The 57,671-nt window shown below is 61.1% G+C and carries 42 protein-coding genes and 1 tRNA gene (1 of these 43 running past the window's edge); 24 read left to right on the forward strand and 19 right to left on the reverse strand.

Annotated elements, in window-relative coordinates:
* Positions 1-119: 119 nt before the first annotated feature.
* Positions 120-668, forward strand: a complete 549-nt coding sequence (gene phaR / locus NPS56_RS25970; RefSeq protein ID WP_337994697.1) for a polyhydroxyalkanoate synthesis repressor PhaR — start codon at positions 120-122, stop codon at positions 666-668.
* 35 nt (positions 669-703) lie between these two features.
* Here phaR and phaP read toward each other — a convergent pair whose 3' ends face one another.
* The gene (gene phaP / locus NPS56_RS25975) at positions 704-1,285 is read right to left on the reverse strand and encodes a TIGR01841 family phasin (protein WP_274077282.1); all 582 of its coding nucleotides are present in this window, start codon (positions 1,283-1,285) and stop codon (positions 704-706) included.
* Positions 1,286-1,540: 255 nt separating this feature from the next.
* On the opposite strand from phaP, the gene NPS56_RS25980 reads away from it, so the two are divergent.
* Positions 1,541-3,364 carry a DUF3141 domain-containing protein gene (locus NPS56_RS25980; RefSeq protein WP_274077283.1) on the forward strand — a complete coding sequence of 608 codons (1,824 nt, stop codon included), beginning with the start codon at positions 1,541-1,543 and terminating at the stop codon, positions 3,362-3,364.
* Here NPS56_RS25980 and NPS56_RS25985 read toward each other — a convergent pair.
* Positions 3,354-4,412 carry an AraC family transcriptional regulator gene (locus tag NPS56_RS25985; RefSeq protein WP_274077284.1) on the reverse strand — a complete coding sequence of 353 codons (1,059 nt, stop codon included), beginning with the start codon at positions 4,410-4,412 and terminating at the stop codon, positions 3,354-3,356. The two genes, NPS56_RS25980 and NPS56_RS25985, sit on opposite strands and share 11 nt — an antisense overlap.
* 273 nt (positions 4,413-4,685) lie before the next feature.
* Here NPS56_RS25985 and phaC point away from each other — a divergent pair, with 273 nt between their 5' ends.
* Positions 4,686-6,389: a class I poly(R)-hydroxyalkanoic acid synthase gene (phaC, locus tag NPS56_RS25990; protein ID WP_274077285.1), complete on the forward strand. Its 1,704-nt coding sequence runs from the start codon at positions 4,686-4,688 to the stop codon at positions 6,387-6,389.
* 18 nt (positions 6,390-6,407) lie between these two features.
* On the opposite strand, the gene NPS56_RS25995 is transcribed toward phaC, so the two are convergent.
* Genes NPS56_RS25995 through NPS56_RS26005 form a run of 3 tightly spaced genes read right to left on the reverse strand, consistent with a single transcriptional unit; the run spans position 6,408 to position 9,104 of the window.
* The gene (locus NPS56_RS25995; RefSeq protein WP_274077286.1) at positions 6,408-7,793 is read right to left on the reverse strand and encodes an ArnT family glycosyltransferase; all 1,386 of its coding nucleotides are present in this window, start codon (positions 7,791-7,793) and stop codon (positions 6,408-6,410) included.
* Positions 7,790-8,752, reverse strand: coding sequence for a glycosyltransferase family 2 protein (locus tag NPS56_RS26000; protein ID WP_274077287.1), 963 nt, complete (start codon positions 8,750-8,752; stop codon positions 7,790-7,792). The genes NPS56_RS25995 and NPS56_RS26000 overlap by 4 nt, the downstream gene beginning before the upstream one ends.
* The gene (locus NPS56_RS26005; protein WP_274077288.1) at positions 8,730-9,104 is read right to left on the reverse strand and encodes a GtrA family protein; all 375 of its coding nucleotides are present in this window, start codon (positions 9,102-9,104) and stop codon (positions 8,730-8,732) included. Before NPS56_RS26005 ends, NPS56_RS26000 begins: the two co-directional genes overlap by 23 nt.
* Positions 9,105-9,208: 104 nt before the next feature.
* Between NPS56_RS26005 and NPS56_RS26010 the strand changes: the two genes are divergently transcribed.
* On the forward strand, positions 9,209-9,889 hold the full coding sequence (locus NPS56_RS26010; RefSeq protein ID WP_274077289.1) for a response regulator transcription factor: 681 nt from the start codon (positions 9,209-9,211) through the stop codon (positions 9,887-9,889).
* The gene (locus tag NPS56_RS26015; protein ID WP_274077290.1) at positions 9,873-11,069 is read left to right on the forward strand and encodes a sensor histidine kinase; all 1,197 of its coding nucleotides are present in this window, start codon (positions 9,873-9,875) and stop codon (positions 11,067-11,069) included. Before NPS56_RS26010 ends, NPS56_RS26015 begins: the two co-directional genes overlap by 17 nt.
* A 43-nt stretch (positions 11,070-11,112) precedes the next feature.
* Here the strand turns inward: NPS56_RS26015 and NPS56_RS26020 are convergent.
* From NPS56_RS26020 to fdnG, 7 genes are all read right to left on the reverse strand, one after another.
* Positions 11,113-11,208 (reverse strand) — tRNA-Sec (locus tag NPS56_RS26020).
* Positions 11,209-11,214: 6 nt separating this feature from the next.
* Positions 11,215-13,122 (reverse strand): selenocysteine-specific translation elongation factor, encoded by a 1,908-nt coding sequence (selB, locus tag NPS56_RS26025; protein ID WP_274077291.1) that lies wholly within the window; start codon positions 13,120-13,122, stop codon positions 11,215-11,217.
* Between the two features lies 1 nt (position 13,123).
* Positions 13,124-14,542, reverse strand: coding sequence for an L-seryl-tRNA(Sec) selenium transferase (selA, locus tag NPS56_RS26030; protein WP_274077292.1), 1,419 nt, complete (start codon positions 14,540-14,542; stop codon positions 13,124-13,126).
* Positions 14,543-14,587: 45 nt separating this feature from the next.
* The gene (gene fdhE / locus NPS56_RS26035; protein WP_274077293.1) at positions 14,588-15,514 is read right to left on the reverse strand and encodes a formate dehydrogenase accessory protein FdhE; all 927 of its coding nucleotides are present in this window, start codon (positions 15,512-15,514) and stop codon (positions 14,588-14,590) included.
* A gap of 4 nt (positions 15,515-15,518) precedes the next feature.
* On the reverse strand, positions 15,519-16,181 hold the full coding sequence (locus NPS56_RS26040; RefSeq protein ID WP_274077294.1) for a formate dehydrogenase subunit gamma: 663 nt from the start codon (positions 16,179-16,181) through the stop codon (positions 15,519-15,521).
* The gene (fdxH, locus tag NPS56_RS26045) at positions 16,178-17,113 is read right to left on the reverse strand and encodes a formate dehydrogenase subunit beta (protein ID WP_274077295.1); all 936 of its coding nucleotides are present in this window, start codon (positions 17,111-17,113) and stop codon (positions 16,178-16,180) included. The genes NPS56_RS26040 and fdxH overlap by 4 nt, the downstream gene beginning before the upstream one ends.
* Complete coding sequence (fdnG, locus tag NPS56_RS26050; protein WP_274077296.1) at positions 17,114-20,179, reverse strand: formate dehydrogenase-N subunit alpha; 3,066 nt, start codon at positions 20,177-20,179, stop codon at positions 17,114-17,116. It lies immediately after the preceding gene.
* A gap of 307 nt (positions 20,180-20,486) precedes the next feature.
* Between fdnG and NPS56_RS26055 the strand changes: the two genes are divergently transcribed.
* Positions 20,487-21,641: a MalY/PatB family protein gene (locus NPS56_RS26055; protein ID WP_274077297.1), complete on the forward strand. Its 1,155-nt coding sequence runs from the start codon at positions 20,487-20,489 to the stop codon at positions 21,639-21,641.
* Positions 21,642-21,674: 33 nt separating this feature from the next.
* Here NPS56_RS26055 and NPS56_RS26060 read toward each other — a convergent pair whose 3' ends face one another.
* The gene (locus tag NPS56_RS26060) at positions 21,675-22,907 is read right to left on the reverse strand and encodes an MFS transporter (RefSeq protein WP_274077298.1); all 1,233 of its coding nucleotides are present in this window, start codon (positions 22,905-22,907) and stop codon (positions 21,675-21,677) included.
* A gap of 232 nt (positions 22,908-23,139) precedes the next feature.
* Here NPS56_RS26060 and efeU point away from each other — a divergent pair, with 232 nt between their 5' ends.
* The 4 genes from efeU to efeO (NPS56_RS26080) all read left to right on the forward strand — a co-directional run bounded on the left by efeU (position 23,140) and on the right by efeO (NPS56_RS26080) (position 27,463).
* The gene (gene efeU / locus NPS56_RS26065; protein ID WP_274077299.1) at positions 23,140-23,985 is read left to right on the forward strand and encodes an iron uptake transporter permease EfeU; all 846 of its coding nucleotides are present in this window, start codon (positions 23,140-23,142) and stop codon (positions 23,983-23,985) included.
* Between the two features lie 103 nt (positions 23,986-24,088).
* Complete coding sequence (efeO, locus tag NPS56_RS26070; protein WP_274077300.1) at positions 24,089-25,294, forward strand: iron uptake system protein EfeO; 1,206 nt, start codon at positions 24,089-24,091, stop codon at positions 25,292-25,294.
* Between the two features lie 18 nt (positions 25,295-25,312).
* Positions 25,313-26,611 (forward strand): iron uptake transporter deferrochelatase/peroxidase subunit, encoded by a 1,299-nt coding sequence (gene efeB, locus NPS56_RS26075; protein WP_274077301.1) that lies wholly within the window; start codon positions 25,313-25,315, stop codon positions 26,609-26,611.
* A 27-nt stretch (positions 26,612-26,638) separates the two neighbouring features.
* Positions 26,639-27,463, forward strand: coding sequence for an iron uptake system protein EfeO (efeO, locus tag NPS56_RS26080; RefSeq protein ID WP_274077302.1), 825 nt, complete (start codon positions 26,639-26,641; stop codon positions 27,461-27,463).
* Between the two features lie 130 nt (positions 27,464-27,593).
* Here the strand turns inward: efeO (NPS56_RS26080) and pssA are convergent, their stop codons facing one another.
* Positions 27,594-28,937: a CDP-diacylglycerol--serine O-phosphatidyltransferase gene (pssA, locus tag NPS56_RS26085; protein WP_274077303.1), complete on the reverse strand. Its 1,344-nt coding sequence runs from the start codon at positions 28,935-28,937 to the stop codon at positions 27,594-27,596.
* A 217-nt stretch (positions 28,938-29,154) separates the two neighbouring features.
* Between pssA and NPS56_RS26090 the strand changes: the two genes are divergently transcribed.
* The 4 genes from NPS56_RS26090 to NPS56_RS26105 all read left to right on the forward strand — a co-directional run bounded on the left by NPS56_RS26090 (position 29,155) and on the right by NPS56_RS26105 (position 31,304).
* Entirely contained in the window at positions 29,155-29,718 is a 564-nt protein-coding gene (locus tag NPS56_RS26090) for a TetR/AcrR family transcriptional regulator (RefSeq protein WP_274077304.1), read from the forward strand.
* A gap of 57 nt (positions 29,719-29,775) precedes the next feature.
* Positions 29,776-30,252 carry a nuclear transport factor 2 family protein gene (locus NPS56_RS26095; protein ID WP_274077305.1) on the forward strand — a complete coding sequence of 159 codons (477 nt, stop codon included), beginning with the start codon at positions 29,776-29,778 and terminating at the stop codon, positions 30,250-30,252.
* Between the two features lie 25 nt (positions 30,253-30,277).
* On the forward strand, positions 30,278-30,463 hold the full coding sequence (locus NPS56_RS26100; protein WP_274077306.1) for a hypothetical protein: 186 nt from the start codon (positions 30,278-30,280) through the stop codon (positions 30,461-30,463).
* Between the two features lie 61 nt (positions 30,464-30,524).
* Entirely contained in the window at positions 30,525-31,304 is a 780-nt protein-coding gene (locus NPS56_RS26105; protein ID WP_274077307.1) for a TSUP family transporter, read from the forward strand.
* On the opposite strand, the gene nudC is transcribed toward NPS56_RS26105, so the two are convergent.
* Complete coding sequence (gene nudC, locus NPS56_RS26110) at positions 31,272-32,102, reverse strand: NAD(+) diphosphatase (RefSeq protein WP_274077308.1); 831 nt, start codon at positions 32,100-32,102, stop codon at positions 31,272-31,274. The genes NPS56_RS26105 and nudC overlap by 33 nt on opposite strands.
* Before the next feature lie 7 nt (positions 32,103-32,109).
* Positions 32,110-32,922, reverse strand: a complete 813-nt coding sequence (locus NPS56_RS26115; protein WP_274077309.1) for a crotonase/enoyl-CoA hydratase family protein — start codon at positions 32,920-32,922, stop codon at positions 32,110-32,112.
* Between the two features lie 559 nt (positions 32,923-33,481).
* On the opposite strand from NPS56_RS26115, the gene glgA reads away from it, so the two are divergent.
* From glgA to NPS56_RS26165, 10 genes are all read left to right on the forward strand, one after another.
* Positions 33,482-35,068: a glycogen synthase GlgA gene (glgA, locus tag NPS56_RS26120; RefSeq protein ID WP_274077310.1), complete on the forward strand. Its 1,587-nt coding sequence runs from the start codon at positions 33,482-33,484 to the stop codon at positions 35,066-35,068.
* A 12-nt stretch (positions 35,069-35,080) separates the two neighbouring features.
* Positions 35,081-36,877 (forward strand): malto-oligosyltrehalose trehalohydrolase, encoded by a 1,797-nt coding sequence (treZ, locus tag NPS56_RS26125; protein ID WP_274077311.1) that lies wholly within the window; start codon positions 35,081-35,083, stop codon positions 36,875-36,877.
* Complete coding sequence (gene malQ / locus NPS56_RS26130; RefSeq protein ID WP_274077312.1) at positions 36,874-38,952, forward strand: 4-alpha-glucanotransferase; 2,079 nt, start codon at positions 36,874-36,876, stop codon at positions 38,950-38,952. Before treZ ends, malQ begins: the two co-directional genes overlap by 4 nt.
* Positions 38,949-41,723, forward strand: coding sequence for a malto-oligosyltrehalose synthase (locus NPS56_RS26135; protein WP_274077313.1), 2,775 nt, complete (start codon positions 38,949-38,951; stop codon positions 41,721-41,723). Before malQ ends, NPS56_RS26135 begins: the two co-directional genes overlap by 4 nt.
* 21 nt (positions 41,724-41,744) lie before the next feature.
* Positions 41,745-42,068, forward strand: a complete 324-nt coding sequence (locus tag NPS56_RS26140) for a DUF2934 domain-containing protein (protein WP_274077314.1) — start codon at positions 41,745-41,747, stop codon at positions 42,066-42,068.
* Positions 42,069-42,182: 114 nt separating this feature from the next.
* Positions 42,183-44,342: a glycogen debranching protein GlgX gene (gene glgX, locus NPS56_RS26145; RefSeq protein WP_274077315.1), complete on the forward strand. Its 2,160-nt coding sequence runs from the start codon at positions 42,183-42,185 to the stop codon at positions 44,340-44,342.
* Between the two features lie 193 nt (positions 44,343-44,535).
* Positions 44,536-45,291: a PIG-L deacetylase family protein gene (locus NPS56_RS26150; protein ID WP_274077316.1), complete on the forward strand. Its 756-nt coding sequence runs from the start codon at positions 44,536-44,538 to the stop codon at positions 45,289-45,291.
* A gap of 741 nt (positions 45,292-46,032) precedes the next feature.
* Positions 46,033-46,833, forward strand: coding sequence for an endonuclease/exonuclease/phosphatase family protein (locus tag NPS56_RS26155; protein WP_274077317.1), 801 nt, complete (start codon positions 46,033-46,035; stop codon positions 46,831-46,833).
* Between the two features lie 228 nt (positions 46,834-47,061).
* Entirely contained in the window at positions 47,062-49,776 is a 2,715-nt protein-coding gene (locus NPS56_RS26160; RefSeq protein WP_274077318.1) for an autotransporter outer membrane beta-barrel domain-containing protein, read from the forward strand.
* Between the two features lie 310 nt (positions 49,777-50,086).
* Complete coding sequence (locus tag NPS56_RS26165) at positions 50,087-51,154, forward strand: autotransporter domain-containing protein (protein WP_274077319.1); 1,068 nt, start codon at positions 50,087-50,089, stop codon at positions 51,152-51,154.
* A 79-nt stretch (positions 51,155-51,233) separates the two neighbouring features.
* Here NPS56_RS26165 and glgB read toward each other — a convergent pair whose 3' ends face one another.
* The 3 genes from glgB to NPS56_RS26180 all read right to left on the reverse strand — a co-directional run.
* A complete protein-coding gene (glgB, locus tag NPS56_RS26170; RefSeq protein WP_274077320.1) occupies positions 51,234-53,468 on the reverse strand; it encodes a 1,4-alpha-glucan branching protein GlgB in 2,235 nt (744 codons plus the stop codon).
* 2 nt (positions 53,469-53,470) lie between these two features.
* Positions 53,471-56,812 carry a maltose alpha-D-glucosyltransferase gene (treS, locus tag NPS56_RS26175; RefSeq protein ID WP_274077321.1) on the reverse strand — a complete coding sequence of 1,114 codons (3,342 nt, stop codon included), beginning with the start codon at positions 56,810-56,812 and terminating at the stop codon, positions 53,471-53,473.
* 142 nt (positions 56,813-56,954) lie between these two features.
* Positions 56,955-57,671: the final stretch of an alpha-1,4-glucan--maltose-1-phosphate maltosyltransferase gene (locus NPS56_RS26180; protein ID WP_274077322.1), read on the reverse strand. The gene runs 1,281 nt beyond the window's last position; 717 of the gene's 1,998 nt are visible here — the last part of the coding sequence; the start codon falls outside the window, past its right edge; its stop codon occupies positions 56,955-56,957.

Below are 57,671 nucleotides of genomic sequence, written 5' to 3' on the forward strand. Positions count from 1 at the left end.
AAAAACTAAGGGCGCCGCGGGGTGTCAGGCTTCCCGCGTCATCGTTGACCTCCATCGCTGGCAAGCCAGCTCCTACAGTGGATCGGGTACATCCGCGGCGGTGGCCATAGTAGGGTAAGATGCCTGCAAACCAGGCTCGCCACGAGACACCCCGCATGACAGACCCCACACCCCGCCTGATCAAGAAGTACCCCAATCGCCGCCTCTACGACACCCACACCAGCAGCCACCTGACCCTGGCGGACATACGCCAGCTGGTCGTCGATAAAGTCGCGTTCCAGGTGGTGGACGCCAAGAGTGGCGAAGACCTGACCCGCAGCATCCTGCTGCAAGTCATCCTGGAAGCCGAAAGCGGCGGTGAGCCGATCTTCACCAGCGACATGCTGATGGGGATCATCCAGTTCTACGGCCCTTACCAGGGCGTACTCGGCAGCTACCTCGACAAAAGCATCCAGACCGTGATCGACATCCAGTCGCAGACGGGCGCGCAGTCGTCCGAAGCCTGGAGTACCTTCATGCACCAGCAGGCGCCGGTGATGCAGGACCTGATGCGCCAGTACGTCGACCAGTCCAAGGCGCTTTACCTGAATACGCAGAACATGTTCGGCCTGTTTGGCGCCAAGCCGACTACCGATGGCAGCGACAAAAAAAATGGCGATGGGGAATAAACCCATCGCCATCGGTGCAGCCTTACTGATTTGACTTACTTGTTACCGTTGGTGGCCTTGTTACTTGCTTGCGGAGCAGCCTTCGCAACAGCGTCCGCAGCGGCGGCGGAGGCGCTGTCAAAATTACCCTGAGCGGCCTCTGTCGCCTGTTTTGCGGTTTTTTGCGCGCTTTCAAACACCGTACCGGCATTCGCCAGGCCCGATTTGAATGCCGCCACCACAGGCTCGGAACCGGCCGGTGCGTTCTTGCTGATCTCTTCTACAAATTCCTGAACCTGCGCAGTACCCGCCTCGACCTGATTCGACGTCAATTGGGCGATGTCCGAATGGGTGCCCACGATCAGAGCCTGCACCTGACGGTTGAACTCGGCCAGGCGTTCGGTCTGTGCGCCCGGCTGGCTGAAAGATGCCTGCAAATCGGCAAAACCCTGGGGATCGCGAACAGCCAGCAGTTTGCGCACACCTTCGAATTGCTCTTCGGTGGATTCACGCAGCGCCTTGAACTGCAACTGGCTCAGCTGCTCAACGCTGGCGAAGACTTTGCCGCTGATCTGCTGCAAAAGATCGAGGTTGGCTTTCTGAACGGTTTGCAGTTTTTCCGGGTTGAAAAAAGACATGCTTGAACTCCTGGTACTGAAAGGCCCGAAGGGACCTGAGGACGCGACAGCGATCCGGCAGTCATCGCGCTGGACTTCATATTGCAGCGCACAAAAAAGTTTGGCAATGCTTATTTTGTGCAGTGCAAAATAAACCTTGCCCACCCCACGCCTGTTAGCGCTAGACTCCTCAACTCAGACGGCCGAGTACCAAAGCCCGCTTAATCGACGAGCCTGGCAACGACCGTTCCCCGTGTAAGGCATCAGGAGATCATGATGGGTCAGGAAGAAATTACCGCGCCGCACAATAAACCGTTTTGCACCGTTGCGGGTCCGTTCGACCACCTCAATCATCTGCAGCGCCTCAATGCCCGCAACATCCGCGACGCCATGCACAAACGCCATGCAACGACCTATGCAGCCTCGAGCCTTGGGCAACTCAGGCAACCCAGTGCCGCTGACTGGCAGGAGTACCTCACGGATCTCGGCCAGCGCAGCGTATTGTTCTGGGATACCTTGCGGCAGCGCGGCGACAACTCGCTGGCCCACGAACGCGCCGGGTATCCGTTGCTGTTGAAGTTCGATCATCAGACCCTGGTCGACGGCATGGACCTGCCGCGTCCGGTCAACTACTCGCTGCTGCAGATTCTCCCGGGCCCCGGGCAACCCGTCGACAGCCAGCAGCGGCCAGTCATCATCATCGACCCCCGTGGCGGCCACGGCGCCGGCATTGGTGGATTCAAACAGGATTCGGTCATCGGCGAGAGCCTGCGCGCCGGTCACCCCACCTACTTCATCGCCTTCAGCCATGCCCCTGCACCCGGGCAGACGCTGGCGGACATCGTCAGCGCCCAGGCGCGATTTATCGAAGTGGTCAGTGAGCGCCATCCACGCAGCGCCAAACCCGTGGTGATCGGCAATTGCCAGGCAGGGTGGGCGCTGATGGGCCTGGCGGCGGACCGGCCGGAGTTGCCGGGCCTGATCATCGTCAACGGCGCGCCGTTGTCATACTGGGCTGGCGTCAACGGGCGCAATCCGCTGCGCTACACCGGCGGTCTGCTGGGCGGTGGCTGGATGGCGCGCCTGGGCAGCGACCTGGGCAATGACCGTTTCGATGGCACCTGGCTGGTGAGCAATTTCGAGAACCTCGACCCGGCCAATGCCTGGTGGGGCAAGTATTACCACCTGTTCAGTGAAGTCGACAGCGAAGCGCCCCGGTTTCTCGACTTCGAGCGTTGGTGGGGCAGCCCGACCCTGCTCAATGGCGAGGAGATCGAGATGATCGTCGACGACCTGTTCATCGGCAATCGCTTGTCCGGCGGCCCCGGACGCAAGAGCAACGGGCTCGATCTCAAGCGCATAGAAGTCCCGGTGGTGGTGTTTTGTTCCTATGGTGACAACATCACCTCACCGCAACAGGCCCTCGACTGGATCGCCGACGTCTACCCCAGCGATCTGGCATTACACAGCGCCGGGCGCACTATCGTGTATCTACGCCATGCCACCATCGGTCACCTGGGCATCTTCGTTTCCGGCGAAGTGGCGCGGCGCGAGCACCGTCAGTTGCTGGGCGCAGTCGAGAGCATCAATGCGCTGCCGGCCGGGCTGTATGAAATGCTGATCGATGACGTGCCGCAAGACACGCAAACCCCCTACTCCGTGCGCTTCGGAAGCCGACGCATAACCGACATCCATGGCGACGTTGCGCCGCAGCGCGATGACGATCGCGAATTCGCTCTGGTCGATCGCGCGTCCGCGATCAACAACAGCCTGTATGACGGCTTCGTCCGGCCATGGTTACGTCAGCTGATCAACGAGCCCACTGCCCAACTGTTGCGCAAGGCCCATCCCTTCCAGCAACAGCAGGTACTGTGGAGCAGCGCCAACCCGGCGCTGTGGTGGCTGGCCGCTAGCGCCGCGCAGGTGCGCCATGATCGTCAGCCCGCCAGCCCGGACAATCCGTTGCTGGCCTGGCAGGCGTTGTTTTCCAAGCAGGTCCACGATGCCATGGACGGCTACCGCGATGTGCGCGATGCGGCTCAGGAACTGTGTTTCTATGGTGTGTATGGCGTGCTCGGCAGCCTGCAGCTCAAGCATTGACGAGCACTACCTCAGGGTGAGAGGTGAGCGGCACAGCACATGACTCATCGGCGCGATACTGGCCGGGGGTCATGCCAAACCAGCGGCTGCACGCCTTGTTGAAACTGCTGTGGTCATGAAAACCAAGGAGATACGCGACATTCTTCATGTTGAAGTGAGAATGGCGCAGGTAGAAGTCGGCCAACTCTCGTCGTACCAGGTTCTGCACGTCCTTGAATTGCGTGCCGTCCTTTTCCAGTGCGCGTTGCAGCGTTCGTTTGCTGATGTTCATGGCGCCGGCGATCGACTCCATGTCGCATTGCCCCTGGCCATGACTCAAGCGCTCGGTGATCAGTGCGCGGAGCCTGCCGACGATGGAAGAACCGGACAACAGGTCCAGCTGCGCCTCGGCAAAGCTGTCATGCAGCACCGCCAGCGCCTCGTTGGCCATGCTCAGTGGCCGCAGGATCTCCTGGCCGTCGAACAGGATGCTGTCGTAGGCCGAGCCGAATTGCAGGTCGCAACCGAACAGGCGTCGATGCTCCGAGGTGTCCGCAGGTTCCGGATAGCTGAATTCCACACTCAAGGGTTGCGGCAGCTTGCCGTCTCCCAGCCAACGGCAAAAACCCAGCAGGGACGCCAACCCCGCATCAACATACTGGCGTGGCTTGATCGAGCCCGGTTGTTGGTGATCAAGCGAGGCCAGGCGGAAATGCTCCTGTTCCGGGACGAAAAAAAGGCTGAAGCCGGTGCCGATCAACGGACTGAAGCGCACCAGGCGTTCAAGTGCCAGTTTAAGGTTGAGGCTCGACATCATCGTGTAGCCGACGATCTGAAAGGTACCGGGATGGAAATGCCCATAGGCCTTGAGGCCGATGTCCGGATCCCCTGCGGCTTGCGCGGCCAGTTGCCACAGGCGATAGAGCACCCTTCTCTCGCACCGCGCCCCGGGCGTGTGGGCGAGTTCCAGGTCCAACCCGGCTTCCCGGCACAGGCTGGCGACATCCAGCCCCTCGGCCGAGAGCGTAGTGACCAGTACGTTAGCGTAGCCTGAACTCATTCTGAACATGGCGTCCTCGATGACGACTGAAAGCGGACATCCTGCCCGGAGCACGACTGATTGCGGCTTGGTGAATACTGAGTGTCCGCTCATTTTGAAGTATTGATACAGGTTTGGTTTATCGGTGTTTTGCGCTGCATCCGACCGGTGACCGGGCGTGGCACCGTTGGACACCGAACAGTCACCCCGCAACACTTCCGCAACGCCCGCCAATGCCCGACACTCCGCTTCTTGCAGCGCAAAACAATACTGCCCGTTCTTCCTCTGCGGGCAAGGAGCTCCATGGACAACAACACGCAAAACTTCAACACTTTCTGGTCTGGCCAGGTCCCGTTCGTCGCCTCCTTTGCAGTGCAACAATTACGCCTCTGGGTCAGCAGCAATCCCTGGTTTACCGGGCAGCCGTACAACGACTGGTTCGACTTGCCCCGGGGAACCCTGGACAGCCTTCAGTCCGACTATCAAGCGCAATGGGCCGGACTCGGCCAGCAGCTGCTGACCGGACAGCCGTTCACCTTCGATGATCGACGTTTCGCCAGCGGCAACTGGAGCACTCCACTGTTTGGCTCCCTCGCCGCGTTCTACCTGCTCAACGCCGGGTTTTTGCTCAAACTGCTCGACCAGTTGCCGATCAAGGACAAAAAACCGCGCCAGCGCCTGCTGTATCTGGTGGAGCAAGCCATTGCCGCCGGCGCGCCCAGCAACTTTCTGGCGAGCAATCCCGATGCCCTGCAGCGCGTCGTCGATACCCGCGGAGGCAGCCTGCTCACGGGCCTGTTGCACCTGGCGAGCGACCTGCAGGAAGGCAAGATGCGCCAGTGCGACAGCGGTGCCTTCAAGGTCGGTGAAGACCTGGCCAACACCCCTGGAGAAGTCGTATTCGAAAATGAACTGTTCCAGCTGATCCAGTACCACCCGCAAACCGAAACCCAGTATCAACGCCCTGTTTTCATCGTGCCGCCGTCCATCAACAAGTACTACATCCTCGACCTTCGCCCGGACAACTCGATGGTGCGCCATCTGTTGCAGCAAGGTCATCCGGTGTTCCTGATGTCGTGGCGCAACTTCGACCAGGCCCACGCCGGCACCACCTGGGATGACCTGATCGAGAACGGCATCATCAAAGGCCTGCAGGTGACCCGCGAAATCAGCGGCCAGCAGCGCCTCAACTGCGTGGGGTTCTGCATCGGCGGCACCCTGCTGAGTACGGCGCTGGCGGTCCTGGCGGCACGTGGCGACAAGGCCATCGCCAGCGTGAGCCTGTTGACCACCTTCCTCGATTACCTCGACACCGGTCCCATCGACATCTTCGTCGACGAACAACTGGTGGCCCACCGCGAACGCACCATCGGCGGAATCGACGGCCCCATCGGCCTGTTCAAGGGCGAGGACATGGGCAACACCTTCTCACTGCTGCGCCCCAACGATCTGTGGTGGAACTACAACGTCGACAAGTACCTCAAGGGCCAGAAACCGAACGCGCTGGACCTGCTGTTCTGGAACAACGACAGCACCAACCTGCCGGGGCCGATGTACTGCTGGTACCTGCGCCACACCTATTTGCAGAACGACCTGAAATCCGGCGAACTGGACTGCTGCGGGGTGAAGCTGGACCTGCGCGCGATCGATGCGCCGGCCTACATCCTCGCCACCCATGACGACCACATCGTGCCCTGGAAGAGCGCTTATGCCAGCACCGGGTTGCTCAGCGGCAGCAAACGCTTCGTTCTCGGTGCATCGGGGCATATCGCCGGGGTGATCAACCCACCCGCCAGGGAAAAGCGCCACTACTGGACCAACGACCACCTGACGCAAGACCCGGACACCTGGTTCAACAATGCCGAGCAGCATTCCGGTAGCTGGTGGAATGACTGGTTCACCTGGCTGGCCGAGCATGCCGGAGAACGCGAAGCATCGGTACCGAGCGCCGGCAATGCGCAATACCCGGCGCTGGAACCGGCACCGGGGCGGTATGTGATGCAATGAGCAGCGAGCGACCTGATCCTACAGACCACACCTGAGCAGCAGGCTCTCATTCGCCTGCCCCAATTCCTCACAACCGAGCTCTTGCAACAATCCCTCGGACAGGTTGCGCAAGCGCAAGGAGAGGTAAAACCTGCCATCGCCAGGCAACGCGTCGATACTTTCAACGCGCCTGGCAGCACCGGCACTGTAGAATTCTGCCGAGTAGGATCTTCTGTCCAGGTAGAACAACTCTCCGGGCGCATCCGCACTGTGCTCGTTCCACAGGCTGACGATCTCCCGCTGGTTCTGCGGCCTTTCACTCAGCGATCCTTGCAGCACCAGGGCGCCACCCGTTATTGGCAGGCAAGCTGACAACAGGTAGAGGATGGTCTGGCGTTTGTACATTGCAATGCTCTCGGCCAACAAGATGGCCCAGGCAGGTAATGCAGGCAACACATAGGTCCAGAGGATATTGCCCGCCAAGGTAAAAAACAGCGGGGTTGCCAGCGCCCATCCCCAAAGGAAGGTGTAGAAATCAGGGTTCCAGCCATAGCGATTGCGCGCCTTGTGCAGCATCCACAGGCAGAGCGTCCATGGAAACAGACTACCGATCAGATATATCCAGATCGTCCCTAAAGTTTCTGCATGGGCACTGCCATAAAGGTCACCCTGCCATTTCGAAATGACGTATCGACTCCAGTGCTCCCCAACAAAGAAGTAATTCAAGAATCCCGGGGTCTTGTTTTCAGCCAGGTAATACCAAGGCACAGACACCGCGGCCAGCAGAATCAAGCCAGACAACCAGGGTAGATGAAGAAAACGTTTCCAGTTCCGCGTCGAGGCCGCCCACACCATTGCCAGCATACCCACCAGAACAATGGATAAGGGGCCTTTGGCCAACATGCCCAAACCCAGGCCTATAAACCCGATTCTGGCCCAGGTCAGGTCATGATAAGTAACCCCTCTCCACAAGCCATACGCAGAAATCACCATGGCGAAACTCAGCGCAGGGTCAGTCAGGACAACCCCACTCGCTATAAAGCCGAGCGCGCAGCTGGAATAGATGATCGAAGCGATCAAACCTGTCCTCAGGTCGCGCTCTTCGCGACAGAACTTCATGATCACCGCACAGGTTGCGACGTGAATGAGCCAGGCAGGAAAACGGCTGGCAAACTCACCCACGCCCAGAATTTTCATGCTCAGCGCCTGGGTCCAGAACGACAGGGGTGGCTTACCCCAGAACGGAACGCCATGATCAAACATCGGGGTGATCCAGTCATCGAGGGTCACCATCTTGCGAGCGACCTCCGCATAACGCGCCTCCGACGTATCCATCAACGGGTAAAACGCCAATCCCGCCAGCCTGGCCAGACAGATGGCAACCAGGATCAACCATAACAAGCGGTTCTGATCAACCTGAGTCATGCCGACCGCTCCCGCAGGGCACTATCCGCAATCCGGGAAGTCGACTTTCTCAGAAAATAATGCGGCCTGCCCTTTGCCTCCACTTTCAGAATCCCGACATACTCCCCGACCAAGGCGATACCGCAAGTCATCAATGCCAGTACAACAAGGATGAAGTTCTCATAACCCACATTGCCCGTTATCAAGGCACCGACAAAAGCGATAACGGACATCGTCATGACCAGGGCGGCGCAATAGCTGAACCAGCGCAGCGGGCTGTGTGAAAATGAAAGTGAAGAGTCGATGGCCAGACCCAGGAGGTTTGGCATATTCCATTTGGTCTTTCCCGCCTCCCGACCCTCGCGATCATATTGCAAACAAATACTCTTGAACCCAATCCACCCGGCCAGCCCTTTCAGAACCCGAGACCTTTCCTTCAGTTCGATGAGCGCTGCCAGCGGCGCGCTGCCTAACAGCCGGAAATCGCTGACTTGCGAGGGGAAAGAGAAATCCTTCACCAATACACGCATGATCCGATAGTAGGCAGTAGCGGTTGTTCGTTTCAGCCAGGAATCACTGTCACGCTTTCTGCGCTGCATATTGACAACGTCGTAACCCGCCACCCAATGCACGATCATTGAAGGGATCAACTCTGGAGGATCCTGGAGATCCGCATCGATGAAGATAATGGCACGAGCGTTTGCGTGTTCCATTCCCGCCCACATGGCGGCCTCCTTGCCAAAATTTCGACTCAGGTGTAAACAACGCACATCCGGTTCGCGCGCAAACTCATCAAGCAGATCAGAGGTGTTATCCGCACTGCCATCATTTACATAAAGCAATCCGATTCGCATGTTTAATTCACGCACTACATCAGTGATTCGCCGATGAAATATCGGCAATACATCTTCCTCTTCAAAACAAGGAATAATTACCGTCAAGTCATAACAAGGCGGGCTACTTGAGTCTGGTTGCTGCATATTTGAATATCCAATTGTTAGAAATTGTAAAATTTACGATCATTACCAGCAGAGAAGACAGTATCTGGGCGGGTAATGCACCTGCCCCCAGCCTCAAAATCACGGCCATGAACAGTGCATTGAAGGCAACACTCAATACACACAAAGCCGCGTAGTTGACGGGTCGTGCTGCTCTGTTGCGAAAGACCCAGGCCTTGAGGATCCAGTAGTTAACGACAGCGCCCGCTATCGCGCCGATGGTGCTACTGAGCAACACGCCGAAAACTGGCGCTAGAAGGAGCAAGAGCGCAAAATGCACTGTTGTCGCAGTCAAACCGGATATCAGGTAACGGGGAAACAGTAATGTATTCATGCAGTCAACATTACACGGCCCCGTGTGAACGGATTATCACATTCACAATCGGTTCACACTTTACTCAGTACAATGCCTGACAAGCATTAACGCGAGCATTGTCCATGCATGAAATATTATTGGTTGAAGACGACGTCGCGTTGGCCGGCACACTATGCGACTATCTTTCGGAGTTCGAAATCGATATAGATCATGCCTACGATGGGCGATCCTGCCTGGAATTGTTGAAGTCCAATAATTACGCCGCCATCATTCTGGATGTCACGATGCCGCGACTGAACGGGTTCGACACCTGCAGGCGGATCCGGGAACAAGGCAATACCGTGCCCATCATATTCCTGACGGCCCGCGACACCTTGGCTGACAAGCGGGACGGGTTCGAGGCGGGTGCTGACGACTATCTGGTGAAGCCATTTGAACCTGAAGAACTCAGGCTCAGGATCAACGCATTATTACGCCGGCAACGACCCCGGCCGCTTTCGACTCCGATAATGTGCGGGGACCTTGAGTTGACTGAAGCAACGTTCATGGTCAGTCGTGGAGAGCTGCGGACCCAACTTCCCGATATACAGTTTCGAATATTGAAGATGCTTGTCGAGGCAGCCCCAAGCCCCCTCAGCAGAAGGCAGCTTGAACTCGCTATCTGGCCCGATTCTGATCCACCCGACAGCGATCCACTGCGCACCCACATCTACCGCCTCAGACGGCTACTCGCCAAGCTGAACCTGGATCACTCACTGGTCACCCTCCACGGAAAAGGATACCGGCTTGCGATCCCCCACTAATTCCTTTTTTGTCCGGATCCTCTCCATACTGATCCCCTTTTCTACCCTCGTTGCGATCATTTACAGCGTGTTGATCTGGGCCTCGATCTCGATGACAGAGGACTACATCGTCAAACATTACCTGAAGCGTGAATTTGAGGCGTTTGAGCGCGAGTACGTGCAAGACGCAAGCGCTACACCGTTACCCAATACAAGTTATCTGCAGACGTTCTGGGGTGATAGCCTCGAATTGCCAGACTTTGCCAAACCTCTAAGCGAGGGACTGCACGAAATCGGCGATACGCACGTTCTCATCAAAAAAATGCCGGGCACAGCCAACAAGATCTACATGATACTTGACGAGTCCAAAATGAGTTCCCTGGACAGCTTTGCGCCAACAACAATCAGTCTGCTCTGGGCACTGGCCGGACTCATTATAATAGCGGGCGCAGTGGTTGCGATTGTCATGGCGCGAATCATATCCGCGCCGGTTGTGCAGTTAGCCAAGGATCTGTCCCGGCACCCCCTCAAGACCAAACAGCTCGAAAGCAATCATCGCAAGGATGAAGTAGGTGTTCTAAGCCGAGTAATCAGTGGAGCACTTGAACGCCTGGAAAACACACTGGATAGAGAGCAAGCCTTCACCCGACATGTGAGCCATGAGTTAAGAACTCCGCTGAGCATTATCAGAAACTCCCTGGCTGTCATTAAATTGCCCGGCTGCGACGAGACGAAAAAGGCGCGCAATCTTCAACGCCTGCAGCAGGCATCAAGAGACATGGAAGATTTGATTGAATTGTTCCTTTGTCTAAGCCGCGAGAAGATCGGTCAAAAATGCGCCAACATTAATCTACAACAACTGCTGAATGACGCACTGCTGCGACACCAACCGAAAATCGACTCGATGAGTGTCCAGCTTCAGGTAAAACAGGACCTGATGATCAGCGCCGACCCAATACTGCTGAAAAGCTTGATTCACAACCTCATCAACAACGCCATCCAGCACGGCGGACAGCGCCTGCTGATCGCCGCCAACCAGAACAGCCTGGTTATTTCAAATACACTCACTGAAGTTGAATCAGTTGCGGGATATGGATTCGGCCTGGAAATCGTTTCGAGGATATGCCGATATGCCGGCTGGAGCTTGCACATACGCTCTACCTCGACAGTTTACTCCGCTAAAATAAGCCAACTTGGCTAGCGCAGGATGCTCACCCCCAAAGTTTTGCGCGAGCCAGGGAAACTGGCGGAAGGTAGCCGGAGTCGAACCTGCCCGGGAACGGATGCCGTCCCCAACCGGGTTTGAAGCCCGGCCGCGCCACCGGGCGCGATTACCTTCCAAAAAATCAATGATCCGTGGACCGGGCCAGGGCATTGTCCGGGCGGATGTGGCGCCTTTCGCCAAACCGCCGGGTCAGCCCGAGCCGATCGAAATATTCGAGAATCTGGATGCTGCGCTTGCGCCCCAGTCCCACCGCATCGCGAAACGCCGACACCTGGATCACCGGGTCAGCCTCGGCCAGTTGCATCAGCATAGCCGCCAATCGCCGGATCACCGCATCGGTGTAAAACAGGTCGCGGACCACTTGATGCAGCAGCCCCAGCCGGGCCATCTTGCGCAACAGCAAGCGCACGGTGGCCTCATCATGACCCAGTTCGCGCACCCACGGCGAATTGAACCCGGCGGCGTCGAACCGCGGCTGCAACTGTTGCCAAAGGGCTTCGTCCTCTTCACTCAAACGCACTTGATGACTGGGCAGATGCAGCCATGGCCCGCTGGTGGTGATGACCCCATCGGCCAGTAATTCGTCGAGCAAACTGATGAAGGACGGGCGATCGAGTGCCGTGCCGCTGAATCGACGCAGGCGATCGCGGTCCGGCCCCATCTGGTCCGGCTCCAATTGGTGAAAGCGCGCCAGATGCTCCAACACATCCGCTTTCAAGGCCTGCCAGCGACCGGCGCTGAACAACAGCGGACCCTGCCGGGTTTCGATCAGGCGCACGTCATCCGGCAACACCCAGTTTGCCCGCGGATGGTTGAACTGGCGTTCCAGGCGTTGCAGGTCAAGCCCGCTGTCACTGTTGGCCAGCAGTGTCGGCATGACGGCTTCCAGGCCAGTGCTCGCCCGCAACGCCTGTAGCTGCGCCAGTCGCTCGGGACTGCGCCGGTGTCGGCTCGGTGCGAACGGATCGAGCACGCGACCGCCGCCCAGGGTCCGTTGCGCGCTCTGGTCACGCAGGATCAGCGGATCGCCCTTCACGGCCTGCACCGGCGCATTGAGCAGGATCTGCGCGAACATCCGCTCACCCGGCGCCAGGCTGGAGCCCTCCAGCAGGGCCACGCGCCCGGTCACGTCTTGAGTGCCGATATGCACATGCACCGGTTGAAAATGCTCGAAGGCGCGAGGCTCCCCGGGCAACAACCGCAGGTCGATATCCAGGCGCTGGGTCGGTGCGTACAGCCACTGCGTCGACAGCCACTGGCCGCGATGAATCTGCTCCAGCGCCAGGCGATCCGCGCTCAGGTTCAAGGCAACGCGCTGTCCTGCGGTCGCACGTTCGGCGGCTTGATTCTGCGCATGCAGGCCACGCACCCGCACGGGTTTGCCGAGGGGACCGAGCAACAGCGTATCGCCCACCGCCACCTCGCCGGACAGCGCCGTGCCGGTGACCACGATCCCGGCGCCTGCGACGCTGAATGCCCGATCGATCGCCAGGCGAAAGCCACCAGCGAGGCTGCGTTGCCGCACTTCACGCTGGGCATCGAGCAACGCCTGGCGCAGGGTGTCGATGCCCTGCCCGGTCACGCTCGACAGCGTGATCAACGGGGCAATGGCATAGGGCCCGGGCGCCAACAAGGATTGGATTTGCTCGCGCACCTCTTGCACCCGGGAGGATTCGACCCGGTCGCATTTGCTGATCGCCACGAGTGCGCGGGGAATGCCCAACAGTTCGACGATGGCCAGGTGTTCCCGGGTCTGCGGCATCACGCCGTCGTCGGCGGCTACCACCAGCAACACCAGGTCGATGCCCTGTGCGCCGGCGAGCATGTTGTGGGTGAAGCGTTCATGCCCGGGTACGTCGATAAAACCGGTGAGGGCCGCGCCCGGCTCGAGGGCGGCGTAAAGGTAGCCGAGGTCGATGGTCATGCCGCGTTCGCGCTCTTCGCGGCGTCGATCACCGGCCTGCCCGGTCAGTGCCTCGAGCAATGCGGTCTTGCCATGGTCGATGTGCCCGGCAGTGCCGACGATCATCTCAGGTCACCTGCAATTGATCGAGTTGCGCCAGCCAGGCCGGTTCGTCGTCCAGTTGCCGCAGGTCCAGCCACAAGGCATCGTCGTCGATGCGCCCGAGCACCGGGATCGGCAAGGCGCGCAGCGCTTCTTCGAGCCCAAGCAGGCTTCGCCCGCGCAGACGTTTGGAGGTAAGCGGTCGCAGGCACAGCGCGGCACTGGGCAAGCGCGCCACCGGTTGGCTGCCGCTGCCGATCATGCCCAGCGCCGGCACTGCGCTGACACTCCAATGAGCGCCCAACACCCGTGCCAATGACGGCTGCAGACGTTCAGCCTGAACGAGGATGTCGGCCTGCGCACGCGTCAGCAGGCGCAGGCTCGGCAGGCGCTCAGCCAATCGATCAGGGTTGCGGTACAGCCCCAACACCGCTTCGAGCGCTGCCAGAGTCAGCTTATCGACCCGCAACGCACGTTTGAGCGGGTTTTTCTTGATCCGCGTGATCAACGCCTTGCGCCCGACAATCAACCCGGCTTGCGGGCCACCGAGCAACTTGTCGCCGCTGAAGGTGACGATGTCCGCGCCATCGAGCAGGGCCTGGCGCACCGTCGGTTCGGCCGGCAAGCCCCAACGGGTCAGGTCCAGCAGACTGCCGCTGCCGAGGTCTTCGAGCAGCGGCAAGCCATGTTGGTGCGCCAGTTGCGCCAGCTCGGCGGTCGGCACCCGGGTGGTGAAACCCTCGATGCTGTAGTTGCTCGCATGCACCCGCATGATCAAGCCGCTGCGCGGGCCGATGGCGGCTTCGTAGTCACGGGCGTGGGTGCGGTTGGTGGTGCCGACCTCGACCAGTTTCACTCCGGCCCGCGCCATGATGTCGGGGATGCGAAAGGCGCCGCCGATTTCGATCAGTTCGCCCCGGGAGATGATTCCTTCCTTGCGAACGCCCAGGCTGTTGAGGGTCAGCAGCACCGCGGCGGCATTGTTGTTGACCACGGTCACCGCTTCGGCGCCGGTCAGCTCGCGGATCAGGCCCTCGATCAGGTCGTCGCGGTCGCCGCGCTTGCCGCTGTCCAGGTCGAATTCCAGGTTCAACGGATAGCGCGCGGCCATTCGCACGGCGTCGATGGCTTCCTCCGGCAACAAGGCGCGGCCCAGGTTGGTGTGCAGGACCGTGCCGGTGAGGTTGAACACCCGGCGCACGTGGCTGCGGTGCTGGCTGGCCAGACGCTCGCCCGCCCTGCCCGCCAGCACGTGCGGGGTAAGTTCGACCTCGTTGAGAAGTCCTGCCAGGACCGGTTCGCGCAAGTCATCGAGCAACTGGCGCAGGCTGGCGAGCAAGGCGTCGCGCCCATAACGTTCGGCCAGCGGCTGGCAGGCCGGATGGCGTAGCAGGCTGTCGATCGAAGGCAGTCGCAAGGCTTGGCTGGCAGATCGGGCTGACATCAGGCGCTCCGGCAAAGGTTGACCGCCTGAGTGTAGACGCTCGCTTCAGTCGCCCCCGGGGGCCAGCAACAGATTGGGCGCAGGACGCACAAAGCCCTCCTGCTCCAGGCGCATGTCGAGGATCAGGCTGCTCAGGTCGGCGGACAAGGCTTCGGCTTCGGCGTCGCATTCGAGATAAAGCTGCTTGAGATAACTGTGGCAACCAGGGCAGGTTTCCGCGCGCAGCGGCGCCTTGTCCGCGGCGTGGCGGTCGCTGTCGAGGCTCACGTATTGCAAGCCTTTGCTCTGCTCGCAATACACGCACTTGACCCGCACCACATGCCATTCGCAGGCACACAGCGAGCACACCAGGTAGCGCAAGCCGTTGTATTTGCCGCGATGGCGGATCACCCCGGCCATGGCCGGTGAACCGCAAGCCGGGCATTGGTTGAGGCTGTTGCCGGGTTTCAACGTGAGGTCCTTTGTGCTCAGCAACCAATGGCTCCAGGCAACTTGCAAGGCCGCCCCCAGAAATGGCACCAGCGCCGCCGGCAGCAAGGCGAACTGCCCGCTGACCAGGGCAATGGCCCACGCCTTGAGTTGCCCGACGCTGGCCTCACGCAAGGTCGCCACGGCGTTTTCCACCGCCGGCTGTGGCGGTGGCTGATAGTGCTGCAACAGCCCCTGCAGATACGCCAGCCACGCGTCCTCGCGCACCAGGCTGTCGGCGGCAAACGGCGGCAGGCCATGCTCCAGGCACAGGCGGATGCGTTGCGGGTCCGGCACTGCCGCCGCGGGTGGATCGTCCATCAGCTGCTGCTGTACGTTGCACAACCCCGCAACCAGGCGCAGGTAATCGGCCAGCGGATGCCCTTCGGCAAGGCGCTCCAGGCGCAGCGCGCGCAAGGCGAACAGGTTTTGCGGTGGAAGGTGCAGAAACGGCGGCGATGTCGCCGCCGCTTCGATCTGTCCCGGCTCCAGGATGGTGGCCAAATCGTTATCCTTTTTTGCCCAGCGGTGGGTCGGGACGCGGACGCTCGTCGTCACGGGTCACTTCGCGGTACCAGAGTTCGTGATGTTTCCTGGCCCAGGCGCGGCTGACCCAGCCATGCAGCATGGCGTTGACCGAGCCCTTGATCCAGATGCCGGCGTAGATGTGCACGATGATGCAGAGGATCAGCACGAAACCGGCCAACGCGTGCAGCAGCATCGCCCAGCGAATCGTGGTGATGCCGAAGTACTCGCTGAAATACGCGCGCCAGATCACCAGACCGGTGAACAGCAGTCCCAACATGCACAGCAGTAAAGTCCAGAACAGCAGCTTCTGCCCGGGGTTGTACTTGCCGATGGGGGGCACGCCCTCCTCTTCGTTTTTCATCACCCGGTCGATGCGCCGCAGCCACAGGCGATCGTTGTCGATGAAGTAGTTGGCGCGCCAGAACTGCACCACCAACCCGAGGAACAACACGAACATCACCACGCCCATGAACGGGTGCAGGATGCGCGTCCAGGGCCCGCCACCGAACAGGTGGCTCAGCCAGAACAGCGCCGGATGAAACAGCGCCAGCCCGGACAGCCCCGCCATGAAAAACAGGATCGCCACCAGCCAGTGGTTGGTGCGCTGGTTGGCGGTATAGCGCAGGATCTGTTTGCGGATCATGGCCTGTCCTCCCGCTTCGGATCATAGGTGTGCACCGTCGGATCGACTTCATGTACGGCAGGATCGATGGGCGGCGGCAGCTCATCCTCCTCGACCACCTGCGGGCCGACGCGCACGTAGTGGAAAAATCCAGCCAGTACCGCCAGTCCCATGGCCAACAGGCCCAGGGGTTTGCTCACACCTTTCCACAGATCGACCAACGGGCTGATCACCGGATCGCTCGGCAGGCCGGCGTACAGCTTCGGCGTATCGGCGTGGTGCAACACATACATCACGTGAGTGCCGCCGACACCGGCAGGGTCGTACAGCCCGGCGTTGTCGAAGCCGCGACTCTTGAGGTCGACGATGCGTTCGGCGGCGTGTTCCTTCATGTCCTGCTTGGAGCCGAACACGATGGCGCCGGTCGGACAGGTTTTCACGCAGGCCGGCTCCAGCCCCACCGCCACCCGATCCGAGCACAGGGTGCATTTGTAGGCCTTGTGGTCCTTTTGCGAGATGCGCGGAATGTTGAACGGGCAACCGGTGATGCAGTAGCCGCAGCCGATGCAGTGATCCTGGTTGAAATCGACGATGCCGTTGGCGTGTTTGATGATCGCCCCGGGACTGGGGCACGCGGCCAGGCAACCGGGTTCGGCGCAGTGCATGCAGCCGTCCTTGCGGATCAGCCATTCGAGGTTGCCGGCGTCGGTTTCGTGCTCGGTGAAACGCATCAGGGTCCAGGTTTCTGCAGTCAGGTCCTGGGGGTTGTCGTAGGTGCCGAGGTTGTGGCCGACCTCGTCGCGCAGCTCGTTCCATTCCGAGCAGGCGACCTGGCAGGCCTTGCAGCCAATGCACTTGGTGGTGTCGATCAGCTTGGCGACTTCCTCCTGGTCGCGTACCGATGGGGGCACGGTGGTGGTGGCCGAGCGGGCAATGATGTCTTGGCTGGCCATTTAGACTTTCTCCACGTTGACCAGGAATGACTTGGATTCCGGGGTCTGGGTGTTGCCATCGCCGAGGAACGGCACCAGGGTGTTGGTCAGGTAGCCGTGGCGCGTGAGCCCGGTGAAGCCCCAGTGCAACGGGATACCGATCTGGTGCACCACCTGGTTGTTGACCTGCAGCGGACGAATCCGCTTGGTCACCACCGCCACCGCTTCGATGAAGCCACGCTTGCTGCTGACCCGCACCCGGTCGCCGGCGACGATGCCTTTTTCCCTGGCCAGCACTTCGCCGATCTCGACGAACTGCTCGGGCTGGGTGATCGCGTTGAGCTTGCAGTGCTTGCTCCAGAAGTGGAAATGCTCGGTCAGCCGGTAGCTGGTGGCGGCGTACGGGTAGTCCTTGGCCACGCCCAGGGAATCCCAGACCGAATCGAAGATCCGCGCCGCCGGGTTGCTGGTGGCTTTCTTGTTCTGCGGGTGCAGCGGGTTGATGCCGATCGGCGTCTCGAACGGCTCGTAGTGCTCGGGGAATGGGCCTTCGTTCATCTTGTCGACGGCGAAAAACCGCGCCACGCCTTCGGGGTTCATGATGAATGGATTCATCCCCGCTTCCGGCGCCACGTCAGCCTTGAAGTCCGGCACATCGGTGCCGGCCCAGGATTTGCCGTTCCACCACACCAGGCGCTTTTTCTCGTCCCAGGGCTTGCCTTGCGGGTCGGCCGAGGCGCGGTTATAGAGAATCCGCCGGTTCGCCGGCCAGGCCCAGGCCCAACCCTGGTGCTGGTGCATGCCATAGGGGTCGTTGTTGTCACGCCGGGCCATCTGATTGCCGGTTTCGGTCCAGCTGCCACAGAAAATCCAGCAACCGGACGCCGTGCCGCCGTCGTCCTTGAGCTGGCCGAACCCGGCCAGTTGCGTATTGCCCTTGATCAGCGCCCCCGTGGCGTCGGTAAAGTCGGTGACGGCGTAGCCGTTGACCTCCTTGGCCAGTTCTTCCGGTGACGGTTCGTCGGGCACCTTGTACGGCCACGACAGTTTCAGCAGCGGGTCGGGATAGGCCCCGCCATCGGCCTGATAGCGCTGGCGCAGGCGCAGGAACAGCTCGCTCATGATGCGGATGTCGGTGTACGACTCTCCGGGACCGTCGGCGCCCTTCCAGTGCCATTGCAGCCAGCGACTGCTGTTGACCAGCGAGCCGTCTTCCTCGGCAAAACAGGTGGTGGGCAGGCGAATCACTTCGGTCTGGATGTCGGCGCTGTTGACGTCGTTGTACGGCCCGACCTTTTGCCAGAACTCCGAGGTTTCGGTGGCCAGCGGATCCATCACCACCAGCCACTTGAGCTTGGCCAGCGCGGCCATCACGCGGTTCTTGTCCGGCAACGCCGCAATCGGGTTGAAGCCCTGGCACATGTAGCCGTTGACCTTGCCCTGGCCCATCAGGTCGAACACCTTGAGGATGTCGTAGTTGGGAATGTCCAGTTTCGGCAGATAGTCGTACGCCCAGTTGTTTTCCAGTGTGGCATTGGCGCCGTACCAGGCTTTCATCAGGCTCACGTGGAATTTGCTGTAGTTCTGCCAGTAGGACAGTTGCCCGGGCCGCAGCGGTTTCTGCGTGCGCTTGAGGATGTAGGCGTTGTAGTCCTGCTCGGCATCGCCGGCCAGCGTGAGATAACCCGGCAGCGCGTTGGACAGCAGGCCCAGGTCGGTCAGGCCCTGGATATTGGAATGCCCGCGCAAGGCATTCACGCCCCCGCCCGGCATGCCGACATTGCCCAGCAACAGTTGCACCATCGCCGCGCTGCGGATGATCTGCGCGCCGATCGAGTGCTGGGTCCAACCCAGCGCATAGAGGATGGTCATGGTCTTGCCCGGCGTCGAGCAAGTGGCGATCTCCTCCCAGATTTTCTGCATCGCATCGACCGGCATGCCGCAAATCTGGCTCGCCAGTTCGATGTTGTAGCGGCTGTAATGCTGCTTCATCAGTTGATAGACGCAGCGCGGGTCCTGCAAGGTCGGGTCGACTTTGGCAAAACCGTCTTCACCGAGTTCATAGCCCCAGCCGGACTTGTCCGTGTACGTACGCTTGGCCGCGTCATAGCCACTGAAAATCCCGTCCTCGAAGCCATAGCCGGCTTTGACGATGAACGATACGTCGGTGTAGTTGCGCACGTATTCGTGCTGGATCTTGTCCTCGGTCAACAGGTAATTGATCAACCCGCCCATGAAGGCGATGTCGGTACCGGTGCGGATCGGCGCGTAATAATCGGCCACCGAGGCGGTCCGGGTAAAACGCGGATCGACCACGATCAGCCGCGCCTTGTTGTGCGCCTTGGCTTCGGTCACCCATTTGAAGCCACATGGGTGCGCTTCTGCTGCGTTGCCGCCCATCACCAGGACCAGGTTCGCGTTGGCGATATCGGTCCAGTGGTTGGTCATGGCTCCACGGCCGTACGTCGGGGCAAGACTTGCCACCGTCGGGCCGTGTCAGACACGCGCCTGGTTATCGAACCCCAGCATGCCGAGGCTGCGCACCACCTTGTGGGTGATGTAGCCCGCTTCGTTGGACGCCGCCGATGCCGCGAGAAAACCCGTGGTGAGCCAGCGGTTGACCGTCTGGCCCTGGTCGTTCTTCTCGATGAAGTTGGCGTCGCGGTCGGCCTTCATCAGGTCGGCGACGCGATCGAGCGCTTCATCCCAGGAAATGCGCGTCCACTCACTGCTGCCGGGCTTGCGCACCTGCGGGTATTGCAGGCGGCCGGGGCTGTGAATGAAGTCGAGCAAACCTGCGCCTTTGGGGCACAGGGTGCCGCGGTTGACCGGGTGGTCGGCGTCGCCTTCGATATGGATGATGTTTTGCGCGACGTTCTTGGCAGTATCGCCCTGGCTGTACATGATCAACCCGCAACCGACCGAGCAATACGGGCAGGTGTTACGGGTTTCATGGGTGTGGGCGATCTTGAAGTGGCGCACCTGCTCGGCGAAGGCGGCAGTCGGGGCCATGCCCAACGCGCCCAGGCTCGAGCCTGCAAGGCCGATACCGGCGACCTTGAAGAACTGACGACGGCTGAGGTCCATCGTGCACTCCTGATCAGGTGGAAATCCGCTGCTTTGGCGGGTTTTTCTGGACAATCACGGTGGCGGCAGTCTGGCTACCGCCTCTTGAATTTTAGACAAGGCTGTCGAATTCACCATGAGAACCGACCGTCGGGCGACGCGCCCCCTGTAGGAGCTGCCGAGTGCAACGAGGCTGCGATCTTTTGATTTTTTTAAAGCAAGATCAAAAGATCGCAGCCTGCGGCAGCTCCTACAGGTCCCGCTCGCTCCCACAGGGATTGGCGCTTATCATGGCCACCATGATTAACCGGCCTTTACGAGACTGCGCATGACTTTCGATTTTGATCAGGTGTTCGATCGCCACGACACTGGCAGCACCAAATGGAGCCGCTATCCGGCCGACGTGCTGCCGATGTGGGTCGCCGACATGGATTTCGCCGCGCCGCCGGTGATCGTCCAGGCCCTGCAAAAGCGCCTGGAACACCCGCTGCTCGGCTACAGCATGGCCAAGGACGATTTGCGCGAAGCCATCGTGGCCGATTTGTGGAACAAGTACGCCTGGCGTGTCGAGCCGCAGGAGCTGATCTTCCTGCCGGGCGTCGAGTCGGGCTTCAACATGGCGCTCAAGGCGCTGGTACAGCCGGCACAGAACGTGGTCGTGCAAGTGCCGAACTACCCGCCCCTGCGTCACGCGCCAGGCCATTGGGGCCTGAACAAGGTCGAACTGACCTTCAACCCGCAGCCGGACGGCACCTACGCCACGCCACTGTCGACCTTGAACGAGTCCCTGCAAGGCGGCGGCGCGCTGCTGCTGAGCAACCCGCACAACCCGTTGGGCAAAACGTTCGGCCGCGAAGAACTGCTGGCCATTGCGGACATCTGCCTGGCCAACGAGGCCTGGATCATTTCCGACGAGATCCACGCCGAACTGTGCTTCGACGGCCGCCAGCACCTGCCGATGGCGTCCCTGAGCCCGCAAATCGCCCAGCGCACCATCACGTTGATGTCGGCCAGCAAGGCCTACAACATCGCCGGCATGAAGACCTCGTTCATGATCATCCAGGACCGCCACCTGCGCGAGAAGGTCAATCATGCCCGCTGCGGCATGGTCGACAGCGTCAACCCGCTGGGCATGGAAGCCACCCGCGTCGCCTACAGCGAAGCCGCGCCGTGGCTCGCCGCATTGAAAGACTACCTGCAAGCCAACCGCGATTACCTGGTCGACGCCGTGCGCAGCCGTTTGCCGGGCATCACCCTGAACGTGCCGCAAAGCACTTACCTGGCCTGGCTCGATTGCTCAGCGCTGGGGCTGGATAACCCGCAACAGTTCTTCCTCGAACAGGCCAAGGTCGGTCTGAGCCCCGGCCTGGATTTCGGCGATGACTGCAAACAGTTCGTGCGCCTGAACTTCGGCTGCCCGCGGTCATTGCTGGAAGAAGGGATTGCGCGGATGGAGCGTAGTTTGCGGCATCGTAACGCTTGATCCTGTCATGTCCGGTAGGAGCCAGACTGGCTCCTACAGTTTTTGAGCTCGCCTTGGCATGACCGTAAAAGCCGCCAGCACAATCAACAGTGTTCCTACGGCACTGACGATTGCCGTGAGGGAAAGGGTCTGGGAGTAACCCACCAGCCCGCCGACGACTCCGCTTCCTAGATAAATGAAGGGGTGCAGTCCACTGGTAAAGAACGTATCGACCGCCACCACTTTGCCGAGGTCCTTCTCGGGAGAAAGTGTCTGCATCGCGGTGGCCCATCCCGTCAACCAGGCCGCTTCGACGATGCCCACGAAGGTCGCCCCCAGTATCGCCATCCAGAACGAGCTTCCCATGCCGAGAAGCGCCATCGCGCCAGCCAGCAGCAAGCCGCAGGCCACGGCAAGACTGATCAGTCGCTCATGGCCGCAAGCGAGAACCGTGATGACAGATCCAATGCACGCACCGAATCCCGATGCGGCCAGACACAGTCCCCACATTTCCTGACTGAAGCGATCGCTGATGGCATAGGGAGCGACGACCAGAAAAATCGGAAAGCACAATACGTTCACCACCAGCGTGGCTGCAAAACCCAGCGAGAGCATGGAATTGCCGGTAATAACGCTAATGCCGCTGACCGCTTCTCGGATCGAGATCCCCTCCTCGCACTCACGTCGCTCTATATCGGGCAACTTCGCCGTATAAACGGCAGCGCAAAAGAACGTCAGACCATCGATCAAGATGCCCCAGACCGGGTCCCAGAAAATGATGAACACGCCCAGCGTCGCGGGAAACAGCACAGCAACCAGGTTATCGACAAAGTTCATCGCACCATTGCCGGCAACCAGTGCTTGCTTGGGCAGCAAATTGACGAGCAGTACCTGGGCACACGGACGGGATACCCCGATGCCGATGCCAAAGATCAGATAGGCAAAGATCAGGCACCACCAAGGCGCACCGCAGAAGATCAGCGCCACGGCGGTGAGCTGCGCAATACCCCGAGCCATATCGGTGTAAATCAGCACCTGTTTCGCCGACTGTCGATCCGCCAGCAAACCTCCGGCCAAGGCCCCCATCACGGTACCTACCCCGACTGCCGCCATGACAAAACCGAACACGTCCGCTGCGAATCCACTTCGAATAAGGGCTATCGGCAACGCGGCCAGGCAAATTGCGTCACCGGCCATCGAGAGGCTTTGCCCGATGAGCAAATTGCGAAAAGATGAGACGTTCAGCGCTTCGGTATACGGTGAAAAGCGATCGACAATAGAGATCATGAGTAATCGTCCATGAGGCCCATGCTTGCGTCCTGATTTAAGTGCGTAGCGAGTTTGCCAGCGAAGGCGTCCTGAAGCCGGATGCAATATCCAGCGGCCCCATCGCCAGCAAGACGGCTAACATCTTAACGATTGTTCAGCTTAGGTTCAGGTAACTGTCAATCACTCCCATATGGGAATGAGTGTCATTATGTTACAACTTAGCACCCTATCTAATTCCTCACGGTGCTGAATGCTCGTTCCTTTCCTGATCATGCTGCGCGAAGGCATTGAAGCCGCGTTGATCGTTGGCATTATCGCCAGTTATCTCAAGCAGACCGGCCGCGGCCAATGGATGCCCGCGGTGTGGGTCGGGGTGTTCCTCGCCGCCGCCCTCGCGCTGTTGGTGGGCGGTGGCCTGGAGTTGGTCAGCGCCGAGTTTCCGCAGAAGCAGCAGGAGCTGTTTGAGGGTCTGGTCGGCTTGGTAGCGGTCGGCATTCTCAGTTCCATGGTGTTCTGGATGCGCAAAGTGGCGCGTTCGATCAAGCACTCGCTGCACGTTTCCCTCGATCACGCGTTGGCCGGCACCCGGAACCAGGTGTTCGCGCTGATCGCCATGGTGTTTTTCGCCGTGGCCCGCGAAGGCCTGGAGACGGTGTTTTTCCTGCTCGCGGTGTTCCAGCAAAGCGAAGGCCCGGCGGCCCCCTTGGGCGCCCTGCTCGGCCTGGTGCTGGCCATCGTCGTCGGTTTCCTGATCTACAGCGGCAGCATGCGCCTCAATCTCGGCGCGTTTTTCCGCTGGACCGGGCTGTTCATCCTCGTGGTGGCGGCGGGAATCCTGGCCAACTCGGTGCAGGCGCTGCATGAGGCCGGGATCTGGAATCACTGGCAGACCGTGCTCTTCGATTTCAGCACCTCGCTGCCGATGGACGGCCCACTGGGTTCGGTGCTGGCCGGGATGTTCGGTTACCAGGACGCCCCGACCGTCAGCACCCTCGGGGCCTATCTGATTTATCTGCTGGTGGCGGCGGTCATGTTCTTCATCCCTGCACCGCGCCCCAGTAGGAGCGAGCTTGCTCGCGATGGTCGTGAACGATAACGCGCCAAACCAGATTTCCAGCGGCGCCCAATGGTTTTTCGCGAGCAAGCTCGCTCCTACAGGGTTAGTCCATTCCCCCCGCTTCCAGTCAGTAAGGGCAACCATGCCAGATCAAACTCCACCTCAGGTCTCCCCACCCCGAGCCTTGCGCTGGGCGGTGGCCGGTTCGGTGATCGTGATGATCGCCGCCGGCGGCCTGTTCTACTATGCCGCGCAATTGGCCGCGGCCAAGCGCGAACGCCAGGCCAACCATGACCAGGTGCTGGTGACCATTGCCGGCCACAGCTGCGAGCCGAACGCCCTGACGGTGCCGGCCGGGCGTTCCAGTTTTCGCATCGTCAACCGCTCCGATCGCGCGGTCGAATGGGAAATCCTCGACGGTGTGCTGGTGATCGAGGAACGGGAAAACATCGCGCCGGGACTGAGCCAGGTGATCAACGCCAACCTGCTGCCCGGCGATTACACCATCACTTGCGGCCTGCTGAGCAACCCGCGCGGCACGCTGCACGTTACCCCGACGGCGGCGTCGGAAGCCGCCGCCAAGGCCGGGCCTGCCTTACTGGCGTTTGTCGGGCCGCTGTCGGAGTACCGCGTGTACCTGAGCAGTCAGGGTACGGCGCTGATCAAGGCCGTCGCGGCGCTGGAGCAAGCCATTGGGGCCGGCGACCTCGAACAGGCGCAGGCGCTGTACCTGCCCGCGCGCGCTGCATATCAGAGACTGGCGCCCGCCGCTCAACGCCTGGGGCAATTGGACAACGCGATCAATGCCCGTGCGGACTACTTCGAAAAGCGCGAACAGGATCCGGGTTTCGTGGGCTTCCATCGCCTCGAATATGCGTTGTTCGAGCAACGCAACCTCGACGGCCTGGCACCGTTTGCCCAACGCCTGCTGACAGACGTCACGGCGCTCAAGCAACAGTTGCTGGCCCAGTCCCTGGCGCCGGAGCAACTGGTGAGCATCGCGGTGCGCAATCTCGACAACATCGCACAGGTAGGCGCCAGCACGGGCGAAGAGGAGCGCTACAGCCACAGCGACCTCAACGGCTTCGCCGGCAACCTGGACGCCAGCCGCAAGGTGGTCGAGCTGCTGCGCCCATTGCTGGGCAAATCCGCCGCGCCACTGCTGGCAAACATCGACACGGCCCTGGCCGACTTCGATGGCGAACTCAACGGCTTCAAGGTCGGCGACGGTTATGCCAGCTACGACAGCGTCAGCGCCGAACAACGCCAACAGATCGCCGACAAGGCCAAGGCACTGGCCGCCGCACTCGATGCCATAGACCCCGCCCTTGGCCTTTCCGGCCTGTAAGCAGAAGACGACTTTCAGATGAACGATTCAGAGCAATTCAACCTTCAGCGCCGCCGGGTCCTGATGGGCATGGGCGCCGCCGGTGTCGCACTGGCAGGTGGAGCCTTGAGCTGCCCGGCCATGGCCGCCAGCCCCGCGCAAGTGACCGAGGCGCCCAGCAGCGAGCGCACCCATGACCGCCATGATTTCCATGGCAAACACCAGAGCGGCATCATCACCCCACGCCCGGCGTCCGGCATGCTGGTGGCCTTTGATGTGCTGGCCAGCGATCGCGATGACCTGGAGCGGCTGTTTCGCACCCTGAATCAACGCATTGCGTTTTTGATGAAGGGCGGCCCGGTGGCCCAGGTCGATCCGAAACTGCCCCCGGTGGATTCGGGGATTCTCGGGCCGGTGGTCACGCCGGATAACCTGACCATCACCGTGTCTGTGGGCGCATCGCTGTTCGACGAGCGTTTCGGCCTGAGCGACGTCAAGCCCAAGCGTTTGATCCGGATGGTCGGCTTCCCCAACGATGCGCTGGAAGCCGATTGCTGCCACGGCGACCTGAGCGTCCAGTTCTGCGCCAACACCGCCGATACCAACATCCACGCCCTGCGCGACATCGTGAAGAATCTGCCGGACTTGCTCCTGGTGCGCTGGAAGCAGGAAGGCAGCGTGCCGCCCCAGGCCCCGGCCAAACCGGGTATGCCGGCACAGAGCGCGCGCAACTTCCTGGGTTTTCGCGACGGCTCGGCCAACCCCGATTCCAACAATGCCCAAGCCATGGACCGCATCGTCTGGGTTCAGCCCGGCAGCGACGAGCCGGCCTGGGCGGCCAATGGCAGCTATCAGGCGGTGCGGATTATCCGCAACTTCGTCGAGCGCTGGGACCGTACGCCGCTGCAGGAACAGGAAAGCATTCTGGGCCGGGTCAAGGCCAGCGGTGCGCCCATGGGCGGCCAGCATGAATCGCAAGTCCCCGACTATGGCAAGGACCCCCAAGGCAAGCTGACCCGGCTCGACGCGCATATCCGCCTGGCCAACCCGCGCACCGCCGCGACCCAGGCCAACCTGATCCTGCGCCGGCCCTTCAACTATTCCAACGGTGTAAACAAGAACGGCCAACTCGACATGGGTCTGCTCTTCATCTGTTACCAGGCCGATCTGGAGAAAGGCTTCATTGCCGTGCAAACCCGACTCAACGGCGAACCGCTGGAGGAATACCTCAAGCCAGTCGGCGGCGGGTACTTCTTCACCCTGCCGGGTGTCACCGGTGACCAGGATTTCCTGGGCCGCTCGCTGCTTGAAGCCACACAAGCCAAAACAACAATCTGACCACCACAACCCTGACGGAACCGCCCCATGAAAAAGTCGCCACTCGCGTTATTGCTGACCCTAGGCTTGCTCAACTCCCCGCTTTCGGCATTCGCGGCAACGGCGCCGCTGGAGTTGGTGCAGCCGATTTCGGACTACAAGATCTACGTCACCGAGCAACTGGATGAACTGGCCAGCCACACCCGGCAGTTCACTGACGCGGTGAAAAAAGGCGACCTGGCGACCGCGAAAAAACTCTATGCGCCGACGCGCGTCTACTACGAGTCGATCGAGCCGATCGCCGAGCTGTTCAGTGACCTCGATGCCTCGATCGACTCCCGCGTCGACGACCACGAAAAAGGCGTGACAGCCGAAGACTTCACCGGCTTCCACCGCATCGAGTACTCGCTGTTCTCGCAAAACAGCACCCAGGGCCTGGGGGAACTCGCCGATGGCTTGAACAAGGACGTCACAGACCTGCAAACCCGCGTCGCCGGCCTGACCTTCCCGCCGGAAAAAGTCGTCGGCGGCGCCGCGGCGCTGCTGGAAGAAGTCGCCGCGACCAAAATCTCCGGTGAGGAAGATCGCTACAGCCACACCGACCTTTATGACTTCCAGGGCAATATCGACGGGGCGAAGAAGATCGTCGACCTGTTCCGGGCGCAGATCGAGAAACAGGACGCGGCGTTTGTTGCCAAGGTCGATAAGAACTTTGCCACGGTGGACAAGATCCTGGCGAAGTACAAAACCCAGGATGGCGGATTCGAGACTTACGACAAGGTGAAGGAGAATGATCGCAAGGCGTTGGTTGGGCCGGTGAATACGCTGGCTGAGGATTTGTCGACGTTGCGGGGAAAGTTGGGGTTGAACTGAGATTTGTAGCGTCTGGGCGGACGCTTTCGCTGGCAAGCCAGCTCCTACAGGGTTTTAGGTCGATCACGTAATTATGTGATCGACGTTGAACCTGTAGGAGCTGGCTTGCCAGCGAAGCTTTTTTTCGGTCTTACAGAATGCGGTAGAGCAACCGCTCAACCCTCACCCTGCTCACCCGCTTGAGAAACTTCGCCACCCCCGCCGGGTAATCCGGCAGGGTTTGCAGGTCCTGGTAGCGCTCGATGCGCCGGGTGTGCTGGAAAATCTGCGCAAGCTCAGTGCGGCGCGGTTCCAGCAGTTCGTTGTGCGGATCGTCGATCAGCAAGGCGTTTTCCAGGTCGAGACGAAACGCCCGCGGGTTGAGGTTATTGCCGGTCAGCAAGGTGTAGCGCTGATCGACCCACATGCCCTTGAGGTGATAAGTGTTGTCGCCGTCCTTCCACAGGTGCAGGTTCAACTGGCCGCTGTCGATGTTGCGCTGATGCCGCTTGGCAAAACGGCGCAGGCTGATCTCGTACAGATACGGCAGCGCCGAAATCACCTTGAACGGTTCGCTCGGCGGGATGTAGAAATCGTTGGCGGTCTTGTCACCGACCACGATGTCGATCTTCACCCCCCTGGCCAGCGCCCGATTGATCTCCCGGGTCACCGCCAATGGCAGGTTGAAGTAAGGCGTGCAGATGGTCAGCTGATGCCGGGCGCTGGCGATCAGCTCGATGATCACCCGACTCAACGGGTTGTTCTTGCCGACGCCCAGTAACGGGCTGACCGACAATCCACTTTTATCCGTAGAGCCCTGGGTGGTGTCGTAGGCCGCGTGCTTGAGGCGGCTACGCAGGTCGCCGATGTCGTTGCGCAGGCTGCGGGTGGTCGGCAGGTTTGGCAGGTCCAGGCGATGCACCGCCTTGGAGGCCACCAGGCCGTGTTGCACCAGGTGATGCATCGAGTCGGCCAAGGCGCGGTTGTGCAGCAGGTGGTAACGGTCGTAACGGTACTTGTCGAACTGGTGCAGGTAGACGTTATTCAGGCTCGCACCGCTGTAGAGCACGCAGTCATCGATGACAAAACCCTTCAGGTGCAGCACGCCGAATAGCTCGCGGGTCTGCACCGGTACGCCATACACCGGCACGACGCTTTCACGGGTGCGGGTCATTTCCTGATACCAGGCCGAGTTGCCCGGCTGCTTGCCGGCACCGATCAGCCCGCGCTGGGCGCGCAGCCAGTCAACGACCACCACCACGTCCAGGTGCGGACGCGCCAGTTTGGCAGCGTGCAAGGCATCGAGAATTTCCTGGCCGGCCTCGTCCTGTTGCAGGTACAGCGCGACGATATAGATGCGCTGGGTGGCGCTGGCGATTTTTTCCAGCAGGCAACGACGGAACTCGGCGGCGCCAGAGAGGATGGTGACGGCATCGGCGGTCAGCGGAAAACTGCGCAGTTTAGGCAGCAGGGAGCGTTTGAAAAGCGACGGCATAGGGCTCGCAATGGGTCGAATCCGAAGAGCTTGAGAGCTTACACCATCGTTCGGTTTGGGTCTTGTTGGTGTCTGATCGGACGCCTTCGCTGGCAAGCCAGCTCCTACAGTTTGATCGCACTCCCCTGTAGGAGCTGGCTTGCCAGCGAAGGCTTTTTAATGAACGCCGCAAAAATAACATTTGACCAAGGAGAACGATCGTTCTACTGTTGGCCACATGAACGAAATCAATAGCAATTACACCCGCGACATCATCCTGGACGTCACCGAAAAGTTGATCTACAAAAGTGGCATTTCCGCCACTGGCATGGATCTCCTGGTGAAAACCGCCGGCGTCTCCAGAAAGAGTATCTACCGCTACTTCGCCAACAAGGAGGAGCTGGTCGTCGCCGCCCTGCAACGCCGGGACCAACGCTGGATGCACTGGTACAGAAGCGAAGTCGACCAGGCACCCACCCCGGCCGAGCGCTTGCTCAACCTGTTTACCGTGCTCAAGGCCTGGTTCGCCTGCGAAGGCTTCCGCGGCTGTGCATTCATCAACACCAGCGGCGAAACCGGCGACCCGCAAGACCCGGTTCGCCTGGTCGCCAAAGACCACAAGCAGAAGCTGCTCGACTACGTGTGCGAGCTGTGTACCGAGCATGGCGCCGAGGACCCGCAGATGCTGGCCAAGCATCTGCTGATCCTGATCGACGGAGCCATCACCGTCGCGCTTGTCATGGGTGACTACAGTGCCGCCGATAATGCGCAATGCATGGCGCGAAAGTTATTGGACCTGTAAGTACAACATCAAGTACCGACAACTTGTTTGAACTTTAACTTACCAGGGAGACATGAAATGTCTAACGCCGAAGTCCGTCCGCCATTGCCGCCATTTACCCGTGAATCGGCCATCGAAAAAGTGCGCCTGGCCGAAGATGGCTGGAACTCCCGCGATCCGGAACGTGTATCGCTGGCCTACACCCTGGACACGAAATGGCGCAACCGCGCCGAGTTCGCCAACAACCGAGAAGAAGCCAAGGGCTTCCTGACGCGCAAATGGGCCAAGGAACTGGACTATCGGCTGATCAAGGAGCTCTGGGCCTTCACCGACAACCGCATCGCCGTGCGATATGCCTATGAATGGCACGACGATTCGGGCAACTGGTTCCGCTCCTACGGCAATGAAAACTGGGAGTTCAACGAGGACGGTCTGATGGCCCGGCGCTTCGCCTGCATCAACGACATGCCGATCAAGGAAAGCGAGCGCAAGTTCCACTGGCCGCTGGGACGTCGGCCTGACGATCACCCGAGCCTGTCGGACCTCGGCCTGTAACACCGCCCCCCTTGTAGGAGCGAGCTTGCTCGCGACGGACGTCAACGATAACGCGCGCTTTCTGGCTAAACGCGCCGTTCTCCAGTCCATCGCGAGCAAGCTCGCTCCTACAACGATTTGGGTGTTTCAGGCGCAATTTGCTGCTGCGCTGTTGGCACAGCAACAGTTCAAGCTAAAAGGGGCCAGCCAGGTCGCAGCCAGAGTTGGATGAAGGTAAGATACCGGCCCTTCCCCGCAGCCCTTTGCTGCCCCCCGCCGATTAAGCCGATTCCATGCCTTTCGAACTCAGCGTTGACCTTACCACCCTGGCCATCCTGGCCTTTGTCGCTTTCATTGCCGGTTTCATCGACGCCATCGCCGGAGGTGGCGGGCTGTTGACCACCCCGGCCTTGCTGACCGCCGGCCTGCCGCCGCACCTGGTGCTGGGCACCAACAAACTCAGTTCGACCTTCGGCTCGGCCACTGCCAGCTTCACCTTCTACCGCCGCAAGCTGTTCCACCCCCGGCAGTGGATGCACGCCATCGTCGGCACCCTGGTCGGCGCGCTGACCGGCGCCGTGGTCGCGCATTACCTGCCGGCGGAATGGCTGAACAAGATGCTGCCGGTGATCGTGTTTGCCTGCGGGCTTTACCTGTTGTTTGGCGGCACGCCGAAAGCGCCGCTGGACAGCGACGCGCCGATCAGGAAAAAGTGGCAATCGACCCAAGGCTTCACCCTGGGTTTCTACGATGGCGTGGCCGGCCCCGGCACCGGTGCGTTCTGGACCGTCAGCAGCCTGCTGATGTACCCGATCGATCTGGTCAAGGCCAGCGGCGTAGCGCGCAGCATGAACTTCGTCAGCAACATTGCGGCGCTGTCGGTGTTCGTGTTTTCCGGGCAAGTGGACTGGATCATTGGCCTCTGCATGGGCCTGTCAGTGATGGTCGGGGCTTTCTTCGGCGCTCGCACCGCCATCAGCGGCGGCGCGAAGTTCATTCGTCCGGTGTTCATCACCGTGGTGCTGGGCCTGACCGTACGGCTAGCCTGGCAGCACTGGTTCAGCGTGGCCTAGGCGCCGCGCCACGTAGACGTCGATCAGGTAACGGGCAATCGAGCGTGACGCCGGCAACGGCGGCAGCTCATGTACGTTGAACCACTGGGCGTCTTCGATCTCGTCCTCCTGGCAGACGATCTCGCCACCGGCATATTCCGCATGGAAGCCGAGCATCATCGAGTGCGGGAACGGCCAGCACTGGCTGCCCAGGTACTGGATGTTCTTCACCTCGATCTGCACTTCTTCACGCACCTCGCGAATCAGGCAATCCTCCGCCGATTCGCCAGGTTCGGCAAACCCCGCCAACGTGCTGTAGACCCCGGCAACAAAACGTGGCGAGCGTGCCAGCAGCACTTCATCGCCACGGGTCACCAGCACGATCATGCTCGGGGAAATCCGCGGGTAGCTGCGCAAGTCACACGGCTGGCAATACATGGCCCGCTCGCGCGGCACCTGGGTCATGGCCTGGCCGCAGTTGCCGCAAAAACGGTGCTCGCGGGCCCAGGTGCCGATCTGCGCGGCGTAGCCCAGTACCTTGAACAGGGTGTGATCGCCCTCGAGCATGAATGCCCGCAAGCCTTTCCAGCCGCAGCCCGGCACATCGCCGGGGGCGCGCAACTCCAGCAAATAGACGGGCTCGCCATCCAGATGGCCGATGCCGTGCTCGGCGAGTATCGGCAGGTCCTGGCGCTTGAGCCATTCGCGCGGGAACAGTGCGCCGTTGTCATCGAACAAAAAGCCTTCGGGGCTGCGCGCTACCGCCCAGCCGCCGGGTTGGTCGGTGTCCAGTACTGCCGTGGTCCAGCGTGGAGTCATTTTTCACTCAATCCAGAAATTCGGGTTTCTGTTTGCTCATATGGGCGGCCATGGCCACGCGCAGATCGGTGGATTGCAGCATGGCGGCGTTCCAGGTGGCGACGTATTCCAGGCCGTCGTCGATGCGATGATCGCGCATGTAGCTGATCATCTCCTTGGTGCCAGTAATGGCAATCGGCGACTTGCTCGCAATCTCCCGGGCAATGCCCATGACGCCGTCGAGCAGGCTGGCGGTATCGCTGTAGACGCGATTGACCAGGCCCATGCCGCGTGCTTCTTCGGCGCCGAAGGTGCGACCAGTGTAAGCCAGCTCACGCAGCATGCCGTCCCCGATGATCCGCGGCAAGCGTTGCAGCGTGCCGACGTCGGCGGCCATGCCGATGTCGATTTCCTTGATCGAGAATTGTGCGTCTTCGGCGGCGTAGCGCATGTCGCAAGCGGCGATCAGGTCGATGGCGCCGCCCAGGCAATAACCCTGGATGGCCGCAAGCACCGGTTTGCGGCAATGGTCGACCGCATTGAAGGAAGCCTGCAGGTTGAGGATCTTGCGCCGCAGCAAGCGCGCATTGCGCCCCACGTCCTTGCCCAACTCATTGGCTACGCCGGCCAGCATCATCAGGTCGATGCCGGAGGAGAAATGCTTGCCGGCGCCACTGATCACCACCACCCGAACTTCGTCGGTGTCGTCGATCCACCGGAAGATCTCGATAATCTCGGTCCAGAAGGCAGCGTTCATCGAGTTGATCTTTTCCGGGCGGTTGATCTGCACATGGGCAACTTTATCCACCAGTTCGACGTTGAACGCTGTGTACTGAGACATGCTAGTGATCCTTTACCGGGCAAAAAAAGAGCCCGAACTATAACAAGGCACCACGGCTGGCGGTAAGGCAGTGGTTCGGCCAAAAGCGGGACGCGGGCGAGCGCACCATAACAGTGCTTGCGCACCGCGACGCTACGCACATCCATATGACTGCCACGTGACTTTTTGAGGCCAAAACGCATAAAAACCTGCACTTCGTCGGTGCGTTCGCACCGGTATCCGGCACGTTCGTACCTAAATCAACCGATTGTCGAACAATTTTGCCATCAGCGCTTTACCGCTCTAAGTTCTGGCCTAGACTGATTTTCGCGGGGGAGACCGGTCGGTCACAAAGTGGAAAAAAAGTGGAAACTTTTGCCCCACGTGTCCGGTCGAGTGAAAGGTAGGTGCGTTGCGACTGGTGCAATCCTTGCAATGGTTAATTCACCCATACTGCCTCAACGCATTTGGGGAGCGCTTGCTCGCCGACGCGTAGCGCTTTTGCGCATGGCCACACCCATTGGCCACGAAACACCGTTTGCCAGACCTGAGAATTAGATCAACAACACGGGAGATTCATATGATTAGTGCGGCTTTGGATGTTCAGGGAGAGCTGGCTCATCAGCAGGTCGGCGAATCGAGCGCCGTGAGTGCTCCCAGCGCGCAACCGATCAGCGTTACCGGGACCCGGACGCTGACACCGGTGGCCAGCCAGAATCCCAACAAGAAGAAAGTGTTGTTCGTCACCTCCGAGATTGCCGACCTTGTGAAGACCGGTGGCCTGGGCGACGTTTCCGCCGCACTGCCGCGGGCCATGGCGCATCTGCACGATGTGCGGGTACTGATCCCTGGCTATCCGCAGGTGATGCACAGTGAAAACCCGATTCACATCATCGGTGAACTCGGCGGTCACGCGGCGCTCCCGCCGTGCAAGATCGGGCGCATGGACATGCCCGACGGCCTGGTCATTTATGTGTTGATCTGCCCTGAGCTTTACGAGCGCGAAGGTTCGCCCTATGGCGCCAACAACGGCCGCGACTGGCCGGACAACCATATCCGTTTCGCCCGCCTGGGCCTGGCCGCCGCCGATATCGCCGCCAACCTCGCACAAATCCACTGGTGCCCGGACCTGGTGCACGCCCATGACTGGCCGGCCGGCCTGGCCCCTGCCTATATGCACTGGCGTGGCCAGCGCACGCCCACCCTGTTCACCATTCATAACCTGGCGTACCAGGGCGTGACGAGCCTGGGATCCTGCCCCGAGCTGGGCATTCCGCAGCACGCCCTGCAACAGGAAGGCATGGAGTTCTACGGCAAGATGTCGTTCCTCAAGGCCGGCATGGCCTATTCGAGCCACATCACCACGGTCAGCGCCACTTACGCCCAGGAAATCACCACCCCGGACTTCGGCTGCGGTCTGGACGGCTTTCTCGCCGCCAAGACCCAGCAAGGCCTGCTCAGCGGCATTCCCAACGGCATCGATGAAAGCTGGGATGCGGCCACCGACCCGCACTTGTTCTGCCCCTTCAAAATCGGTGATTGGGACGGCAAGGCGGTCAACGCCGCCCATGTCCGCCAGTTGTTCGGTCTTCAGGACAGCGAAGGCCCGCTGTTCGCCGTGGTCTCGCGCCTGGTTTACCAGAAAGGCCTCGACCTGACTGAAGCGGTCTCCGAATACATCGTCAAATCCGGTGGCCAGATCGCAATCATTGGCCGTGGCGAGCCGGAAGAAGAGCAGGCCATGCGCGAACTGGCCCTGCGTTTCCCCGGGCAGATCGGCGTGCGCATCGGCTTCAATGAAACCGATGCCCGGCGGATGTTTGCCGGCAGCGATTTCCTGTTGATGCCGTCGCGCTATGAACCGTGCGGCCTGAGCCAGATGTACGCCCAGCGCTTCGGCTCGTTGCCGGTGGCGCGCAATACCGGCGGCCTGGCGGACACCATTGAAGACGGCGTGACCGGCTTCCTGTTCGATGAATCGACGGTGGAGAGCTATCAGGAAGCCCTGAGCCGCGCGTTCAAGGTCTTCGAATTCCCCGGCCTGCTGAACGCCATGCGCTGCCGCGCCATGGCCGCACCGTTCAACTGGTGCAAGGCGGTCGAACCTTACGCTGAACTCTACGAACAGCTTGTAGCCAAAGCTTTGGGGAAATCGCACAAACAGTAAGAGGCTTTAGAGATGCCGTTACGGACCCTTGAGACCTGGCCCCACGGCGCAATCAAACTGGACCCGCAAAACACGCGATTCGCGTTGTGGGCTCCCGATGCGTTCTACGTCAGTGTCGAGCTGGAAAATGGACAGTCCTTGCCGTTGTTGCCCCAGGCCGACGGCTGGTTCGTGATCAACACCCGTTGCCCGGCGGGTACGCGCTACCGCTACAACATCGATGGCGAGCTGGAGGTGCCGGACCCGGCCTCCCGCGCCCAGGCCGGGGACATTGACCAGTACAGCGTGGTGGTCGACCCGCTCGCCTACCAATGGCGGCACACCACCTGGCTGGGACGCCCCTGGAACGAAGCGGTGATCTACGAGCTGCACGTCGGTGCGCTCGGCGGCTTCGCGGGTGTCGAGCAACAGCTGGCGCACCTGGTCACGCTTGGGATCACCGCGATCGAGTTGATGCCGATCGCGCAGTTTCCCGGCGAGCGTAATTGGGGCTACGACGGGGTGCTGCTGTATGCGCCCCAGGCCTCCTATGGTTCTCCCGAGCAGCTCAAGCACCTGATCGACACCGCCCATGGCCTTGGCCTGGCGGTGATTCTCGACGTGGTCTACAACCACTTCGGGCCCGATGGCAATTACCTGCATCGCTACGCCAAGGGCTTCTTCCGTGAAGACCGGCACACGCCTTGGGGAGCAGCCATCGATTTCCGTCGGCGCGAGGTGCGCGACTTCTTCATCGACAACGCCTTGATGTGGCTGCTGGAGTACCGTTTCGACGGCTTGCGCCTGGACGCGGTCCACGCCATCGAAGACCCGGATTTCCTCCAGGAACTGGCCCAGCGGGTGCGCGAGCAGAGCGATCCGTCGCGCCATGTGTGGCTGATGGTGGAAAACGAACATAACCAGGCCAGCCTGCTCGAGCAGGGCTTTGATGCGCAGTGGAACGATGACGGGCACAACGCCCTGCACGTGCTGCTGACCGGCGAAACCGATGCCTATTACGCCGACTATGCCGAAAACCCCACCGAACAACTGGCCCGCTGCCTGAGCCAGGGCTTTGTGTTCCAGGGCCACGTCAACCGCCACGGCGAGTTACGCGGCGAGCCCAGCGGGCATTTGCCACCCACTGCGTTCGTGCTGTTTTTGCAGAACCACGACCAGATCGGCAACCGCGCCTTTGGCGAGCGCCTGCATCAACTGGCCCACCCCGAAGCGTTGAAAGCGGCGACGGTGCTGTTGCTGCTGTCGCCGATGATCCCGCTGATGTTCATGGGCGATGAGTTTGCCGCCGAACAACCCTTCCTGTTTTTCACCAGCCACCATGGCGAACTGGCACGGCTGGTGCGCGAAGGACGGCGCAATGAGTTTGCCGCGTTCAGTGCCTTTGCCGACCCGCATAAACGCGAACAGATTCCCGATCCCAACGCACCACAGACTTTCGAAGCATCGCGCCCTGCCCTTGCCTCCACCACGCCATCGGCGGTCCATGACTTCTATCGGCAACTGTTGCAGATCCGGCATCGGCATATCATTGCGTTTTTGCCCGGTACCCACGCGCTGGATGCCGAGGTGCTCGGCACCGCAGCGGTGAGCGCGTCCTGGCGCCTGGGCGATGGCAGCCACTTGCGCATCGACCTCAACCTCAGCGCCAAGCCAATTCGCCACACGCCACCGGTCAATGCTTCTTTACTGTTCGAACAGCCGCCTGGGTCCGGTCAACAGCTGGATCAAGGCACCTTGCCCCCGTATTGCGCGCTTGTCAGCCTCACGGCCGCGGCCCCTTTGCTACCCCTTGATGGAGAGCGCCAATGAGTGATGCGCAACTGGAAATCCTGGCCACCCGGGCCGGCCTTGCAGTCGACTGGATCGACGCCAATGGCCGCCCGCAAAAAGTCGCCCCCGCGGTGCTGCGCAACGTACTCACCGGTCTCGGCCACCCGGCCGGCAGCGCCCAGGAAATCGACGCCAGCCTGGTCGAATTGCAACAGGTACAGGAAACCCGGCACCTGCCGCCGCTGATCACCGCCGATGTCGGGGTTGGACTCAACCTGGCGCACTTTTTCGAGCCGCTGACACCCTGCGAGGTCCATCTCGAAGATGGCTCGCACCTGAGTCTGAAACTGGATGCCGAGGCCATCCTGCCCGGGCTGATTCCGGTCGGTTACCAGCACGTCGACATCGATGGTCAGAGCTTCACCCTGGCCGTGGCCCCCGCCCGCTGCTACAGCGTGGGCGATGCCGTGGACAGCCCGATCCCGCGTACCTGGGGCTTGAGCGTGCAACTGTACGCCTTGCGCCGTGCCGGCGATGGCGGTTTTGGCGACACCCAGGCGCTGGAAGACCTGGCCCGAGTGGCCGGTGAACGCGGCGCCGAAGCCCTGGCGATCAGTCCACTGCATGCCATGTTCGCCAACGACACCCACCGCTATAGCCCCTATTCGCCTTCCAGCCGTCTGTTTCTCAACAGCCTGTATTGCGCGCCGGGAGCGATTCTTGGTGAGCGCGCGATGCGCACCGCAATCGATGCCACGGGCCTGGCCGCCGAGCTCAAGCACCTGGAAGAGCTACCATTGATCGACTGGCCGACCGCCGCCGAAGCCAAGCATCGGCTGTTACAGGCGCTGTACGAAGGCTTCGTGCAGGGCGAACATCCGCTGCACGCCGACTTCAGCAGCTTTCGTCATGCCGGGGGTGAAGCGCTGGAAAATCATTGCCGCTTCGAAGCCATTCAAGAGGCACGCCTGACCCAAGGGCAAAGCCTCGATTGGCGTGAATGGCCGGAGCAGTGGCGCAACCCGCGCAGCGCCGCCCTGGCCGAATTCGCCGAAGAGAATGCCGGACGCATCGGCTTCTTCGCCTTCTGCCAGTGGCTGATCACCCGGTGCCTGGAGCGCGCGCAAGCCGCCGCCCGCAGCAGCGGCATGGGCATTGGCCTGATTGCCGACCTGGCCGTGGGTGCCGATGGCGGTGGCAGCCAGGCCTGGAGTCGCCAGGACGAACTGCTCGCCTCCCTCACCGTTGGCGCGCCACCGGACATTCTCAACCGCACGGGCCAGGGTTGGGGCATTTCCGCCTTCTCCCCCGAAGGCCTGGTGCGCAATGGCTTTCGCGCTTTCATCGAAATGCTGCGGGCCAACTTCGCCCACGCCGGGGGCCTGCGAATCGACCATGTCATGGGCCTGCAACGCTTGTGGGTGATCCCCAATGGTGCGTCGCCAGCCGATGGCGCCTACCTGTATTACCCGCTGGACGACTTACTACGGCTGTTGACCCTTGAGTCCCATCGCCATCAGGCCATTGTGCTCGGTGAAGACCTGGGCACGGTGCCCGATGGCCTGCGGGAAAAACTCAGCGCCCGCGCCATGCTCGGGATGCGCGTGTTGCTGTTCGAACAGGACAACACCCACTTCAAACCGATCCTCGACTGGCCGGACAACGCCCTGGCCACCACCAGCACCCACGACCTGCCCACGCTCAATGGCTGGTGGCATGGCCGCGATATCGACTGGAACGCCCGCCTCGGCCTGGTCGATGCCAGCGCTGAAATCGAGTGGCGCCAGCACCGTGAGCGCGAGCGCGAAGGCCTGCGCCGGACCTTGAGCCAGGACCCGCAGAACTTTCGCGAAGAGTCCCATGAAACCGATCAGGTGCTCGACGCCAGTGTGCGTTTCCTCGGCCACACCCGCGCGCCGCTGGTGCTGCTGCCGCTGGAGGATGCGCTGGGCATCGAACAGCAGGCCAACCTGCCCGGCACCATCGATACGCATCCCAACTGGTCGCGACGGCTGCCCGGGTACAGCGAAGCGCTGCTCGACGACCCGGACGCCGCCCGGCGCCTGGAACTGCTCGCCTGCGCGCGACTTCAGGCGGCCGAGCGTGACCAATGAATCAAATCAACATCGAACCACTACGGGCCACCCTGCGACTGCAATTTCATAAAGGCTTCACCCTCGACGACGCCGTGCCGCTGGTGCCCTATTTTGCCCGCCTGGGCATCAGCCATGTCTACGCCTCGCCGCTGCTGAGCGCCCGCGCCGGTTCGATGCACGGTTATGACGTGGTGGACCCGACCAGCGTCAACCCGGAGCTCGGCGGTGAACCGGCATTGCGTCGCCTGGTCAGTGCCCTGCGCGCGCAGAACATGGGGTTGATCCTCGATATCGTCTCCAACCACATGGCGGTCGGCGGTAATGACAATCCCTGGTGGCTGGACTTGCTCGAGTGGGGACGCCTGAGCCCGTACGGCGAGTTCTTCGATATCCAGTGGCACTCGCCCGACCCCTTGATGGAAGGCCAGTTGCTGTTGCCGTTCCTCGGCAGCGACTACGGCATCGCCTTGCAGGACGGTACCCTCGCGCTGCGTTTCGATGCGAAGCGCGGCACGTTTTACGTCGAGCATTACGATCATCACTTTCCGATCTGCCCCAGCCAATACGGCGAACTGCTCAAGGCCGATGCCGAGCCGCTGAAATTACTGGCGGACCGCTTCAGCACCTTGAGTTACCAGACCGACGCCTACAGGCTGGCGATTCCGTTAAAAGAGGAGCTACGGGAACTGGCCTGCGATCCGGCGCTGATGCAAACCATTGAAGACAATCTGCAGGCCTACGACTCAAAGACCAGCGAGGGCTTCCAGCGCTTGCACGACTTGCTGGAACGCCAGAGCTACCGCCTCGCCAGTTGGCGTACCGCCGCGGACGACATCAACTGGCGGCGTTTTTTCGATATCAACGAGCTGGGTGGCTTGCGCGTAGAGCGTCCGGCGGTGTTCGAGGCGACCCACGCGAAGATTTTCCAGTTGGTAGAGCAAGGCCTGGTCGACGGGTTGCGCATCGACCACATCGACGGCCTCGCCGACCCGCGGGGCTACTGCCGCAAACTGCGGCGCCGGGTCGACAGCCTGGCACCGGGCCGGCACCTGCCGATCTATGTGGAAAAAATCCTTGGCGAGGGCGAAAGCCTGCACCGCGACTGGTCGGTGGATGGCACCACCGGCTACGAATTCATGAACCAGTTGTCGCTGTTGCAACACGACCCCGAGGGTGAAAAAAACCTTGGCGAACTCTGGCAGCGCTACAGCGAGCGCCCGGCTGACTTCCGCCAGGAAGCACAACTGGCGCGCCAGCAGATTCTCAATGGTTCGCTCGCCGGGGATTTCGAAAGTGTTGCCCAGGCCCTGTTGCAAGTGGCCCGGGATGACCTGATGACCCGCGACTTGACGCTTGGGGCGATCCGTCGGGCGTTGCAGGAACTGATCGTGCATTTCTCGGTGTATCGCACCTACATCGGTGCCCTGGGGCGTTCGACCCAGGACGAGGTGTTTTTCCAGCAAGCCATGGAGGGCGCCCGCCAGACTTTGAGCGAAGCCGACTGGCCAGTGCTTGAGTGCCTGGCAGGTTGGCTGGGCGGCGAGGCCTGGCGAAACCGCCCGGCCGGTCGCCTGCGTAAACGGCTCAAGCATGCTTGCGTGCGATTCCAACAGTTGACGTCACCTGCCGCGGCGAAGGCCGTGGAAGATACCGCGTTCTATCGCTCGGCGGTGCTGCTGTCGCGCAATGACGTTGGCTTCAGCACCGAGCAGTTCAGCGCCCCGGTGGCCGATTTTCATGGGGCATGCGCCCAACGCCTGGCCAATTTTCCGGACAACCTGCTCGCCACCGCGACCCACGATCACAAGCGTGGCGAGGATACCCGGGCGCGCCTGGCAATCTTGAGTGAACGCAGTAAATGGTACGTCGAACAGGTCGGCCTGTGGCGCGCCCTCGCCCGCCCGTTGCGCGACGATGACCAGATGCCGTCTGCGGGCGATGAGCTGATTCTCTATCAGGCACTGCTCGGCAGTTGGCCGCTGGAGTTGCACCTCGACGACCAACCGGCCTTGGAGGACTACGCCAAACGCATCAGCCAATGGCAACGCAAGGCCCTGCGTGAAGCCAAGCTGCAGAGCAGCTGGAGCGCTCCGAACGAGGTTTACGAACAGGCCACCGAGAGCTTCACCCAGCGCCTGCTGTTGAGTCCGGAAGGTGATCTGCTGCGCAGCGCCCTCGGCAAGGCCGCCCGCACCATCGCCTTGCCCGGCGCCCTCAACGGATTGGCGCAAACCTTGCTGCGCATGACCGTGCCGGGCGTGCCGGACCTCTATCAGGGCGCTGACTTCTGGGACTTCACCCTGGTCGATCCGGACAACCGCCGGCCGGTGGATTACGCCAACCGCCAACAGGCCCTGCAGCAATCGCTGGATCTGCCTGATCTGTTGACGCATTGGCGCGACGGGCGCATCAAGCAAGCGTTGATTGCGCAGACTTTGAACCTGCGGGCCGAGCACGCCGACCTGTTTCGACGCGGGACCTACCAACCCCTCGAAGTCATCGGCAGTCAGGCCAATCGGGTGCTGGGATTTGTACGTGAATGGGAGGGCAAGCGCGCCATCGTCATCGTGCCGATCCGTTGCTCGGCTCTGCTGGAAAACAGTGCCGGGCCTCAGGTAGACGCGCTGCAGTGGGGCGACACCCGGGTCAGTTTGCCCTTCACAACCGCCGAGGAAAATCTGAAGGGACTTTTTACAAGCGTCGCAGTCACAAAAAACAGGGAGCTGATGATCAGCGCCGCGCTGGGGGATTTCCCGGTCAATCTCTTTATCCAAACTACCCACACTTGAGTTCAGTTCAGGAGCAATGCGATGAGTACCGACGATAAGCGTATCCGCGAGTTTGCCTATCAGATCTGGGAGTCTGAAGGCAAACCCGAGGGCCAGGAAGCACGGCACTGGGAGATGGCGCGCAAACTCGCCGAAGCCGAAAAACTGGCGCCGAAAAAGCCGGCAAAAGCCCCGGCAAGCAAGCCCGCCGTGAGCAAAGAGGGCGATGCCAAGCTCAATGGCAAGGCTGCAGCACCAAAACCCAAGGCTAAGGCCAAGCCGGCTGCTGCCTCTGCGGTGATACCACCTGGGGAAAAGGCCGCCGAGAAAAAGCCCCGTGCGGCGCGAAAACCGCCAGCGGTCTAAGCTTCTGCCGTTGCATTGAATCATTGCGTGGCGAGCCCGCTCGCCACCGAGGGGTGTGCTCGCCCGCGAAATAAATACTGAGCCCCGCTACTGTCCGCTGTTGCTGGAGCAAATATGTCCCGTCCGAAGAAAGAAACGCCGCCTCCCCGTGCCGAACCCTCGCGCATCCGTGAAGGCCTGCCCTTTCCACTCGGTGCGACCTGGGATGGCCTGGGGGTCAATTTCGCGTTGTTCTCGGCCAACGCCACCCGGGTCGAACTGTGCATTTTCGATGATGCCGGCGAAGTCGAACTCGAACGCATCGAGCTGCCGGAATACACCGACGAGATCTACCACGGCTATTTGCCCGACGCCCATCCGGGGCTGATCTACGGTTACCGCGTGTACGGCCCGTACGACCCGGCCAACGGCCATCGCTTCAACCCCAACAAGTTGTTGATCGACCCCTACGCCAAACAACTGATCGGCCGCCTGAAATGGTCCGAGGCCTTGTTCGGCTACACCATTGGCCACCCGGACCGCGACCTCAGTTTCGACGAACGCGACAGCGCGCCCTTCGTGCCCAAATGCAAGGTGATCGATCCGGCGCACACCTGGGGCCACGATCACCGGGTCAGCGTGCCCTGGGACAAGACGATCATCTATGAAACCCACGTGCGCGGCTTCAGCATGCGTCACCCCGCCGTCCCCGAAAACGTGCGCGGGACCTTCGCCGGGCTGATGGTCGACGAAGTGCTGGAGCACATCCGTAAACTGGGCGTGTCGAGTGTCGAACTGCTGCCGATCCACGCCTTCGTCAACGACCAGCACCTGCTGCACAAAGGCATGACCAATTATTGGGGCTACAACAGCATTGCTTTCTTCGCCCCCGACCCGCGCTACCTGGCCAGCGGCAAGATCGCCGAGTTCAAGGAGATGGTCGCGCACCTGCACGAAGCCAACCTGGAAGTGATCCTCGACGTGGTCTACAACCACACTGCCGAGGGCAACGAACAGGGTCCGACCCTGTCCATGCGCGGCATCGACAACGCCTCCTACTACCGCTTGAAGCCTGACGACAAGCGCTTCTACATCAACGACTCCGGCACCGGCAACACCCTTGACCTGAGCCACCCGTGCGTGTTGCAGATGGTCACCGACTCCCTGCGCTACTGGGCCTCGGAGATGCATGTGGATGGCTTTCGCTTCGACCTGGCGACCATCCTCGGGCGTTATCACGACGGCTTCGACGAGCGCCACAGTTTCCTCGTGGCCTGCCGCCAGGACCCGGTCCTGCGTCAGGTCAAGCTGATCTCCGAGCCCTGGGATTGCGGGCCCGGCGGGTATCAGGTTGGACGCTTCCCGCCGGGCTGGGTGGAATGGAACGACAAGTTTCGCGACACCGTGCGCGCCTTCTGGAAAGGCGACGATGGCCAGCTGGCGGACTTCGCCAGCCGCATGACCGCGTCCGGCGAGATGTTCAACCAGCGCGGCCGGCGGCCCTATTCATCGCTGAACTTCATCACCGCCCACGACGGTTTCACCCTCAATGACCTGGTGTCGTACAACGACAAGCACAATGAGGCCAACGACGAGGACAACCAGGACGGCAGCAACAACAACCTGTCCTGGAACCATGGCGTCGAAGGCCCCACCGACGACCCGGAAATCAACGCCCTGCGCCAGCGCCAGATGCGCAATTTCTTTGCCACCTTGCTGCTGGCCCAGGGTACGCCGATGCTGGTGGCCGGCGATGAATTCGCCCGCACCCAGGAAGGCAACAACAACGCCTATTGCCAGGACAGCGAAATCGGCTGGGTCAACTGGGACCTGAGCGAAGACGGCAAGGCCCTGCTCAAGTTCGTCAAGCGCCTGATCAAATTGCGCCTGACCTATCCGATCCTGCGCCGCGGGCGCTTCCTGGTGGGCAATTACAACGAGGACATCGGCGTCAAGGATGTCACCTGGCTCGCACCGGATGGCAGCGAAATGACCACCGAGCACTGGCACGATGCGCATAATCGCTGCCTCGGCATGTTGCTCGACGGCCGCGCCCAGGAAACCGGGATTCGCCGCAAAGGGGCGGACGCCACGCTGTTGCTGGTGGTCAACGCCCATCACGACATCGTCAACTTCCTCCTGCCGGAGGTGCCCGATGGCAGTTTCTGGACCTGCCTGATCGACACCAACCAACCGTCCATACGCGGCCAGGAACGCTTCGACTTCGGTCGCGAGTACTCGGTCACCGGGCGTTCGTTGCTGTTATTCGAACTGCAACGGGAGGAAGAGGAGTAAAAACAGCCGGCGCGCCGGAAAAATTGTTTCTTGCGAGCACATCCGGGGCGACGAATACCGCTACATGAGCAATACTCGATGCGCGGCTGTCCAGGGTCCGGAGCGCCGCGCTTCGCTATCAACCCGCCCTCACGGCTGCTGCCGCACTTGCGTCGCGCACGCCTGAAGGCGAATGTAACAAGGACGTAACGCCATGAAATCCGTGTCCATCAGTGACAGCTGTGCCGAGCAAATCTGGAACAGCGCCCCGCAACTGGCCAATATCCCGGTCATCGGTACCCAATCCCTTCTCCCTCCCGGCGCCCGCGCAGTGGTGATCGCCCCCCACCCCGGCGACGAAGTGCTGACCTGCGGCGGTCTGCTGCAGTTGCTCGCCGCCACGGGACACCCCTTGCAACTGATCTCGGTGACCGACGGCAGCGCCAGTCATCAAGGCTCCCAGCAATGGTCGGAAAAGCGCCTGAGCGTGTTCCGCTCCCAGGAAAGCGTCGAGGCCCTGCGCCGGCTCGGATTGCCGATGCACAGCCTGAAATGGATTCGCGGCGGTTTCACCGACAACTCCCTGGCCGAGCATGAACAGGCGCTCACGCAATTCATCGCCCGTTATCTGCGTCCGGGCGATGTGGTGTTCAGCACCTGGTGCGATGACGGCACCAGCGACCATGACGCCGTCGGCCGCGCCAGCGCCAATGCGGCCACCATCGCGGGCGCCGTCTTCACTGAAATACCTGTCTGGGCATGGCACTGGCCAAACCGCGATAGCGCCTTGATCCCCTGGCATCGGGCGCGCAAAGTGCGCCTGGACACCTGGACGGTGGCGCGCAAGAGCCACGCTACCCATGCGTATGCCAGTCAGCTCGACGGAGAGCCGGCCATCGGGGTTGCCCCGCGGTTGCCGAGGGTGTTGCTGGAGCGGATGCGGTTGCCTTATGAGATTGTATTTGTCTGAATAGACCGAGTCGTCCTGACAGCCAAGCAATCTCCTGCAGATGTACGCCGATCAAACTGTAGGAGCTGGCTTGCCAGCGAAGGCGGCCTGACAGCCAAGCAATCTCCTGCAGATGTACGCCGATCAAACTGTAGGAGCTGGCTTGCCAGCGAAGGCGTCCTGACAGCCGAGCAATCTCCTGCAGATGTACGCCGATCAAACTGTAGGAGCTGGCTTGCCAGCGAAGGCGGCCTGACAGCCAAGCAATCTCCTGCAGATGTACGCCGATCAAACTGTAGGAGCTGGCTTGCCAGCGAAGGCGGCCTGACAGCCAAGCAATCTCCTGCAGATGTACGCCGATCATACTGTAGGAGCTGGCTTGCCAGCGAAGGCGGCCTGCCAGCCGAGCAATCTCCTGCAGATGTACGCCGATCAAACTGTAGGAGCTGGCTTGCCAGCGAAGGCGGCCTGCCAGCCGAGTAATCCCCTGCAGATGTACGCCGATCAAACTGTAGGAGCTGGCTTGCCAGCGAAGGCGGCCTGACAGCCGACCTCTTATGTGTTGACCAAAAAAAATCTGGACAACACCGTCACTCAGACAGTGTGCGTCATCGTTGACGACCATCGCTGGCAAGCCAGCTCCTACAGTTTGATCGGGGATAGCCGCGAAAACCAAGGAAATGGATAAGTACGCAAAAGAGCTGAACTGCACGCTGCCAGATCAGTCGCATACATAAGCAACCCGGATTCAGAGGAGTGAAAGTGAGCAGCGACTCTAATCGCCAGACCCTTGGCTCAATACCGTTGGACAACCCCCCGGTCATCCATCGACTGCGCGTGCTGACGGTCAACACCCACAAGGGATTTACCGCACTCAACCGGCGCTTCATCCTCCCGGAGTTGCGCGATGCGGTACGCAGCACCTCAGCCGACCTGGTGTTCCTGCAGGAAGTCGTCGGTGAACATGAGCGCCATTCTTCGCGGTACAACAACTGGCCGCAAATGTCGCAGTACGAGTTCCTGGCCGACAGCATGTGGAGCGACTTCGCCTACGGACGCAATGCGGTCTACCCCGACGGTCACCACGGCAATGCGCTGCTGTCCAAATACCCGATCCGCGAATACCGCAACCTCGACGTTTCCATTACCGGGCCCGAGCGCCGTGGCCTGTTGCATTGCGTGCTGGACGTGCCGGGGCACGCCGAGGTCCATGCGATCTGCGTGCACCTGAGCCTGCTGGAGAGTCATCGCCAGTTGCAGCTGCAGTTGCTCTGCCAATTGCTCGAATCCTTGCCCGATGAGGCGCCCGTGATCATCGCCGGCGACTTCAACGATTGGCAGTTGCAGGGCAACGCCGCCCTCTCCCGTCGCGACTACTTGCACGAAGCCTTCGAACGCCACCATGGCCGTCCTGCAAAGACCTACCCAGCCCGATTCCCGTTGCTGCGCCTGGACCGGATCTACCTGCGCAACGCCAGCAGCCATGAGCCGAAGATCCTCAGCCACAAGCCCTGGACGCACCTGTCAGATCACCTGCCATTGGCGGTCGAAGTACATCTGTGATGCGTCTGAACTGATCTCTACCTGTCATTTGTGACAGTAGATGCCCCAAAAAACACCTGCTACGGTGCTCCCGTCCGTTTCGAACGAATCGTGCGGACAGGCCCCGTAGCCGTCGTTGCCCGAAAGGTTTTGCCTTCCTGATGATGTCTCGCAACTCGCGCTGCCGATGCACCTGTTGTCTTGCCCTGCTGGCAAGACACGGGTGCCGATTCCTACGCGGAGACGAGCATGAAGCTTTGCAAAGAACTGCCCAACTACCGTTACAGCGCCTGTGCCATTTCCATCTGGCTCTGCATGGGCTGGTCACTGCCCGCTAACGCGGCTTGTAACCTCACCCCCTCCCCCGGCAACGACAACTTCGTCTGCGACAGCGGCAACAGCGGGCCGCTGACTGACCTTGCCGGTAACAACAGCCTGAGTTTTCCCGCCAATGGCAGCGGCTCGATCACAGGTAATGTGACCTTCGGCGCCGGCAACGACACCCTCGGCATGAATTCCGGCGTCATCACCGGGATCGTCAATCAGGGCGACGGTAGCGACACGTTCAACATCAGTGCCGGCCAGGTCACCGGGGCGGTGAACCAGGGTAATGGCGTCGATACCTTTGTCATGAGCGGCGGGACCCTCCAGTCGCTGGCCCAGGGCGACAGTCGCGACTTTTTCGAGATGAGCGCAGGCACCATCACGGGCGCCTTCGAAGACGGCGACACCGCCAGGATGACCGGCGGCAGCATCGGCCGGGTCGACATGAAGCTCGATAACAATCTGTTCGACATGTCTGGCGGGCAGATCCTCGGCAATCTGGTCACCGGGTTCGGGACTGACACCATCATCGTTTCCGGTGGACGGATTGGCGGCAACATCAGTGTCAGCGGTGGCAACGACAGCATTACGGTGACCGGCGGCGAAATCGTCGGCGAGATCCGTACCAGCGTGGGCGATGACACATTGACCTGGGAAGGCGGCGGGATCATCCGCTCGGCGATCCTGATGGGAGATGGCAATGACCAGGCAACCCTGCGCAATCTCAATGACACCATCCTGGCCCAGACGCCGACCATAGATGGAGGCAACGGCAGCGACCTGCTGACCTTCGATAACACCACGTCCAGCGGCGCTGCGCGTTACACCAACTGGGAAACCGTCAACCTGGACAAAGGCTCGCGGTTCGACTTCGACGGCAACTTCGTCCTGGGTGACAGCGACACTGGCAGCGGCGTGTTCAACATCGACAGTAGCAGTGTCGTGACTTCGACCCAGGGCAGCCTCACCCCGTTTACCGCGGGTCAGCGTGCGACGCTGAACAACGCCGGGGTCATCGACCTGAGCAGCGGCAATAGCCGCACCAGCGACACCCTGACGGTACAGGGCAACTATGCGGGCAACGGCGGCCAGTTGTGGGTACAAAGCGTCCTGGGCGATGACAGTTCCCCCAGTGACAAACTGGTGGTCAAAGACGGCACCTTGACCGGCACCACCTCGATTACCGTCAACAACCTGGGTGGCACGGGTGCGGCAACCCTGCAAAACGGCATTCAGGTTGTCCAGGCCCAGGGAACGGCCATCAGCGACAGTGGCGCCTTTACGCTAAAAACCCCGTTATCGGCCGGCGCTTTCGATTACCAACTGTTCAAGGGCGGCGTCACCGCTGGCAGCGAAAACAGTTGGTTCCTGCGCTCATCCGTAGTGGCCGCGCCAGTGGTCGAGGTGCCGAATCCGAACCCCGCCTTGCCACCGATTCTGGTTCCACCGCTTGTGGTCCCCAACCCGGATCCTGCCTTGCCACCGATCCTGGTAGCACCGGTCGCAGTGCCCAACCCGGATCCCACCTTGCCACCGATTCTGGTTGCACCGGTCTCGGTGCCTAACCCCAATCCTGCCTTGCCACCGATTCCGGTACCCCCGGACGCGGCGCCGCTCGCGACGCCGGTAGCGGCCGTCGGCTCGCCGCCATTGCCGGTCCCTGAACCCGGTGCAGCGCCCATTCCCCTGTACCGTCAGGAAGTCCCGGTCTGGTCCGTATTGCCACCGGCGGCCGCGCAGCTGGCCCTGACGGCGCTCGGCACCTTCCATGATCGACAGGGTGACCAACGACTGCTCAACGAAACCGGTGCCTTTGGTGCGGGCTGGGGTCGGGCCTACGGGAAAAACTTCGACCAGACCTGGGCCGGTACCGTCACGCCACGGCTCGACGGCTCGCTGAACGGGTTCCAGGTGGGCAACGATCTGTTCGCTTCGCAAACGTCCAACGGGCAAACCCAGCGCACTGGTTTTTTCGTCGGTCACAGTCGCTTGCAGGGTGATGTCGACGGTTTCAACCAGGGTTTCCATGACCAGCGCGCTGGCAAGGTCGAGTTGCAAGGCGACAGCCTCGGGCTCTACTGGACCCTGATCGACCCCAAGGGCTGGTATGTCGATACCGTGGCCATGTACACCTGGCTCAACGGCGACAGCCACTCCGACCGTGGTCTGAAAATCGACAACGACGGCCACGCCACGACCCTCTCGGTCGAGGCCGGCTACCCCTTTGCAGTGGCAGACAATTGGGTGCTCGAACCTCAGGCACAGGTCATCCATCAGCAGGTTAAGCTGAAGAGTCAGGACGACGGTATTTCCAGGGTGTCGTTCGATTCCGACCCGGCCTGGACCGGCCGCCTCGGCGCCCGGCTCAAGGGGAGCTACGAAGTTGCCGGCCTGCCGCTGGAACCTTACCTGCGCGCCAACCTGTGGCACACAATGTCGGGAACGGACACCGTGACATTCGGCGACAGCACCGAGATCAAGACCGAACAACGCACCTCATCGGCCGATCTGGGCATCGGTGCCATCCTCACCCTTGCGCCCGCTGTGAGCCTGTATGCCAATGCCGATTACAGCAGCAATATCGACAGCAACCCACTGCGTGGAATGAGCGGTAACGTGGGAGTCAGGGTGAGTTGGTAAGCCTCGAAAACGGCTCTAGCTCGCGAGTTTTTTGACGTTTCAACCAATAAACAAGAACTTAGGGAGGCGTCGTAAATCAGTCACTTATATGATCTGAAATACCCCTACCATTTATCGGCCATTTTCTTGACGCAATGGCAGGGGTCTTCTTGACTTCACGGTACTACCCCGGAATCACCATCAGGACCAACCGCCGCCACCCGTGAAAACGGGCAGGCGTCGGCTTGCCCTAATTCCTTCGGTCGCCCCTCACTCGGGGTAGGAGAGACGCCAGAGCGAGATACCGCATGCGATTGCAAGGTAGACCTCCATGAAGACTTCATTCACCCCACAAGAGATCCGCGTCAGTATTTGCACCGTTTCCAGTACCCTGCTGTTGTGTTCGTCGATGGAAGTGCAAGCCTCCCCCGCCGAGGAAGAAACGACCCCCTGGTATCGCCAGGATATCCCCGTGCTCACCTTGCCCGCACTCGCCAGCTCCTATCCCGGCCATTTCAGCCCGATTGCCGATACCCGAAGTTCCAGCCTGACCGTCGAAGACGCCGCGCCCGGTGCCTGGGATCAACTCTATGGCCAGGCCTCGCGCCAGGCACAAACCGATGCCCTGGCCCAGGGTTTTTCCATCCCCGGCTCCGGCGAACATAAAAGCCCGGCCCTTGTGACCCTGCGAAGCAATAGCGGTCATACACAACGGGTCGGCCTGATCGGCGGGACTGCAGAGTTCCACGGCACCGGCAACGGCTTGATGACCAATCGCGCGCAATCGGACCCGCGCAACGACACCCTCAACCTGCAGGGGCAGAGCCTCGGCGCCTACTACAGCCTGACCGGCCCACAGGGCTGGCACGTCGATCTGTCGGCCAGCGGTGGTCGGGTCAACGGTTACAGCCGCAATGAACAAGGCGCCCGACAAATTACCGAAGGTAGCGCGGTAACGCTCTCGGTCGAAGGCGGGTTCCCGATCGGCATCAGTGAGAACTGGGTGGTCGAACCCCAGGCGCAATTGATCAATCAGCGCATCACCCTGGATACGCCCTATGCCGGTTCCGGCAACGCCTCCTCCAGCGACCTCTCCTCGTGGAGCGGCCGGGTCGGTGCCAAGTTGAAAGGTAGCTACGACATCAACGGCCTGCCCATTGAACCCTATGTGCGCACCAACTTGTGGCACACGGTGTACACCGGCAATACCGTTTCCCTCGACCAGGTCGACAAGATCAGCAGCAGCCGCAACTCCTCGACGGTCGAACTGGGCTTGGGTCTGGTCGCCAGAATGACACCCACCGTGAGCCTGTACGTCAGCGCCGACTACAGCAGTGATGTGGATGACAATGATTTGAACGGGCTGATTGGCAGCCTCGGGGTAAGGATGCGTTGGTGAGGGAAACTGCCGGTACTCAGCAGTTCCCAACGCAGGCGCTTCGCGGGCACGTCGTATCGCCCGCGAAGACGGCGCCTGATCAGCCTTGCGGGCGCAACATCAACACCGCCAACGGCGGCAGATTCAACGCCAGTGACAATGCTTGCCCATGGCTCGGTGTTGCCTCGGCCGTTGCCCCGCCACTGTTGCCATAGTTGGACCCGGCATAGATCGACGAATCGCTGTTGAACACCTCGCTCCACTGCCCGGCAAACGGCACGCCGACGCGATAGGCCTCGCGCGGCACCGGCGTGAAGTTGGCCACCACCAGAATCGGCTGGCCGTCCTTGCTCCAGCGCATCCAGGCGTAGACGCTGTTGATCGCATCGTCGCCGATCAGCCACTGGAAGCCCTGCGGCACGTCGTCCTGCTCGTGCAGCGCCGGCTCTTCGCGATACAGCCGGTTGAGGTCGCTCACCAGCTTCTGCACGCCTTTGTGCTCGGAGTACTGCAACAGATACCAATCAAGCTGCTGGTCGTGGTTCCACTCGCGCCATTGGCCGAACTCGCAGCCCATGAACAGCAGTTTCTTGCCCGGATGGGTCCACATGAAGCTCAGGTAGGCCCGCAGGTTGGCGAATTTCTGCCAACGGTCGCCGGGCATCTTGTCGATCAGCGAGTGTTTGCCGTGCACCACTTCATCGTGGGAGATCGGCAGGATGAAACGCTCCGACCAGGCGTACACCAGGCCAAAGCTCAGTTCGTTGTGGTGATGGGCGCGGTACACCGGATCTTGCTGGATGTAATGCAGCGAATCGTGCATCCAGCCCATGTTCCACTTGTAGGCAAAACCCAGGCCGCCCTGTTGCGTGCCCTGGCTGACACCCGGCCAGGCCGTGGACTCTTCGGCGATCACCAGCGCCCCGGGGGCTTCAAGCGCCACGACGTCGTTGAGGTGACGCAGGAAGTCGATGGCCTCGAGATTCTCTCGGCCGCCATGGCGATTAGGCACCCACTCGCCGGCCTTGCGCGAGTAGTCGCGGTACAGCATCGACGCCACCGCATCGACCCGCAGGCCATCGACGTGGAAATGCTTGAGCCAGTGCAACGCCGACGCCAGCATGTAGCCGTGCACTTCGGTGCGGCCGAGGTTGTAGATCAGGGTGTCCCAGTCCTGGTGAAAACCTTCCTGGGGGTTGCCGTATTCGTACAGCGCGGTGCCGTCGAACTGGGCCAGGCCATGGGTGTCGGTGGGGAAATGCGCCGGCACCCAGTCGAGGATCACGCCGATGCCCGCCAGGTGGCAGGCATTGACGAAGGCGGCGAATTCGTCGCCGGTGCCGTAGCGGGCGCTGGTGGCGAATTGCGAAAGCAGTTGATAGCCCCAGGAACCGCCGAACGGGTGTTCCATGATCGGCATCAGCTCGATGTGGGTAAAGCCCAGTTCTTTCACGTACGGAATCAGGCGCTCGCCCAGCTCCGGCCAGGTGTACTGGCGGGCGACTTCGCCCAGGTCATCCAGCTCGCATTGCCAGGAACCGGCGTGCAGTTCGTAGATCGACAACGGCGCCGTCGGTCGTTGACGCTCGCCGCGGGACGCCATCCAGTCCTGATCCTGCCAGTCGATCTTCAACGGCGGGGCGACTTTCGAGGCGGTGTCCGGTGGCAGGCTGGTGGCCAGCGCCATGGGATCGGCCTTGAGGGGCAGGATCCCGTCCTTGCCGAGGATTTCGTATTTGTAGGCCTCCCCTGCTTGCAGGCGTGGAATGAACAGCTCCCAGACACCGGTGGGGTGGCGCAGGCGCATCGGATGACGACGACCGTCCCAGCCGTTGAAGTCCCCCACCACCGACACCCTCCTGGCGTTCGGTGCCCACACGGCGAAGCGCACGCCATCGACGCCATCCACGGTCTTCAACTGGGCGCCCAGGGCGCTGCTCAGATCGCGGTGGTTACCTTCGGCGAACAAATACAAATCCATCTCGCCCAGCAGCGGGCCAAAACTGTAGGGGTCTTCGGCAATCTGCTCGCCACCGGCCCAGCGGGTTCGCAACAGATACGGCTGTGCCCGTTGGAAATGACCGGCGAACAGCCCGGGGGTCTGTGTCGCTTCAAGGTTGCCCAGTTCTTCTCCGGACTCCTTGTCCACCACCTGTACGCTCAAGGCGCCCGGCAGATAGGCCCGGATGAATTGTCCGCCGGCGCCATCGCCGTGGGGACCGAGAATGGCAAAGGGATCGCGATGCTCGGCGCGCACCAGCGCATCGATATCCCGCGCTTTGGGTAGCAGCGCTTCACTGTGATGATGACCCGTTTCCTTGTTCGAGAAACTCATGACTACTCTCCACCAAGATCGGAAAAGGGTTTAAGCCCACTCAATAATCCATATAAACCGTGCAACGGCACGGGCAGCCAACCGGGGCGATTTTCCGCCTCGTAGGCCACTTCATAAGCCGCCTTCTCCAGACCGAACAATGCCAAAGCGGCATCTTCGCCTTCAGGATCTTGCCACGCATGGCCAAGCGTAGCTGCCGCCAGCCGATAAGCGTGGATAAATGCCTGTTTTGCCTCACTCAAATAACGATCGCCGACCCGCTGGCGAGCTGCCTGGGCCTGGTCGGTGTTATCAACGTTGTGCACATTGATGGTCATGGCCGCCGCGTAGTCAAAGGAGCGCAGCACGCCGCTGACATCCTTGTACGGGCTGTGCTTGCCTCGACGCTCCGGCAGCGGACGTGCCGGTTCGCCTTCGAAGTCGATCAGGTACGCATCGCCCTTGATCACCAGCACCTGGCCCAGGTGCAAGTCGCCATGCACACGGATCCGCAGGCCACCCGCCGTCTTTTTCGCCAGCTCCTGGACATGGCCGAGTATGGCCTTTTTATGGTCCAGTAAATGGCTGACCAGGGTTTTGTCCGCCGGGTTCAGTTCATTTTGATGCTGCTTGAGCAACTTCAACGCATGCTCGATTTGTGCCACCACATCCTTGCCCGTCGCCAGCGCATCCTTTTGCGTGGTGATGTACGGATCAAAGTCGGGGTTGTCGCTCGACGCCGCCAGCACCTGATGCATTTCACCCAGGCGCTGGCCGAGCATGGCAGCGAAATCCTTCAATTCGCCAAGGGCGTTGTAGTGCTGCTCCTGCTCAGACATGGCATCGGCGAGCTCGTCGCGCAACGCCCGCTCCAGGTTGTTCTGGGTCCATTCCCAGGCATCGCCCTGGTTGCTCAGGTAGCCCTGGGCGATCATCAGCAGGTTGTCTTCGCCCGCTGCATCCCGACGCACCACGGATCCCAGCAGCGGCGAGATATTGGCGAAGCCGGCAGCGGTCAGGTACGCGCTCATTTCCAGTTCCGGGTGCACGCCGGATGCGACCTTGCGAATCAGCTTCAACACCAGGCTATTGCCGACCACCACCGAACTGTTGGATTGCTCGGCGGACAGGTAACGCACATCCGACTCCGCCGTCAGGCCCAGTTTGGCAAGCTGCGCAGTGGGTTCGAAACGGATCTCGCCGCCGTCCGACGGTAGCACCCTGTTGTCGTGCATGCCTTGCAGCACCGTGCGGATAAAGTTTTCCAGGCTGAAGGCATCCGTGATCAGACCGACCTGCGGGCCTCGGCGCACGCGCGACAGAGCCAGTTGCTGGGGTAATGCGGCGCCCATCTGGTCTTCGGTAATGAAGCCGAACGGCAGTTGATAGCGGCTGGTCACGCCTGCGCTGGTGACTTCGATTTCACTCAACAACACCGGGTGCTGCGCATCGCCGAAACGCACGCCGTAGGCCAGGTTGACCTGTTCGATGGCCGCGTCCTTGCCGGCGAACCAGCGGCGGTTCTGCAGCCAGTTCGGCAGGATGGCCTGCTCCAGGGTGGAGCGCGATGGTGCTTCGAGCAGCTCTTCCATGCGTTTTTTCAGCACCAGGGTGGTGAAATCCGGCAGGCTTTGCGCCGGTTCCACGTGCCAACTCGGCATCTGGTTCTCCGCGGCGAGGCCGAACCAGTAGAAACCGTAAGGCGCCAGGGTCAGGAGGAAACTCAACTGGCCAATGGGCGGGAACGCGTTACCGCCGAGCATCTCCACCGGCACCATGCCAACGTACGCCGACAGGTCCAGCTCCACGGCTTGGGCGCTGCGCGAAACGTTGGCCACGCACAGGATGACTTCGTGCTTGCCGTCCGGCCCTGTATATTCGCGGGTATAGGCCAGCACCCGGCGATTGGACGGCGAGAGCATTTTCAACGTGCCGCGCCCGAACGCCTTGGACTGCTTGCGCACCGTCAGCATGCGCCGGGTCCAGTTCAACAGCGAATGCGGATCACCGGCCTGGGTTTCGACATTGACCGACAGGTAGCCGTATTGCGGGTCCATGATCGGCGGCAGTACCAGGCTGGCCGGATCGGCACGGGAGAACCCGCCGTTGCGGTCGATCGACCACTGCATTGGTGTGCGCACGCCGTCGCGATCGCCGAGGTAGATGTTGTCGCCCATGCCGATCTCGTCACCGTAGTACAAGGTCGGCGTGCCGGGCATCGACAGCAACAGGCTGTTGAGCAGCTCCACGCGCCGGCGATCACGCTCCATCAGCGGCGCCAGGCGCCGGCGAATCCCCAGGTTGATCCGCGCGCGACGGTCGGCCGCGTAGTAATTCCACAGGTAGTCACGTTCCCTGTCGGTGACCATCTCCAGGGTGAGCTCATCATGGTTGCGCAGGAAAATCGCCCATTGGCAATTGGCCGGGATCTCCGGTGTCTGGCGCAGAATATCGGTGATCGGAAAACGATCTTCCTGGGCCAGCGCCATGTACATGCGCGGCATCAGCGGGAAGTGAAACGCCATGTGGCATTCGTCGCCGTTCAGCCCGGACTTATCGGTGTCGCCGAAATACAGCTGAGTGTCTTCCGGCCATTGGTTGGCCTCGGCCAGCAACATGCGGTCCGGATAATTCGCGTCGATTTCGGCGCGGATCTGCTTGAGCACGTCGTGGGTTTCGGGCAGGTTCTCGTTGTTGGTGCCGTCGCGCTCGATCAGGTACGGGATCGCGTCGAGGCGCAGACCGTCGATGCCCATGTCGAGCCAGTAGCGCATCACCGACAGCACGGCCTTCATGACCTGCGGGTTGTCGAAATTGAGGTCCGGCTGGTGCGAGTAGAAGCGGTGCCAGAAGTATTGGCCGGCCACCGGGTCCCAGGTCCAGTTGGATTTTTCGGTGTCGAGAAAAATGATGCGGGTGCCGTCGTATTTTTGGTCGTCATCGGACCAGACGTAGAAGTCCCGGGCTGCCGAGCCCTTTTTCGCCTTGCGGGCGCGCTGGAACCACGCATGCTGATCCGAAGTGTGGTTGATGACCAGTTCGGTGATCACCCGCAAACCACGCTTGTGCGCCTCGGCAATGAAGCGCTTGGCGTCGGCCATGGTGCCGTAGTCGCTGTGGACGCCCCGGTATTCGGCGATGTCATAACCGTCGTCGCGGCGTGGCGAGGGGTAGAACGGCAACAGCCAGATGGTATTGACGCCGAGGTCGGCAATGTAGTCGAGTTTGGCGATCAGACCGGGAAAATCGCCGATCCCGTCGTTATTGGAGTCGAAATAGGATTTGACGTGAACTTGATAGATGACCGCGTCCTTGTACCAGAGCGGATCCTTGATGAAAGTGGCTGCCTTGGGTTTCTTCGCCATTTGAAACTCCTGTTGAATTCGAATTAACCACTACCCCTGTAGGAGCCGGCTTGCTGGCGATAGCGGTGCGGCAGGCACCATCCAGTTGTCAGATGCACCGCCATCGCCAGCAAGCCGGCTCCTACAGGTGTCGGTGGTGTATCTAAGAGGTAGTAATCCGCCAGATCCCGAACGGCTGATACGCCGGGTCCAGGCGCATGAACTGGTACTTGCCGTGCCAGGTCCAGCGATGGCCGCTCATCAAGTCCTCACCCTGGGTGCTGGCGTCATCGGGCAAACCCATTTCCCACAGCGGCAACTCGAAATTCGCCTCTTGCGGGTTATGAGGGTCGAGGTTGACCGCCACCAGAATGAAATTGCTGCCATCGGCACTGCGTTTACCGAAGTACAAAATGTTGTCATTCCAGGCGTTATAGACCTTCAGGCCCAGATGAGTTTGCAGTGCCGGGTTTTGCCGGCGAATGCGGTTGAGCTGGGCGATCTCGGCGATGATGTTGCCGGGGGCATTGAAGTCCCTGGGGCGGATCTCGTACTTCTCGGAGTCGAGGTATTCCTCCTTGCCCGGTACCGGCGCCGACTCGCACAGCTCGAACCCCGAATACATGCCCCACAGCCCCGAACCCATGGTCGCCAGCGCTGCGCGTATCAGAAAACCGGGACGCCCGGATTCGTGCAGGAACGCCGGGTTGATGTCCGGTGTATTGACGAAAAAATTCGGCCGGTAGCATTCGCGCCACGGTGATTCATTGAGTTCGGTGAAATAGGTCGCCAGCTCGGCCTTGGTGTTGCGCCAGGTGAAGTAGGTATAGCTCTGGGAGTAACCGACCTTGCCCAGCCGCGCCATCATCGCCGGGGTGGT

Origin of the sequence: Pseudomonas putida, assembly GCF_028682635.1 — a bacterium.
Lineage (GTDB): Bacteria > Pseudomonadota > Gammaproteobacteria > Pseudomonadales > Pseudomonadaceae > Aquipseudomonas > Aquipseudomonas putida_AE.

Bases quoted from the DNA above. Each gene is read 5' to 3' on its own strand.
- selA (WP_274077292.1), bottom strand. From the start codon at position 14,542: ATGTCAGCCCGATCTGCCAGCCAAGCCTTGCGACTGCCTTCGATCGAC.
- NPS56_RS26095 (WP_274077305.1), top strand. From the start codon at position 29,776: ATGTCTAACGCCGAAGTCCGTCCGCCATTGCCGCCATTTACCCGTGAA.
- NPS56_RS26060 (WP_274077298.1), bottom strand. From the start codon at position 22,907: ATGATCTCTATTGTCGATCGCTTTTCACCGTATACCGAAGCGCTGAAC.
- selB (WP_274077291.1), bottom strand. From the start codon at position 13,122: ATGATCGTCGGCACTGCCGGGCACATCGACCATGGCAAGACCGCATTG.
- NPS56_RS26140 (WP_274077314.1), top strand. From the start codon at position 41,745: ATGAGTACCGACGATAAGCGTATCCGCGAGTTTGCCTATCAGATCTGG.
- NPS56_RS25995 (WP_274077286.1), bottom strand. From the start codon at position 7,793: ATGACTCAGGTTGATCAGAACCGCTTGTTATGGTTGATCCTGGTTGCC.
- NPS56_RS26005 (WP_274077288.1), bottom strand. From the start codon at position 9,104: ATGAATACATTACTGTTTCCCCGTTACCTGATATCCGGTTTGACTGCG.
- fdxH (WP_274077295.1), bottom strand. From the start codon at position 17,113: ATGGCCAGCCAAGACATCATTGCCCGCTCGGCCACCACCACCGTGCCC.
- glgB (WP_274077320.1), bottom strand. From the start codon at position 53,468: ATGAGTTTCTCGAACAAGGAAACGGGTCATCATCACAGTGAAGCGCTG.
- NPS56_RS26000 (WP_274077287.1), bottom strand. From the start codon at position 8,752: ATGCAGCAACCAGACTCAAGTAGCCCGCCTTGTTATGACTTGACGGTA.
- efeU (WP_274077299.1), top strand. From the start codon at position 23,140: ATGCTCGTTCCTTTCCTGATCATGCTGCGCGAAGGCATTGAAGCCGCG.
- efeO (WP_274077300.1), top strand. From the start codon at position 24,089: ATGCCAGATCAAACTCCACCTCAGGTCTCCCCACCCCGAGCCTTGCGC.
- NPS56_RS26115 (WP_274077309.1), bottom strand. From the start codon at position 32,922: ATGTCTCAGTACACAGCGTTCAACGTCGAACTGGTGGATAAAGTTGCC.
- NPS56_RS26040 (WP_274077294.1), bottom strand. From the start codon at position 16,181: ATGATCCGCAAACAGATCCTGCGCTATACCGCCAACCAGCGCACCAAC.
- NPS56_RS26090 (WP_274077304.1), top strand. From the start codon at position 29,155: ATGAACGAAATCAATAGCAATTACACCCGCGACATCATCCTGGACGTC.
- treZ (WP_274077311.1), top strand. From the start codon at position 35,081: ATGCCGTTACGGACCCTTGAGACCTGGCCCCACGGCGCAATCAAACTG.
- glgA (WP_274077310.1), top strand. From the start codon at position 33,482: ATGATTAGTGCGGCTTTGGATGTTCAGGGAGAGCTGGCTCATCAGCAG.
- NPS56_RS26165 (WP_274077319.1), top strand. From the start codon at position 50,087: ATGAAGACTTCATTCACCCCACAAGAGATCCGCGTCAGTATTTGCACC.
- glgX (WP_274077315.1), top strand. From the start codon at position 42,183: ATGTCCCGTCCGAAGAAAGAAACGCCGCCTCCCCGTGCCGAACCCTCG.
- NPS56_RS26055 (WP_274077297.1), top strand. From the start codon at position 20,487: ATGACTTTCGATTTTGATCAGGTGTTCGATCGCCACGACACTGGCAGC.
- malQ (WP_274077312.1), top strand. From the start codon at position 36,874: ATGAGTGATGCGCAACTGGAAATCCTGGCCACCCGGGCCGGCCTTGCA.
- NPS56_RS26135 (WP_274077313.1), top strand. From the start codon at position 38,949: ATGAATCAAATCAACATCGAACCACTACGGGCCACCCTGCGACTGCAA.
- phaR (WP_337994697.1), top strand. From the start codon at position 120: ATGCCTGCAAACCAGGCTCGCCACGAGACACCCCGCATGACAGACCCC.
- efeB (WP_274077301.1), top strand. From the start codon at position 25,313: ATGAACGATTCAGAGCAATTCAACCTTCAGCGCCGCCGGGTCCTGATG.
- phaC (WP_274077285.1), top strand. From the start codon at position 4,686: ATGGACAACAACACGCAAAACTTCAACACTTTCTGGTCTGGCCAGGTC.
- NPS56_RS25980 (WP_274077283.1), top strand. From the start codon at position 1,541: ATGGGTCAGGAAGAAATTACCGCGCCGCACAATAAACCGTTTTGCACC.
- NPS56_RS26010 (WP_274077289.1), top strand. From the start codon at position 9,209: ATGCATGAAATATTATTGGTTGAAGACGACGTCGCGTTGGCCGGCACA.
- NPS56_RS25985 (WP_274077284.1), bottom strand. From the start codon at position 4,412: ATGTTCAGAATGAGTTCAGGCTACGCTAACGTACTGGTCACTACGCTC.
- phaP (WP_274077282.1), bottom strand. From the start codon at position 1,285: ATGTCTTTTTTCAACCCGGAAAAACTGCAAACCGTTCAGAAAGCCAAC.
- pssA (WP_274077303.1), bottom strand. From the start codon at position 28,937: ATGCCGTCGCTTTTCAAACGCTCCCTGCTGCCTAAACTGCGCAGTTTT.
- NPS56_RS26160 (WP_274077318.1), top strand. From the start codon at position 47,062: ATGAAGCTTTGCAAAGAACTGCCCAACTACCGTTACAGCGCCTGTGCC.
- nudC (WP_274077308.1), bottom strand. From the start codon at position 32,102: ATGACTCCACGCTGGACCACGGCAGTACTGGACACCGACCAACCCGGC.
- NPS56_RS26105 (WP_274077307.1), top strand. From the start codon at position 30,525: ATGCCTTTCGAACTCAGCGTTGACCTTACCACCCTGGCCATCCTGGCC.
- NPS56_RS26150 (WP_274077316.1), top strand. From the start codon at position 44,536: ATGAAATCCGTGTCCATCAGTGACAGCTGTGCCGAGCAAATCTGGAAC.
- treS (WP_274077321.1), bottom strand. From the start codon at position 56,812: ATGGCGAAGAAACCCAAGGCAGCCACTTTCATCAAGGATCCGCTCTGG.
- efeO (WP_274077302.1), top strand. From the start codon at position 26,639: ATGAAAAAGTCGCCACTCGCGTTATTGCTGACCCTAGGCTTGCTCAAC.